This is a genomic window from Schaalia sp. ORNL0103 (genome assembly GCF_019429565.1).
GTDB lineage: Bacteria > Actinomycetota > Actinomycetes > Actinomycetales > Actinomycetaceae > Pauljensenia.
Genome location: NZ_JAHXSA010000001.1, coordinates 917,664 through 975,334, shown reverse-complemented (window position 1 = coordinate 975,334; position 57,671 = coordinate 917,664). Strand labels below are relative to the sequence as shown.

Below are 57,671 nucleotides of genomic sequence, written 5' to 3'. Positions count from 1 at the left end.
ACGATGCGGCAGCCCGTGAGCTCCTCGACGACCTGGAAACTCAGGCCGTACCAGCTGGGGGAGGGCGTCGCATTGACGAGGCCGACCTCGCCGGTTGGGTGGGACCAGATGAGCGATGCGTCCGGAGGGAGCAGGCGGCGCATCACCGACTCGGTGGTGCGCTGCACCGAGGCGACCGTCGGAATGCCGAGGCGCTCGTACAGATAGGCGCGCGTCGGGTCGTAGATGCGCGCGACCACGTGTTCGACGTGAAAGACCTCACGTGCGACGCGCGCGGCGATAATGTTCGAGTTATCACCCGACGAGACTGCCGCAAACGCGTACGCGTCCTTGATGTTCGCTTGACGCAGGCAGTCGCGGTCCATGCCCACGCCCGTCACGCGACGACCGGAAAAGTCCGGGGAGAGGCGAGAGAAAGCCTTGGAATCCTGGTCAATAACCGCCACGGAATGACCCGCGGCGTCCAACGTCGATGCCAGGCGAGCGCCGACGCGCCCGCAACCCATGATCACAAAGTGCACGACTACCAAAGTACTCCGCTCCTCGCGCAATAGCCAAGTGTGCGCTTCGCCGCTGCCACTGTCAGGCTCGGTGGACTACGCTTAACAACCGTGACGAACTTGTTGGCCTACGCAAAGCGCGTGCTCATCGGGCGCCCGATGCGATCGGACGCGATGGGCCACCAGCTTCTCCCCAAACGAATCGCCCTGCCGATCTTCGCGTCGGACGCGCTATCGTCCGTCGCCTACGCGCCGGACGAAGTCCTCCTCACCCTTGCGCTCGCCGGTTCGATGGCTGCGCTTCAGTCCGTGTGGGTGGGCGTCGTCGTCGCGATCGTGCTCGCGGTCGTGGTCGCGTCGTACCGTCAGACGGTGCACGCCTACCCGTCGGGTGGCGGTGATTACGAGGTCGTCACCACGAACCTGGGCCGTTCCTGGGGCCTGCTCGTGGCCTCGGCCCTGCTGGTCGACTACATCCTGACGGTCGCCGTCTCGATTTCGTCGGGAGCCAACTACATCACGACGGCCGTCCCGGCCCTCCTCGGCCATGAGGTGCCGATCGCGGTCGCTCTCGTCATCATCCTTGCCACTCTGAACCTGCGTGGCACGCGCGAGGCCGGTGGTGCGTTCGCCGTGCCCACGTATCTGTACATGGGGGCCATCGGCCTCATGGTCGTCGTTGGTTTCGCGAAGATGGCGACGGGACACCTCGGGGAGTCGCCCACCGCCGCCTACGACCTCGTGACTGCGCCCGGCCACGCGGACGGCCTGGCAGGGCTCGCGGGAGCCTTCCTGCTCATGCGCGCTTTCTCCTCGGGCTGCGCTGCACTCACCGGCGTTGAGGCCATCTCCAACGGCGTGCCCATGTTCCGCCGCCCCAAGTCCCGCAACGCGGCGACTACCCTGGCGATGCTCGGTCTGATTGCCGCCTCAATGATGATCTCGATCCTTGTGCTGGCGCGCGCGACCGGCGTGAAGATCGTCGACGATGCCGCGACCCAGCTGACCTACCAGGGCGCGCCCGTCCCGGAGAACACGCCCATTGATCCGGCAATCTCGCAGATCGCCTCCGCGGTGTTCGGTCAGGGATCGATCCTCTTCATCCTGATCACCGTTGTCACCGGCTTCATCCTGGTGCTCGCGGGCAATACGGCGTTTAACGGCTTCCCGACGCTGGCATCCGTCCTGTCGCGCGATTCCTTCCTGCCCCACCAGATGGTGCGCCGCGGCGACCGCCTGTCGTACTCGAATGGCATCGTCGTTCTGACAGTCGCCGCGATCGCGCTGATCGTCGGCTTCCAAGCGCAGACGACGCGCCTCATCCAGCTCTACGTCGTCGGTGTCTTCATTTCCTTCACGCTCTCGCAGCTGGGCATGATCAAGCACTGGAACCGGCAGCTGCGCACGCGCCAGTCCGGTCAGGAACGCAAGTCCGTCCTGCGCTCGCGCGCCGTCAACATCGTCGGCTTCATGATGACCGGCCTCGTGCTCATTATCGTCCTGGCCACGAAGTTCACGCACGGCGCGTGGATCACGCTACTGATGATCGCGATCGCGTTTGGTATCCAGATTTCGATCCACCACCACTACGAGACGATCCGCTCGCAGCTGCGCGTGGACGACTGGAATGCGCGCCGCGCCCTGCCGACCCGCGTGCGTGCCCTCGTCCTCGTGTCCTCCCTGTCCCGTCCCGCCATGCGAGCGATCGCGGCGGCTCGCGCGTCCTCGCCGACGTCGATCGAGCTCGTCTCCGTCGTCGCCGACGACGAGGAAGAAAACAAGATCCTCCGCCAGTGGAAGGCCTCCGGTGTTCCCGTGCCGCTGACGCTCCTCTCCGCGCCCTACCGTGACATCGCCTCAGTCATCCTCCAGTACGTGCGCGGGCGCCGTCGCGCGATGCCCACCGAGATGCTCGTGGTCTACATGCCGCAATTCCTCGTCTCTCACTGGTGGGAGAACTTCGTGCACAACCAGTCGGCCCTGCGCCTACGAGCCGCGCTCCTCGGCGTTCCCGGCGTGGTCATCACCGTCGTCCCGTGGCAGCTCGGCGAGGACGACGTCGTGGAAGGCCGTCAGCGCGTCAATGACCCGTTCTCGCGCGTCGCAGCACCGGCCTCCGGTGAGTCGAAGTCCCGCACTGAGCAGCCCGGCAGCACTCGCAGCGAAAGCCCCACCGAGGAGAACGAATGAGCCCCCGTCCGTCGCGCCGTCGTCCCTCTCCGCGCCGTCGCACGGCATCCGCTCAGCCCCGCGAGGGGATCGGCGAGGTCCTCCAGCTGAGTGTCGGCGAGCCCGCACACGGTGGCGCGTGTGTCGCCCGCGACGAGAGCGGGCGCGTCGTCTTCGTGCGCCACGCGGCACCCGGAGAGATTGTCCGCGCGCGGGTAACCGCCGTCCAGAAGAAGCTGGCCTGGGCGGATGCCATCGAGGTCGTCGAGGCCTCGGACGACCGCGTCGAGTCCGTCTGGCCCCAGGCCGGTCCGGGAGGCGTCGGTGGCGGCGAGCTCGCGCACCTGATGCCGGTCGCTCAGCGCGACTGGAAGTCCCGCGTGATTGCGGGGCAGCTGCGCCGCGTGGGCGGCGAGGTCCTGTTCGAGGCCGTGGAAGCCCTCGGTGGAGTACGTGTCGCTCCTGCGCCGGGCGACGAGGACCCGGGCGATCCGCTGACCGGCCGCCGCTCGCGCATCGACGTCGTCATCGACGCGGATGGTCGCGCCGGCATGCATGAGTTCCGCAGACGCCGCGTCATCGCGCTCGAGGACATGCCGCTTGCTGTGCCCGCGATCCGCGAGCTCGGACTGTTTGACGAGGGCACGCCGTGGCGTCGCCTATGGAAGCCGGGGGACCGCGTGCGTGCGGTAGCCCCCTCCGGCGGTGATCCCGTCGTCCTGATTGGCGAGGACACGTACGCCGCCGACGGCGTGCGCATCGACGCCGACGTGTTGCGCTGGAACGTGCCCGTCGGCTCCGGCGTCGAGTCGTACTACGTACGCCCCTCCGGTTTCTGGCAGACGCACGTGCGCGGTGCCGAGGTGCTCGCGAACGCTGTGCTGGCTGCTGCGTTCGGGGCAGGCGAGGCCGGTACTGGGCGCGCTGTCATGGAGCTGTACTCGGGTGCGGGGCTATTCTCCGTGCCGCTCGCGCGCGCCGTCGGAGAGACGGGGCGCGTCGTGACGCTTGAGGGTGACGAGGGTGCCGTGCGTGACGCCGGCGAGAACCTTGCGGCCTTCGACTGGGTGGACGCCTTCGCCGGAAATGTTGATCGCGAGGGAATCGTGGACCTGTCGGGCCAGCTGGGAGCCGTGCCGGACGTCGTCGTGGCCGACCCGCCGCGCGCCGGTGCGGGAGCCGAGGTGTGCGAGGCGATCGCCGCCACGGGTGCCCCTCGTGTCGTCCTGGTGTCCTGTGACCCGGCTGCGGGCGCGCGCGACCTGCGCACCCTTACCGAGGCCGGATACCGGCTCGAATCGCTGCAGGCGTGGGACCTCTTCCCGCACACCCACCACGTGGAAATGGTCTCGGCCCTTCGCCGCTAGCGGCTTCTCCTGCGCTCCTGCATGCGCGAGCCCCACGACGTCTGCGTGCGGGCCTCGATCGCGCGGCGCTGATCGCGGTACATGCGATTCACCAGGTCACGCTCGGACACCCATCCGACCACTCGGCGATCCGTATCCACGACGGGCAGAGACTGCAAGCCCGTGCGCCGCAGCGCCCCGAGAACCTCGGACGGGGGAGCGGAGGCTGCCACGGCCTCGTCGATGAGAGGCAAATCCGACAGGGGTGCGTCGAGGGATCCGTCCTCCTGCGTGAGCTCAGCGAGGCGCAGCGAGGACACGAGTCCGACGAAGCGGTGCTCCTCGTTCACGACGGGCAGCACCGTCTCCTTTGTGCGGCGCAGGGCGGCAATCGCTGACGCGGCGCTCGCCTCACACGGGAGTGTCTCGGGAGCCTCAGTCATCCACTCGGACGCCGCACGCGTCCCGAGCAGCGTCCCCTCGACGGGGTCGTCGAGGATATCGCCGCGCCGGCGCAGCTTCTCCGTGTAGATCGTCGCGCGGGTGAGGAAACGCGAGGCGCCCGTCGCGATCACGACCGCGAGCATCATCGGCAGGATCAGCGAGAACTGGCCGGTCATCTCCACGATGATGAGGACCGCCGTCATCGGGGCACGCGCGGCACCTGCGAAAGCAGCGCCCATGCCCACCACGGCGAAAACGCCGACGGGAGAATCCGACACGGGAGCGACGAGGTCTCCGAAGGCGGCGCCCGCCATCGCGCCAATGAACAGCGTGGGCGCAAAGACGCCGCCCGAACCGCCCATACCAATCGTGAACGACGTGAACACAGCGCGGCCCAGCATGAGGGCCAGCAGGAACGCGATCGAGTAATTCCCCGCGATCGCCTCCTCCTCAAGCGGATAGCCCGAGCCGTACATGTAGGGGAAAGCAACGAGAGCTGCGCCGAGGGCGAGGCCGAGCACACCCGGACGCGCCCACTCGGGCAGGTGCGTGCGTTCCCACAGCCAGTCGATTGCGTCCTCCGCGGCGTACAGGAGCTTGGAGAAGCCGAGGCCGCACAGCCCCGCAACGAGGCCGAGGAGCGCCACCCACCAGATGTCCGACATCGACGCGAACGTCAGGTTGTCGGCGACGCGAATGACCATCTCGTCGCCCTGCAGGATGCGCGCGACCACCGACGAGGTCACGGCTGAGAGAACGACAAAGCCGAAGGTCTCCGCCGTGAACTCGACGAGGATCACCTCGAGGGCGAACACCGCGCCCGCGAGGGGAGCGTGGAACGTGGCAGCGATGCCGGCCGCCGACCCGCACGAGGCCAACAGAACCACGCGGGAGACGGGCATGCGCAGCCACGACGCGATGGTGGATCCCAGCGACGCGCCCACCTGCACGATCGGGCCCTCGCGTCCCGCCGATCCACCCGAGCCGATGGTCAGGGCCGAGGCCAGGATCTTGACGATGGCGACGCGCCCAGGGATACGCCCACCCTTACGGCGCACCGCGAGCATCACCTCGGGGATGCCGTGTCCCTTCGCCGAGGGGGCGAAACGCTGGATGAGTGGCCCGTACAGGAGGCCGGCGATCGCGGGGGAGAGAAGCAGGAAGAGCCACGGTGCCCATCCCCACACGCCGTGCGACTGACCGACGTGGGTCGTGTACTCGTCGAAGCCGGTGGAGACCCACGTCCACGCGCGAATCGCGAGGTTAAAGACGACGGCTGCCGCGCCGACGACCGCGCCAACGAGTGCGGCTGCAACGCCGAGCAGGGAACGATGTGCGGCGACCGTATGGCCGACGCGCAAGCGAGTCCCCGCAGCCGGTTCCTCTGGCTGCGGGGACTGACTAATGGGTGTCACAGGTTTGCGATCTCCACGTGAATGGGGGCGTCAATGGCGATGCCCCAGACGGTCCTGTAGAAAGCCAGCTCCGACTGCCACGCATCCTTGATGTTGATGGCTGAGCGGAAGCGGTGTCCCTCTCCCTGGTAGAGCTTGAGGGCGACCGCGTTGCCGTTGGCGCGCAGCGCCTCGTACATCTCCTGGGCCTGCGAGGCGGGAACGACCGGGTCGTCGGTGCCCTGCAGAAGCATGAGCGGCGCCTTAATCTCACCGACACGGTTGATGGGCGAGCGCTGCGCCCACACCGGGTCGGAGGTGTCGTCGGTGCCGAGCAGAATTCCGTCGTAGTGCGACTCGAACTTGTGGCTGGTTTCCTTCAACTTCACCAGGTCGGCGATGCCCGAGAACGACGCGCCGGCGGTGAACACATCGGAGGACGCAAGCGCGTTGAGCACGGTGAAGCCACCGGAAGAACGACCACGGATCGCGATTCGTTTCGGATCGACGCGGCCCAGATCGATGAGGTACTGAGCGCCGTCGACGCAGTCCTGAACGTCCATGACACCCCAGTTGCCGTTGATGCGCTCACGGTAGGGACGGCCGAAGGACGTCGACCCGCGGAAGTTCACGTCCAGAACTGCAAAGCCGCGGCTGGTCCAGTACTGGAAGGGAACCTGCAGGCCCGGGCGGGCGGCTTCAGTCGGTCCGCCGTGCACGTTGACGATGAGCGGGGGCAGCTCGCCCTCGGGGGCGGCGAACTCGGGGTTCACGGGCGCGTAGTAGAAACCGTGAGCTTCCTCGCCATCCGAGGTCTTCCACGTGAGCATCTCGGCAGTGGAGACGAGAGCGGTGGGCACCTCGGCCTCCGACGAGGGACGCAGCACCTTGGTCTTACCGCGCGACACCTCGATGATCGCGGGAGTGTGCGTCGCGGAATCCGCGAGGAAGACGACGCGACCATCCGCTGCGGCGACGTTACCGATCGGCCACCAGCCGGTCGCCCACTCCTCGGCCATGCCGTTGTCGATGCGCACGGTACCGATGTGCCAGACCTGGTCCTCGGCCCACGAGCACACGAGGTAGTCGTTGTCGTAGTTGTCGTAGGAGTGCAGGCCCAGCTGCCAGTGCGGGTGCGAGAACGCGTGAGGTCCCGGGTGCAGCGCGCGAGTGCGCAGACGCGAGGTCCAGGCGTTCGGATCCTCGCCCTCCTGCCACACGAAGCCCTGGGTGCGGTACAGGTTTGCCCAGCCGGAGGAGTCATCCACGTGGATGAGATCGCCGTCAAGCGTCCAGCGCGGCTCGTAGACGCACACGCCCGGGCGATCCACCAGGACGACCTCCTGATCGATCGTACCCTCGAAGGTCAGGGACGCGACGCGCAGCTGAGAGTACGTCCACGGCATGTTCGGGTGGTTCCACGTGATCCAGGCGATCTTAGTGCCGTCGGGGGAGACCGTCGGAGCCTGAGCGAAGTCGGTGCCCTCGAACACCGTGATGATCGCGCTGTCGTCGCGGGCGGCGGAGCCATCGAGAGGAATAGCGACAATCTTGTTAACGGGCTCGCCCGGGGCGGAGTGATCCTCGGCCACCGCGTACACGAGGTCGCGCACGTCGGCGATCCAGAAGTCGCCGTAGCGGACCTTCGACAGGGTCGTCAGGGGACGCACGACGCGGCGCGGATCGGCCGTGTCAAAGGCGTAAACGCGGCCGTCGGTCTGATCGGAGAACACGATGACGCCGTGGTGAACGGCGTATGCCTTGCCGCCGTACTCGTGCACGCGCGTGCCGACATCGGGCAGGCGGGAACCGTCGATGAGAGGCAGAACCTCGCCCGTTTCCCCCGTGCCGCGACGGCGCAGCAGCGTCGCACGTCCGCCCTGGCGCGGATGCCCCTCGACCCAGTAGGTGTCGGGTCCGTCGACGCGAACCTGGGAGAGCGTGACCGAACGGGCAGTGAAAGAATCGCCCGAAATGGGGGACTTCCACAGGCCGTGGGGTGCGACGGTGACGGACATAGTGCCTCCTTAAGCGGTACGGCGAGCCAACACCACCTATCTTAGTGCGCGCGCTTGTCGCCTGCGCGGGCCGAACGTACCTGACATGCACTTTGATCTGTAGATGAGACGCTTCGGCAACTACACTGGTTCTCATGTCTGGAACACGAGAGTCACGCGACCTGCTGTCGCGCTGCAGCGCACCGCGGGAGCTGCGTCGCCTGGAACGCGAGCAGCTGGACGAATTGGCGGCGGAGATTCGCGCGTTCCTGATTGACAACGTGTCGCGAACGGGCGGGCATCTCGGCCCGAACCTGGGCGTCGTCGAGCTGACGATCGGCCTGCACCGGGTGTTCCGCTCCCCGCAGGACACGATCATTTTTGACACCGGCCACCAGGCGTACGTGCATAAGCTCCTCACCGGACGTCAAGATTTCTCGTCGCTGCGTTGCCCGGGAGGCCTGTCCGGCTACCCGTCGCGCGGTGAGTCTGAGCACGACGTCGTCGAGTCCTCGCACGCGTCGGCGTCGATCGCGTGGGTGGATGGCATCTCGCGTGAGAAGCATCGCCAGGGGGATCGCACCTGGACCGTGGGTGTCATCGGCGACGGCGCGCTGACGGGAGGCCTCGCCTGGGAGGCACTCAACAACATCGCGACGGCAAAAAACCGCCGCATCATGATCATCGTCAACGACAACGGTCGTTCCTATGCGCCGACGATCGGCGGTCTCGCGGCCCACCTGGACGCGTTGCGCACCTCCGCCAGATACGAGAAGGCCCTGGCGTGGGGCAAACAGCACCTGTTGAGCCACGGTACGCCGGGACGCGCGGCCTACGACGCGCTGCACGGCCTGAAATCGGGCATCAAGGACGCGCTGATGCCCCAGGTCATGTTCGAAGACCTGGGCCTGAAGTACATCGGCCCCGTGAACGGCCACGACATCGCGGCGGTCGAGACCGCTCTGCGCCGTGGTCGCTCCCTCGACGAGCCTGTCCTCGTCCACATGATCACCGAAAAGGGCCGCGGCTACACGCCGGCCGAGGAAGACATCGCTGACCGCTTCCACGCGGTCGGCCCGATTCACCCTGAGACCGGGCTTCCGGTCGCCCCCGAGCGCTTCGGGTGGACGGGAGTCTTCGCCGACGAGATCTGCGTTCAGGCCGCCACGCGCGACGACATCGTCGGCATTACGGCCGCGATGATGCGTCCCGTGGGCCTTGGCCCCATGCACGAGGCCTACCCGGGTCGCGTGATCGACGTCGGCATCGCCGAGGCTGAGGCCGTCGCCTCCGCCGCCGGCATGGCCTACCAGGGCGCGCACCCCGTCGTCGCGCTCTACGCGACCTTCCTGAACCGAGGCTTCGACCAGCTTCTCATGGACGTCGCCCTCCACCGCGCGGGCGTCACGTTCGTACTGGACCGCGCGGGCGTGACGGGCGCGGACGGCGCCTCGCATAACGGTGTCTGGGACATCGCGATGTGCTCGATGATCCCGGGCCTGCGTCTGGCAGCTCCCCGCGACGAGCAGACGCTGCGCGCACGCCTTCGTGAGGCGCTCGATGTCGATGATGCTCCCACCGTCATCCGGTATCGCAAGGGATCGCTGCCCGAGCCCATGCCAGCACTACGCAGCGTTGGGAGAGTGGACATCCTCTTCGACGAGGCAGTGGCTGATTCACGCGCTCGGGTGCTCATCGTGGGCACCGGCGCGTGCGCGCCCGATGCGATCGAGGCCGCGCGCCGCCTGGCTAGCGATGGAGTGAGCGTCACGGTCGCGGACCCGCAGTGGATGATCCCCATCTGCCCGGATCTGGCGACGCTGGCGCGGGACTACGACTGCGTCGTGAGCGTCGAGGACGGCATCGTCCAGGGCGGTTTCGGCTGGTCGCTGCGCGACGCGGTCGCGGAGACGGGTGTTCCCGTGCGCTGCCTGGGCGTGCCGCAGGGATTCCCCGAGCACGGCGACCGCGCGGCCATGATCGCGCAGTTCGGCTTCGACGCCGACGGCATCGAACGCGCGGCCCGCGAGCTCGTCGAGTGAATCGGCGAGCGCTAGATTATTCGAATCAGACGCCGAGCGCGTCGCAAATCGGGTCGAGCGTCAGATCGATCTGCCAGTCGCGCGCACCGCGATTGACCATACGCTCCTCAACCTCATCACCCGACGGGCGCGTCGGATCCAGGGGAGCCCACGCGAGGTAGCGCTGCACCTGGGGAGCGAGCACAACCTCGGGTGCCAGACCGAGACTCGACGCGACCGAAGCGACCGCGTTACGCACCGTTCCCAGGCGCGCGGCCGAGGCCTCGTCAATGCGATTCCAGTGGCGCGGTTCCGGGATCGAACCCGGCTGCACGGGCTTGCGCTTGGGAGGCAGCTCGTCCTCCGTCATGGCGGCCACGCTGGCGAGGGCTCGCATCCACTCCTCCTCGTACTGGCGGGCAACGGGGGAGCGGAACTCGCTGATGCTCATGAGTGCGCGTTTGTTGCGCGGAGGATTCGAGGCCGCGCGCACGAGTGCGGCGTTACGGACGAGGCGACCGGGGCTCAGGTCGATGCGCTGGGCGATCGATTCGCGCGTCTCCCACAGAGCCTTGAGGACCGCGAGGCCGCGGCGAGAACGGATCTTGCCTGCGCCGGGCACAGAACGCCAGCGATCGGGCTTCGGACCGGGAGGGGTGACCGACAGGGCGTAGGCGAACTCCTGCTGCGCCCACTCCCAACGGCCCATCTCGTCGAGCCGCTTCGAGAGCCGATAATAGAGCTCCGTCAGCAGCTCGACATCGAGGGCGGCGTAGCGCAGCCACTCCTTCGGCAGGGGACGCACCGACCAATCCGAGGCCTGATGATCCTTGACGAGGCCCAGGCCGAGCACCTGCTCGGCGACGGCCGCCAGGCCGAAACGCTCCAGGCCGATGAGGCGCGCCGCGATCTCTGTGTCGAACAGGGAGGAGGGGCGCAGTCCAACCTGGCGCAGATTCGGCAGATCCTGGAGGCAATCGTGCAGCAGCCACACGTCCTCCACGCCCGGCTGCAGCACGGACAGGTCCGGCAGTGCGTGTGTGTCGATGAGGAACGTGCCCACGTCCTCGCGGCGAATCTGCACGAGGTAAGGATCGGAGCCGTAGCGGAAGCCCTGAGCCCGTTCCACGTCCAGGGCGATCGGAGCCGAACCAGCGCTCAGTGCACGAGCTGCGGCCTCAAGATCCTTCTGGGTGTCAATGACGGCGGGGGTCCCCCCACGCGGCTGCGCAATGAGCTCAGGATTATCCGTATCGCCCTGCGGCAAACCGCCGCCATTGTTGACCAGCACTCAGACTCCTTCGAGATGACGGGCAGGCACGATTCCTGCCGTCCGACGCATGACATCCGCCCAGCCGGACAGATGCTCACCAAGATACTCACTGTTGGGCGTCCACGAGGCGCGCACATCGACGAACAGAGACGATCCTCGCAGTTCAAGACCACCGAAGGCCTCGCTCATTTCGCGCGTCACGGTGCCCGTAATGTCGTGGAATCCAGCTCCCGCAGTCTCCAGGCAGTCGAGCATCCAGCCCCACACGCCCTCCGACAGCATCGGATCGCCGATCATCTCGGCATCGACTTGTGCGCGCAGCTGGCATACGACTCGGAACGTACCGTTCCAGCCGATTTGCTCCACGGGGTCGTGCAGGATGACCATACGACCAGTCGACAGGGGCTGTCCGGCCTCGTCCTCGTCCGTGGTTCGCATCGCGAGCGCCGCCGTAAAGGGGGCCAAACGACGAGGTGGGGGAACTTCCTCGAGGAGTATGTGCGGCAGGTGGTCCGCCTGTCGCAGGGACAGCAGAGCCCGCATAAACTCCTCGGGCACCGCGTTTTCATTCACAAATCAAATCGTACGGGTGTCCATGCGCCTTTTGGTCCAGACGCGCCGCCAACCTTCATGTCGATAAGTAGCGGGTACGCGTGGCTCGTCACGGTCGATGTTGCTCCGGCGATTCCAAGCGGCGGGGGTTGCGCAGGATGAACGAGGTGCGCGGCCCGACGTGCACGATGTCGCCCGAGTGGTACTCGTCGCGATCATCGTCACCAGCCGTGTCGACGACGGTGTGCCAGATGTGCCCATACTTCGCGTCAGGGAGCGTGAAGTCGACGGGCTCCGGAGCGGCGTTGAGCAGCAGCAGGAAATCGTCGTCGAGGATGCGGCGACCGTTCGCGTCGGGCTCACGGATGGCATCGCCGTTGTAGAAGACCATCGTCGAGCGCGCCCACGGCTGGTTCCATTCCTCTTCCGTCATGTGAGTGCCCGCCGGGGTGAACCATTCGATCTCGCCGAGCTCGGACTCACCGCCGCGCTGCGCGGGCCCCTCCAGGAAACGCCGGCGGCGCATCACCGGGTGATCACGTCGCAGGTGGATGAGATGGCGGGTGAAACGCAGGAGCTTGTAGTCGTGCTCATTCAAATCCCAGTTGATCCACGAGAGCTCGTTGTCCTGGCAGTACACGTTGTTGTTGCCCCGCTGAGTGCGGCCCAGCTCGTCGCCGTGAGCGATCATCGGCACACCCTGCGAGAACATGAGGGTCGTCAGGAAGTTGCGCTGCTGGCGGTAGCGCAGCTCGATGATCTCCTCGTCATCCGTGTCGCCCTCGACGCCGCAGTTCCATGAACGGTTGTCGTTCGCGCCGTCCGCCCCGCCCTCGAGGTTCGCCTCGTTGTGCTTCTCGTTGTAGGACACGAGATCGCGCAGGGTGAAGCCGTCGTGGGCGATGACAAAGTTGATGGAGGCCATCGGCTTGCGGCCGGTCGTCCCGTAGAGGTCGGAGGAGCCGGCCAGTCGGGAGGCGAAGTCGGGGAGCGAGGAGAACTCGCCGCGCCAGAAATCGCGCACCGTGTCGCGGTACCTGCCGTTCCATTCGGACCACAGGGGAGGGAAGCCGCCAACCTGGTAGCCGTCCGCACCCACGTCCCACGGCTCCGCGATGAGCTTGACCTGCGAGACCACGGGGTCCTGGTGGATGAGATCGAAGAAAGCGGAGAGTCGGTCGACCTCGGCGAACTGGCGAGCCAGGGTGGAGGCAAGATCGAAGCGGAAGCCGTCCACGTGCATCTCCGTCACCCAGTAGCGCAGCGAGTCCATGATGAGCTGAAGGACCTGCGGAGAGCTCATGAGGAGGGAGTTGCCCGTGCCCGTCGTGTCGAAGTAGTGCTGGCGATCCCCGTCGACGAGGCGGTAGTAGGAGGGATTGTCGATGCCGCGGAAGGACAGAGTCGGGCCCATGTGGTTGCCCTCTGCCGTGTGGTTGTAGACGACGTCGAGGATGACCTCGATGTTAGCCGCGTGCAGGGCCTTGACCATCGCCTTGAACTCAGAGACCTGTGCGCCGGGGTCCTTTGTAGCCGCGTAACCGTTGTGCGGGGCGAAGTAGCCGATCGTGTTGTAGCCCCAGTAGTTCGACAATCCCTTGGCCTGGAGCGTCGTATCGTTCGTGAACTGTTGGATCGGCATGAGCTCGACCGTGGTGATGCCGAGCTTCGTCAGGTGCTCGATGATCGCCGGGTGCGCCATGCCGGCGTAGGTGCCGCGCAGCTCGTCCGGGATTTCTGGGTGGCGCATCGTCATGCCCTTGATGTGGGCCTCGTAGATGATTGACTCGGAGTAGTCGTGGCCCGGGCTGCGGTCGCCCTCCCAGTCGAAGAAGGGGTTGACGACGACGGAGTGCATTGTCGCGTCGGCGGAATCGCCGCCCTTGAGCGTGAGAGGATCGTCGGCCTGATAGGAGAGGAGGTCGAGAGAATCCTTCAGCTGGCCCTCGATCGCCTTCGCATAGGGGTCAAGAAGAAGCTTCGAAGGGTCACAACGCAAACCGTTCTGCGGATCCCAGGGGCCGTCGATACGGTAGCCGTAAAGCTGGCCGGCACGCACCTGTGGAACGTAGACGTGCCACACGTAGGCGTCGACCTCCGTCATGGGGATGCGCATTTCATTGAGGTCGTCGTCCAAGAGGCACAGCGTCACAGACGTTGCGACCGAGGAGTAGATCGCGAAGTTCGTTCCGGTTCCGTCAAAGGTGGCACCAAGGGGGTAGGCCTTGCCAGGTCGCGTTTCCATACCGACAAGCCTCGCACGAATGTGTATCGATTGGGCGATAATCCGCCCGAAAATGAGCGTGTGACTTGGATAACGGGGGTTTGGTTTTGCGTTCTGGCCAGATCTTCTGTTAAGGTTTTACCCGTTGCGAAGAACGGTTGACGTTCTGAGAAACGCGGATGTGGCTCAGTTGGTAGAGCATCACCTTGCCAAGGTGAGGGTCGCGGGTTCGAGTCCCGTCATCCGCTCGGGCGATTGGCGCAGCGGGAGCGCGCTTCCCTGACACGGAAGAGGTCACTGGTTCGATCCCAGTATCGCCCACGGTCATCCTGGTAACAGGATTGGCGGGCTATAGCCCGGCCGCACAAGCGGTTCACGCGGATGTGGCTCAGTTGGTAGAGCATCACCTTGCCAAGGTGAGGGTCGCGGGTTCGAGTCCCGTCATCCGCTCTCAATCGGGAATCCACTCGATCCCATTGGGTGTGGTGGGTTGGCCGAGAGGCGAGGCAGCGGCCTGCAAAGCCGTATACACGGGTTCGAATCCCGTACCCACCTCGGGCGATTGGCGCAGGGGTAGCGCGCTTCCTTCACACGGAAGAGGTCACTGGTTCGATCCCAGTATCGCCCACCACTAAGTCGGATCAGATGATCCGGCTTTTTTGTTTATGAAGCTCTCGTCGTTTGTCGGCGGGAGCTTTTCTGTTTGTGTTCTGTTGGAGTCGGTGTGTGGCGGCGCAGTTTGCCGAGGCGTGCTAGCTGCCTATCCTCCTCACTGCGCACGTGGGCCCGATGATATGCGCGTGGGCAGCGCCGCCCACGCGCATATTCAGCGGTTCGGGTGCGTATTTAGCGGTGCGAGTGCGAGCTACATGCCAGGCCGGGCGCCGTTGTGCCCAACAAGTAGACCGCCTCAGTGGCAACATGCCGAAGTGAGGGTCCTCATGCTGCAAAACCGCCGTCATCACGCCTGGCGTCATGCTGCCTAGCTGGTGCGGTGCTGTCCGGCTAGGCGCAGTTTATCGTCGATAGAGCGTCGCCGGCTAAGACGGGGTGTGTCATGGTCGGCCGACTCCGTGACGAGGCTTGTGACGGATGAGGTGTTACACCCGATCGGGAAGATTCAACCCCTTCTGATCGGGTGGAATCTTCCCTAACGGGTTGAATGCTCCCGATCAGGTGGAATGTTCCCGATGGGGCGCATCCTGTCTGAGGAGCTGTGGCGTGAGCGCGCCAGCCCAGCGCCACGGTCCTTGACGTTGTTAGGGGCCGAATCATGACCAACGCGTTTTGTCCTATATACCGTGTGATCTGGGGTGGTCGCCTCTGAGTGCGAGCCCCGGGCTTGCGTGTCGTGTGGGAAACCTCTGCCGCTTGAGCATTTACTGAACGAGCGGTGAGTTTGTCGGCCTTGTGCGACCATTGTTCGGCCTCTGGACGACACGCCCGAGCAGCAAATTTGTCAGTTTATAAATTAGTCCGACAAATCGGCGACGTTTGCTTTTGTCGCCCGTGTTAGTTGTGGTGCCTGGGGAACTAATCGCTCTGATTCTTGACCAAATTGCAGGTGATTGGCATAGACTGGTGCGGTATGCGGCGACGCCGTCGCACATCCCGTTGACAGGAGTTTTCTATGGCTGCCCTGAAGCGCCGTCACTTCGGTGTTCTTCTTGCGACTTTCGCATTGGTTTTGAGTTTCTTTGGCCTGGCGCAGTTTGTCGGCGCTCAGGCTCCTGCATCTGCGGCCCCCCTGAGCTGCCCCGAGCCGACCACGAATGTGAGCAACAAGGTCACCTTGGATTGGGACAATGCTCAGCTCGTCGACCACGCCGGTCGTGAGACCAAGGCTGTGGGCGACTGGTGGGACCTTGGCATTAAGCTGCCGTGGAAGACTGACGGCCGTGTGAAGGCCGGCGACTACTTCACTTACGATGCCTCGATCGTGAACTCGGCGACGGGGGAGAGCGTTCTGCGCCCGAACGTTGCCCGTAAGTTTGAGGTCATCTCTAACAACGGTGTCGTCGTCGGCTGCGGTACCTGGGGTGCTGACGGCATGGTGACCGTCGTCTTCAATGAGAAGGTCGAGTCTGCCGCGCAGTGGTATGGCCATGTGTCCACCAACGGCCTGACCCACTACACCGGTCCTGGCGGTGAGAAGTACAAGGTCAAGCTCGGCAAGAAGGTCGAGCGCGAGATCGACATGCTGCGCCGCACCCCCGGCGTGCCTCGCTACCAGAAGGACGGCTGGCTGAACCTCGCTGAGGATAAGGATGGTGACGAGAACAAGGCCATCATGTGGCGCGTTGTCTTCCCTGCTGGCGACAAGGCCGTGACCGGTGCGTCGATTGTCGACGAGGTCCCTGCGGGCTCCAACTGGAGCTTTAACTGCGACGTCGTCAATGAGTACACCAAGAAGCACACTTTCCTGGTGACCGACCCGACCACCTCTGAGGGGCTCCGCCAGGACAATGACACTTCGAAGGGTGCCTTCGGTGCTGCCGCGCAGGTCGAGTGCTCCTCCTCCAAGGTGACCGTCACGCTTGCCGAGATTCCTGCGAACCAGTCCGCCATCATCCTGCTCCCCGCCCGCATCGAGGGTGCGAAGCGCGCTGGTGACGTCGTGGGCGTCTTCTCCAACACCGTCAACTTCAACGTTCCCGGTGGCAAGGTCGTCGAGCCCATTACGAAGACCCTCCACTACGGCGCGGCTGCCGACGCGTACGCTCACCAGACCTTCTCTGTGACCAAGAAGGTTGAGGGTGATCTGCCCGAGTCCGCCCAGGACCTCGAGTACCCGCTGACGATCACCCTGAAGAATGACACTGATCCCTCGGTGAACAAGACCTTCGAGGCCTCCGTCAAGGCTGGGGAGACCTACACGTACCCCACGTCTCTCCCGCTGGGTACCGTCGTGACCGTTGCTGAGGGCGATCTGCCCGCCGGTGTCGGAATCACCTGGGTCGACGGCGAGAGCCGCGTCTTCGAGACTGCCGATGGCGTGACCCTCTCCGCGGACAACCGCGAGGCCACCTTCACGCTGAGTGATGATCGGGTCTACTCGCTGACGCTGACCAACACGGTGGCGCCGGCCCCGACCCCGACCCCGTCCGACACTCCCTCTATGCCCGCTCCGACCCCCTCGGCTACTCCTTCGCCCGCTCCTAAGCTGGCCAAGACCGGTACTGACGCGGCAGGCCTGGGTGTCCTGGCTGGAATCGTCGCGATTGCGGGCCTGTCTCTCGTGGCGGCCAAGCGCCGTAGCCGCTGATGACGATGAACCCCTGAGGTGCATGAGCGCCTGAGGGTGCACAGTGGGCGGGATGAGCAATGCTCATCCCGCCCACTTCTTTGTGCGTGCTTTCTTAGTTGCGGATCATTCGTGTGGTGGGAGGGATGTAGGGCATGTGGACAAAAGTCCTGTCAAAAGATGAGTGGATGAAACTCCTGCTGTCAATGTCGCGCAGGGGAGTGGTGGACTATGTTGTGGTAACCAATCGGGTGCGGTTGCTCGCGAGGCCTATTGTGGCTTGTGGGAGCCATTTGATGGTGCGGTGCCATGGTGGGGCGCGCGTGGAGCGACGGCGGGTGGTTCACACTTAGGCGGGCTTGAGATGGGCAACGAAGCATGAAAGTGTGACGAACGGCATCCTTTTCTGAAATCCGCGTTTTTGCTGGTCAAATGCGTCTGACCTGCTGTGCAGGAAATTTAATTGGATCAATTACGCGTTCGTTTACAGCTCAGTGTATATGCAGGTTGGAGCTGTTTGACAATGAGATTATATTTGAGTAGTTTGTTGCTAATTCTCTGATCGGTGGACTTTTTGCTCCGTTACTCTATAATTATGACCTTGAGGCGATACCGTCTCATGTCCATCGACAGGAGTTTTTTTATGGTTGCGTTGAAGAGTAGGCGGCTTAGCGCACTTCTTGTAGCTTTTGCCCTGGTGTTGAGCTTCTTTGGTGCTCTGCAGCTGTTGACGACCCGCACCGCGTCGGCCACGGCGCTCGCGTGCCCCGCCCCCACGACGAACGTCAACAACAAGGTTGACCTTGACTGGGATAACCTGCAGCTGGTCAATCCCCAGGGTGCAGAAGCGAAGACAATCGCGAACCTGTGGGACGTCGGCGTCAAACTGCCGTGGAAGACGAACGGTGCTGTGAAGGCCGGCGACTTCTTCACCTACGACGCGACCGTCGCCGAGGCGAACACGGGTCAGCCGATCCTGCGCCCCACCACCGAGCGTACCTTTGACGTCCGTTCCGCAACCGGCGTTGTCATCGGCTGCGGCACCTGGGGGACCGACGGTATCGTCACCGTCGTCTTTAACGAGAACGCCGACTCGGCCGCCGAGTGGGCGGGCTCCGTGACGACGAGCGCCACGATTCAGTACACCGGCCCCGCCAACGAGAATTTCGTGGTGCAGGTCGGCAACAAGGTGGTCTCGCGCAAGGTCAACATGGTCGTGCGCCCCACCGGTGAAGCTCGCACTGTCAAGGAGGGCTGGATTGGCCTGAACGACAGTGAGGATGGCGATGAGAACAAGGCCATCATGTGGCGTGTGATCCTGCCGGCCGGTGATAAGGCCGTGACCGGTGCGTCGATCGTCGACGAGGTTCCCGCCGGTGAAAAATGGAGCTACGACTGCGCCACGGTGACGGACTACGTCAAGAAGCACACCTTCGTCGTCGTCGATCCGACCACGCCCGAGGGTAAGCGCCAGAGCAAGGACACCTCGAACGGTGCCTTCGGTACTGGTTCGACGGTCGAGTGCACTCCCCAGAAGCTGACCGTGACGTTCCCTGAGATTCCTGCGAACCAGTCGGCGATCGTCGAGATTCCGACTCGCGTCGAGGGCGCCAAGCGCGCTGCCGACATCGTCGGTAAGTTCTCCAACACCGTGGAGTTCAACGTGCCCGGCAAGAAGGTTTCCCCCGTCACGAAGGTGGTGCGTTTTGGCGCCGTTGCGGATGCCTTTGCCCACCAGACGTTCTCGGTGACCAAGAAGGTTGACGGCGAGCTCCCCGACAACGCGAAGGACCTCGAGTACACCCTCAACATCACGCTGAAGAACGACGCCGATCCGTCGGTCAATAAGACCTACCAGGCGACCGTCAAGGCCGGTAAGAGCTACAGCTACCCGGGCGCCCTCCCGCTGGGCACCGAGGTGACCATCTCCGAGGGCGACCTCCCTGCAGCCGATGGCGTGACCTGGAACGAGGCCGAGAGCCGCGTGTTCGATACCGCGCAGGGCGTGACCCTCAAGGCCAACAACCGCGAGGCGACCTTCAAGCTCAGCGAGGATCAACTCTTTGCGCTGAACCTGAACAACAAGCTGGTCCCTACGCCTAAGCCCACGCCGACCCCGACGCCCACGCCGACGCCGACCCCGACGCCCACGCCGACGCCGACCCCGACGCCCACGCCGACGCCGACCCCGACGCCCACGCCGACGCCGACCCCGACGCCGACCCCGACGCCGACCCCGACGCCGACCCCGACGCCGACCCCGACGCCGACCCCGACCCCGACCCCGACCCCGACGCCGACCCCGACGCCGACCCCGACGCCCACGCCGACGCCGACCCCGACGCCGACCCCGGAGCCCACTCCGACCCCCTCGGAGTCTCCGAAGCCCACCCCCACGCCTTCGGAGTCCCCGACGCCGGAGCCGACCCCGACGCCTTCGACGCCTCCGGCTCCGCGCCTGGCGAAGACCGGTGCTGATGCTGCGAATGTCGGCGTCCTGGCCGGAATCGTGGCCCTTGCGGGTGGATCGCTCGTCGCCGTCAAGCGTCGTCAGCGCTGACCCGATGAACGTGCCTCTCGCGGCTCCGGACCGGTGACGCGAATGCGCGAATCATGCGGAACACGCGGGTGGGAAGACTTGGTCTTCCCACCCGCGTGTTCTACGTGCGTGAAGCAGCTGTACTGAGACCGGAAACCACTAATCGTGCAAAAAGAACGACGGTCATTCGCCGATGGTCGGGGTGTTGCTCACAGAGCGCAGCGCCACCTTGCATTGAGCCCGATGGCGCCTTGGGCAGTTCCTCGTGGTTCTATCCAGCGAGGAGATATACTCGAGCCTCCCACGGCTTCAACGGTGTGGTAACAGTGGGTTCGCTCTGTATGCGGTCGCCGGCGTCATCCGTCTCGACGAACGACGTGTCCGTATTGCCCAGGTAGAGGCGCCACGGCAACGAAGCCACGGCCTCGTCCTCCGGAGAGAACAGGGGAGCATGGCGCTGACCGGACAGATTGACCATCACGAGGACGTCCGAACCTGGAGCGCTGCGCCGATAGACGAAAAGCGCAGGCGCTGAGGCATCTATCCGTGAGAACGTTCCATCGGTCAGCGCGGGGATGACGTGGCGAGCACTGATGAGCGCGCGGTAGTACGTCAGAATGGACTGGGGATCATCCGCTTGCGCTGCGACGGTGATGTGCTCAGCGGAAGCGGGTACGCCAATCCAGGGGACTGCTTCAGAGAAACCGGCAGCGGGGGAGGAGTCCCACTGCATCGGGGTCCGGCCGTTATCTCGTGACATTGCGGCGAGTCCCTCGGGGACCTTTTCGATCCCCAGGCGCTCCATGTATGACACGGATTCGACGTCACGGAAATCGGCTTCGGTCGTGAAGTCGCCGCCGAGCATGCCGATCTCTTGGCCCTGATAGATGAAGGGGGTGCCGCGCTGGAGGAAATAGGCGGTCGCCAGGGCGGTTGCCGATTCGTACCAGTAGTGTGACGGATCCCCGAAACGGGACACCGAGCGCGGCTGGTCGTGGTTCTCCAGGTACAGCGCGTTCCATCCGCGCACCCCGAGCGTGTCCTGCCAGCGAGTGAGAACATCCGCCAGTTCCCCGGGTGCCAGCTGGCGGGGTAAGAATTTTCCGTTTTCGAGGCCGAGGTTGACGTGCTCGAACTGGATGAGCATGTTGAACTCGCGGCGCTCGGGATCGCAAAACAGCAGTGCGGTCTTGGGGGATGCGTTCGAGGCCTCACCGACCGTAAACGACCCCGGATGGTGAGCGAACGTCCGTTCGTGCATCTCCTGCAGGAACTCGTGAAGACGAGGCCCGTCCGCGAAGCATTCGTGGCCGACCCCAAACGGCGGGCGGGGCGGGCCGCCATCGGGCAAGCCCGGTAGCTTCGAAATAACGTCAATCGCGTCGACACGGAAGCCGTCGACGCCCCGGTCGAGCCACCAGTTCATCATGTCGTAGACGGCGTCACGAACCTGCGGGTTCTCCCAGTTCAGATCGGGCTGCTCGCGTGCGAAAAGATGAAGGTAATACTGGCCCGTGGATGCGTCATACTCCCACGCCGGCCCGCCGAAAAACGACTCCCAGTTTGTCGGCTCAGCACCTGGAGCACCAGGCTCGAAACCAGGGCGCGGATCCCGCCAGTAGTACCAGTCTCGACGCTCCGAGTCGACGCTCGACGCTGACTCAACGAACCAGGGGTGCTCGATCGACGTGTGGTTGACAACGAGGTCCATGACGATGCGCATGCCCAGGTCGTGGGCGCGCGTAACGAGCGCATCGAAAGCCTCGAGATCTCCGAACAGCGGATCGACGTCGCGGTAGTCCGAGATGTCATAGCCGTTATCCGCCTGAGGGGAGCGGTAGATCGGGGATATCCACACGATATCGACACCCAGCTCAGCGAGGTAGTCGAGGCGGCGGATAATCCCCGCAAGGTCTCCGAGTCCATCCCCGTTCGTATCCTGGAACGAACGGGGATAGACCTGGTACAGCACGGCGTTCTTCCACCAGGGCTGCGCTGCGTAGCGCTTTTCAGGAAGCAGCTCGGGGTGGATGATCATTGCGCTTGTCGGTTGTACGGTTTAGTAGGCGTCGATAGAAGCCCACGCCTCGTACAAGCCATTCTCCTGGTGGTAGACGACTGTGCACGTGAAGTCGAAGGTGCCGCTCTTGCCCGTGAGAAGAGTGCCGTTGAACTGGCCCTTCGATAGGTACTGAGGACGTCCGCTCGAATCCACGCCGTCACGCTCGACTGTCCAGTTGTCAAGCTTGCCCTGCTGGACCGTCTGCGATAGTGCGGACTTACATTCAGACTTGACGCCGTATTCCTCATCGGAGCTGACGCTCCCGGAAGAACCCGTACCCTGGGTCGGTGCGGGGCTGGGCTTTGTGCTGACGGGCGGCGTGGACTGGGTCGGTGCAGGGGCGGGAGTCATGGGAGCCGACGGGCTGGGCTCCGCGGAAGGAGCGGACGTGGGCGCTGCGCTGGTCGGAGCGCTCGGCGAGGCCGATGCCTCGTCGGTGGAGGAATCGTCCTTGGTCAGGGCCCAGATCGCGACGCCAGCGACCAGGATCACGACCACCACAGCTGCAATGATGCCGATGATCAGCCCGGTCTTCGACTTCTTCTCCGGCGCTCCACCGTACGGGGCGCCCGGGAACTGGCCCTGCTGGTAGTAGCCCTGCTGAGGCTGCTGGGCGTATCCCTGCTGCTGCGGGTACCCTTGCTGCTGATATCCGCCTGCGGTGGGCATCTGCTGGGTGTACTGCTGCCCGGCCGGATACTGGCCGTTTCCGCCAGCAGGCTGCTGGTTGGGGCTGTAGGGGTTCGACATTGGTGCTCCCGTTTGTGGTTCGATAGGTTGAGCCGGTCTCCAAGGTGAACGCAACGTGCGTTGAAGGTAGCTCGTGAACGTGACGGCTTAGGCTTCTTTGTAGGTTATCCAGCCAGTGTAGTCGTTCATGTCTTTAATGTAGTAGCCGTTACATGTGAACTCCCAACGTCCGCTCTTGTTCGTTGAGGTTTCGGTTCCGCTGACGATCCCGGTGTAGATTTGCTTCTGGCCGTTGGGGAGGACCTCCGGCTGCGTAAAGTTCTCATTCGAGATGTTGGCGTTTGAAAACTTCTTATTGATTTCCTCTTTGCACATCGAGGCAACCCGCTGCTGCATGTCACCTTGTCCGGCGCTCCCATTCCCCGGAGCGGTCCCCTGCGACGGGTTGGTACCCACAGGCGGCTGCATCGGGTTGGTGCCCGCCGCAGGGCCGGAGCCCTGAGAAGGAACCCCCGGCATAGTGGGTGAATCAGCGACTGAGTCAGAGTCGTCCTTGTTCAGTGCCCAGATCACGATGCCGGCGATGATAGCGACGACCAGGACTGCTGCGATGATACCGACGATGAGGCCCGTCTTTTTCTTCTCCGGCGCTCCACCATAGGGAGCGCCCTGGAACTGGCCCTGAGGGTAGTAGCCCTGCTGAGGCTGCTGCCCGAAGCCCTGAGGCTGACCGTAGCTGCCAGCGCCAGGCATCTGCTGGCCGGGCTGCTGGCCGTAACCGGCGCCGAACTGCTGCCCGGTTGGGTACGGACCGTTGCCGGGCATTGGCTGCTGGTTGGGGTTGAAGGGGGTGGACATGGGGACTCCCTCGGTCTATCGGAAACTGTCAGTGCGCGTGCGCTGCAGTGGAGTTGTCGTGCTCGACGAGGTCACAGTGCTGTGTCTCAGTAATCTTTGACGTTAATGGCAGCTTTGAAACTCTTTGAGCTGACGAAGTAGGCGACATCACAGGTGAAAGGAGCGTTGACGTTCTGCTTCGTTGCCTTGCGCGTACCGGTGAGTGTGCCTTTGTACATCCACGCCCGGGTACCATCGGCGGCGGTATTCGTCCACTCGAGCTTTACATCAGAGACGCTTGCATTCGTGTAAAAATAGTCGAATTCCTTGTTGCACTCGGCGAAGGCCTGCTGGTCAAGGTCGGAGTTAGAGCCGCCACCAGGGGCTGTATCCTGCGAGGGGTTGGTACCCACCGGGGGCTGCGAGGGGTTGGTACCCACCGGGGGCTGCGAGGGGTTGGTGCCCGCGGGCGGCTGCGAGGGGTTGGTGCCGCCAGGTGCGGAAGGGTTGGTCCCTGCCGCGGGAGCCGAGGTGCTCGGGGCGCTCTGGGCAGCATCAGTGTCGGAAGAGTCGTCGCCGGACATGAACCACCAGATGGCGACGCCGGCGGCAATGAGCGCAACCACGACGGCTGCGACGATCCCGATGATGAGGCCCGTCTTTTTCTTTGCCGGCTGCCCGGTTGGGTACGGACCGTTGCCGGGCATTGGCTGCTGGTTGGGGTTGAAGGGGGTGGACATGGGGACTCCCTCGGTCTATCGGAAACTGTCAGCGCGTGTCAGTAGGTTTCGGGGATGACGACAGCGGAGTATTCCTTCGTGCTCGAGAAGTAGAACACGGAGCACGTGAACCGGGTCGTGACAGGCTTGTTCGTGATAGTGCTTGTTCCGGTGACGGTACCGGTGTAGTCCCACCACTTAGTCTCACCGTAGCTTTCCTTCAGTTCCAGCTTCGTGTCCGAGACGTTTGCGTTCGTGTAGTCGCTGTTGATTTCCTTCGTGCACTCGGCGATGGCCTGCTTCTCCATGTCAGGATCAGAGCCGGCGCCAGGACCCGTGCCTTTAGAGGGGGACGTACCCGCGGGAGGCTGCGAGGGGTTGGTACCGACGGGAGGCTGCGAGGGGTTGGTACCGACGGGAGGCTGCGAGGGGTTGGTGCCCACGGGGGGCTGCGACGGGTTTGCGCCCGCGGACGGGGCAGCGGCACTCGGGGCACTCTGGGCAGCATCGGCGTCGGAAGAGTCGTCGCCGGACATGAACCACCAGATGGCGACGCCGGCGGCAATGAGCACGACCACGACGGCCGCGATGATGCCGATGATGAGGCCAGTCTTCTTCTTTGCCGGCTGATCGCCGCCCGGGGCGCCCGGGAACTGGCCCTGCTGGTAGTAGCCCTGCTGGGCCTGCTGGCCGTAGCCCTGAGACTGACCGTAGGCCCCCAGGGCGGGCATCTGCTGGGTGGGCTGCTGCCCGTAACCGCCCATGGTGGGCATCTGCTGGGTGGGCTGCTGCCCGAAGCCACCTTGCTGGTATCCGCCCTGCTGGGGGTATCCACCCTGCTGGGGCTGGTAAGGCTGCTGATTCTCGGGAGAATAGGGCGTGCTCATGATGTACTTCCGTGTTGGTGAGAGAGGTCTCAGGGAACGTTCTGTATCCTACCAGGCGCTAGGCTTGTGGCATGACGATCGACTATCTGACTCAGACGCGACCGCTGATGCCCCGCGAAGACATCCTGCCCGTCATTATCGGAGGAGACTTCGGAGTCTACGGAATTGGGCGTTGTTTCAACGAAGCGTTCGGTTGTCGGTGCATCTGCGTGGGATCGCAGCCGACCGAGTCGATCACGCGTTCGCACTTTTTTGATGTCCGCCACGTGAGCGCCCATGCGAGTGACGCACAGCTCCTGGACGTCCTTATGACCATTGCGGGTGAGCATTCGGACAAGAAGCTCATCCTGATGGCCAACCACGACATCTTCTCGGCGTTCGTCGCCCGGAACATGGAGACGCTCTCACGCCACTACGCGCTGCCGTTCCCCACCGAGGAGGTCATGGATCGACTGACCGACAAGGCAGAATTTGCTCGTGCGTGCGAGCGTGCGGGGATTGCCACGCCGGGGACGGTCGAGGTCGATTTCTCCGGAGCGGAGGACGAGGCCTGGGCCGCTCCTGAGATTCCCTTCAGTTTCCCCGTGGTTGCTAAGTCTGCCAAGGGTGAGCCCTACGATGTGCTCGAGTTCGAGGGCAAGCGCAAGATCTGGTTCATCGACACGGCCGAGGAACTCACTCAGCTGTGGGGGACCCTGAAGGCTGCGGGTTTCCGCGATACCTTCCTGGTGCAGGAGTTGATTCCCGGCGATAACACCGCGATGCGCTCGATCACGGCGTACGTAGACTCGCGCGGAGAGGTGACCCTGATCGGGTCGGCGCGCGTCCTCCTCGAAGATCACGCGCCCACGATGATCGGAAACCCCGTCGCGATGATCACCGAGGACTTCCCGACGCTGTGGCGCGATGCCTGCGCCCTACTGACCGAGAACGGCTACCGCGGTTTCGCGAACTTCGACGTGAAGATCGATCCCAGGGACGGGCGAGCGCTCTTTTTTGAGGTGAACCCGCGTATCGGTCGCAACAACTGGTACATGGCCGCCGCCGGCGCGAACCCGATGATCCCGATGGTCGAGGACCTTATTGACGGCAAGGCCTGCGAGCAGACCCAGGCGACCGACGAGATCCTCTACACCCTCGTTCCCGATTCGCTCCTCCTTCACTACATCACGGACCCCGAGCTGCGCGCGCGCGTCAAGCGCATCATCCGCGAGGGGCGTCGTTTCGACCTGCTCCTCAACCCAACCGAGAAGGACCTGCGCCGCAACCTCACCGTGTGGCTCCAGAAGCAGAACCACAGGCGTAAGTTCGCCCGCTACTATCCGGAACCCACCGAGACGTCCTACTGACGTCACGCCCCTTCCCTGCCCGGCCCCGGCCTCGTCAGCGGGGGAGAAGCCCCTGATAGACTGACTTCCTACGCGACCGATATTTCCGACCAACGAGGACACCATGACGACAACCGCACTCGTGCCCATTTCTCAGGAAGACAAGATCGCCGCGGTCTCTGGCTTCCAGGACCGCTCCCTGCCCATCGAACAGACGTGCGTGTGGGAAGCGTTTGAAGAATCCCAGGGCCACGGAGTGTGGGGACGCTACGCCTGGTGCGAGGATGATTCCAAGATCGCGTTCATCACCCTCTATAAGTATTCGGTGCGCGGCGTCCACTACCTGTGGGCGAAGTGGGGACCTGCGTGGGTGAAGGAAGCCTCCCCGGAGCGCGAAGCTGCTCTGCGAGCGGACCTCGTGCGTGAGATTAAGGCGAAGGACAAGACCGTCGCCTTCGTCCGCCTGCACGCCATCTACCAGCACCCCGACCTGTGCATGCCGCTGCAGACGATCTCCTACGATCGCACCGTCGTCATCGATACCTCCGGCAAGACCGAAGAAGCGATCCTCGCCGCCATGCCCAAGGCCGGCAAACGCTCGATCCGCTCCGGCCTGAAGAAGGGCAAGGCCGAGGGTGTCACCTTCCATGAGGACACCGCCAACGCCGAGGCCGTCATCGACGAGTACTACGCCGTCATGGAGGAGACCGCCAAGCGTGACGGCTTCCGTCCCCACCCCAAGGAGTACTACCTCAGCCTGCTCAAGACGCTGGGCCCGCAGCACGCCCGCATTTTCTCGATGCGCGATGCCGACGGAAACATCCTGTGCTGGGACTTCTGCCTCGTCGAAGGAATCCGTGCGCAGGCCGAATACGGCGCCTCCACCGAGGCCGGCCGTCGCCTGCGCCAGCCCCCGGTCCTGGATTTCCTGGCCGCCGAATTCCTTGCCCGCGACGGTGTGCGCGAATTCGACCTGATGGGCGCGCATTCGCCGCGTTGCCCCGATCTGTACAGCGTCGGTAAGTACAAGAGTGCCTTCGCCTCGCACTTCACAGACGTGCCCGGTGGCTGGGACATGCCCATCAAGAAGGCCACCTACCGTGCCCTGAGCGCCGCGAAGGCCGTGAAGGACTGGCGCGCCCGCTCCTGAAGCGTTCGCGCCACGGGGCTAGAATTCAATTCGCAACACAATCTCGCGTATCTAACGAAACTAGGAGACACAGTGCCCGATATCTCGCTCGTCATTGACGGACACGAACAGACCGTACCGGCGGGGACCACGGGCACAACGTGGTTCGAGAAGTCGGGCGATGTCGTCGCCATCAAGGTTGACGGCACCCCGCGTGACCTCGAGACGCCTTTTGAAGCAGGAACGACCGTCGAGGCCATCACCCTGGCCAGCGAGGACGGCCTGAACATCCTGCGCCACAGTGCCACGCACGTGCTCGCGCAGGCCGTCCAGGACGTCTTCCCGGACGTCAACCTCGGCATCGGCCCTTTCATCACCGACGGCTTCTACTACGACTTCGGCAACATCGACGCGGTGACCCCCGAGCTGCTGCGTGACCTCGAGAAGCGCATGAAGCGCATCATCAAGGAAGGCCAGCGCTTCGTGCGCCGCGAGATTTCCGAGGAGCAGGCTGTCGTCGAGCTTGCTGAGCAGCCCTACAAGCTCGAGCTCGTCACCACGAAGGGTAAGGGCGCCGAGGGTGCTTCCGTCGAGGTCGGCGGCGGCACGCTCACCATGTACGACAACGTCCGCCGCGACGGCTCGGTCGCGTGGAAGGACCTGTGCCGCGGTCCACACCTGCCCTCCACCAAGCTCATCGGTAACGGCTTCGCACTGACCAAGGCCTCGGCCGCCTACTGGAAGGGCGATCAGTCGAACGATCAGCTCCAGCGCATCTACGGCACCGCCTGGGCCTCCAAGGAAGACCTCGTCGCCTACCAGGAGCGCATCAAGGAGGCCGAGCGCCGCGACCACCGTCGCCTCGGCGCCGAGCTGGACCTGTACTCCTTCCCCGAGGAGATCGGCCCCGGCCTCGTTGTCTTCCATCCCAAGGGTGGCATCCTGCGTCACGAGATCGAGTCCTACGTGACTGACCGTCACAAGAAGGCCGGCTTCGACTTCGTGCACACCCCCGAGATCTCCAAGGGTGGACTCTTCCACACGTCGGGTCACCTGCCCTACTACGCGGACACGATGTTCCCGCCCATGCTCGTCGACGAAGAGCGCGACGAGGACGGCAACGTGACCAAGGCAGGCCAGGAGTACTACCTCAAGGCTATGAACTGCCCGATGCACAACCTGATCTTCCGTTCGCGCGGCCGCTCCTACCGCGAGCTGCCCCTGCGCTTCTACGAGCTGGGCCACGACTACCGCTACGAGAAGAGCGGCGTCGTCCACGGCCTGACCCGCATGCGCGGCTTCACGCAGGACGACTCGCACACCTACTGCACGCCTGAGCAGGCCTCGGAGGAGATTCGTACGCAGATCGAGTTCTTCCTGTCGATTCTCTCCGCTTTCGGCCTCAAGGACTTCTACCTGGAGCTGTCCACGCGCGACGAGGACGGCAAGAAGAAAGACAAGTTCATCGGCTCGGATGAGGATTGGGCGGCCGCCACGAAGGCACTCGAGGACGCCTGCGCCGCGACCGGCCTCGACCTGGTTCCGGATCCGGGTGGCGCCGCCTTCTACGGCCCCAAGGTCTCCGTGCAGGTTAAGGACGCGATCGGTCGTACCTGGCAGATGTCGACGATTCAGTACGACTTCAACCAGCCCGACCGCTTCGATCTGGAGTACACGGCGGCCGATGGTTCCCGTCAGCGCCCCGTCATGATCCACTCCGCCAAGCTGGGTTCGGTCGAGCGCTTCATCGGCGTTCTCACCGAGCACTACGCGGGCGCATTCCCGGCGTGGCTCTCGCCCGTCCAGGTCCGTCTCATCCCCGTCGCTGAGGCCTTTGACGGCTACGTCAAGGACGTTGCCGCGAAGCTGCGTGAGCGCGGCGTGCGCGTCGAGACCGACCTGTCGGACGACCGCTTCGGCAAGAAGATTCGCAACGCCTCCAAGGACAAGATCCCGTTCACGCTCATCGCCGGCGGCGAGGACGTCGAGGCCGGGGCCGTGTCCTTCCGTCTGCGTGACGGCTCGCAGCACAACGGTGTCGCCGTTGATCGTGCCGTCGAGCTGATCGTCTCGCACATCGAGCAGCGCAATAACGCGGACCAGATCGACGGCCTCGACGAGGCGTGAGTGTCATGAGCCGCGACGCCGGTTCCGACTCGATCGGTACCCCGAACGGCCCGTTGCCGACCGAGGACGCCCGCTCGCTGGCGGGCGTCCCGGACGGCTTTGGTCGTTTCTGGACCCCCTACCGGATGGCCTATATCCGCGGCGAAGGCAAGCCCGCCGACGCCTCGGACGTGGGGTGCCCGTTCTGCACGGCGCCCGGTAAGGACGACCAGGCTGGACTGATCGTCTACCGCGGCGACACGTGCTTCGTGCTCATGAACCTGTTCCCCTACAATTCCGGGCACCTGCTCGTGTGCCCGTATCGTCACGTCTCTGACTACACGGAGCTCACCAACGAGGAACGCGTCGAGCTGGGTAACCTGACGGCGACCGCCATGCGTGTCACCCGCGCCGTTGCCTCTCCGGCGGGCTTCAACCTCGGCATGAACCAGGGCGATGTGGCCGGTGCCGGTATCGCCGCCCACCTGCACCAGCACGTCGTTCCACGCTGGTTGGGCGACGCGAACTTCTTGCCGATTATTGCGCAGACGAAGGCCGTGCCTGAGCTCCTCGAGGATGCTCGTGCTCGGCTCGCCGCCGCTTGGCCCAAGGAGGACTGATGCTCGGAAACCACGGACGTTCCATCACGAAGGCCATCTTTACGCCTCTCGCTCGCGTTCTCGCACGCGTGGGTGTCACCCCGAACATGGTGACGGTCGCGGGCACTGTTGCGACGGTCGCGATCGCGGTCATCTGCATTCCTCAAGGATGGATTTGGCAGGGCGGCATCGCCCTGGCCGTCGTCATGTTTGGCGACTCCGTGGACGGCACGCTCGCGCGCATGACGACGGGCGGCACGCGTTTTGGTGCCTTCCTCGATTCGACGCTCGACCGCCTGGGCGACGGCGCCGTGTTTGGCTCCCTCACCGCCTACGCGGTCTTCCAGATGGATGACTCGTTCGTGCGCACCTGGGCGATCATCGCCGGCATCTGCTCGATCGTTGGTGCGGCAGCCGTTCCCTACGCGCGCGCCCGCGCCGAATCCGTCGGCGTCGTCGCCAAGCTGGGCATCGCCGAGCGCACCGACCGCCTCATCATTGGTATGGGCACGGCCATTCTCATGAGCCTTGGTCTGCCCGAGTGGGTGTTTGCGGCTGGCCTGACCTGGGTGGCGTTTGCGTCCTTCGTGACCGTCTGCCAGCGCATCTGGTTCACTGCCCGCAACATCGACGAAGGAACGCCGTGAGTTTTTCGCCCCTGTCGCTTGCCTTTTCGATCGCCCCTCGCTTGCCGCTGCGCTTCGTCATGCGCATGGCCGACGTCGGCGCTTCGATTGCAGCACGGCGCGGGGGTGCCATGATCGACCGGCTGTGTGCCAACATGGCGCGTCTGACCGGAACGGAGCCATCCGCCGATGAGGTGCGTGGTGCTGTTCGTTCGCACATTCGCAACTACGCCGAACAGCTGATGCTCGGCTCACGTCGCGGCGAGCCGCTTCTTGACGGAGTCGCCTTTGAGGGGTTCGAGGCCCTGGCGGCGGCCAGCGAAGATGGACCGGTCGTCCTCGCTCTCGGACACTCCGGCAGCTGGGATCGTGCCGGTGCGTGGGTGTGCGCACACGGTCGTGGCATCGTGACCGTGGCTGAAAAAGTGGAGCCTCCCGCGCTGTTTGAGCATTTCGTGTCGCTGCGCGAAGGCCTCGGCATGGAGATCATTGGCGTTGCGAAGGGAGAGTCGGTCTTTTCCACCCTCATCGAGCGTGTGCGCGGCCGTAGCGTCATCGTCCCGCTTCTTGCAGACCGGGATATTTCGGGTTCGGGCATTGAGGTCGACCTGGGGACGCGGCGCGCACTCGTTGCCGCGGGTCCCGCTGCGCTCGCGACCAAGCTGGAGCGTCCGCTCTTTGCAGCCTGCATCACGTACGAGAACGAGACACCCACAGGGGCCGATGTCCGCGTGCGTTGCGTCGGACCGATCAATGCGGATGGCCAGGAGCGCCCCGGCCTCAATCGCGTCGAGGCCCTCACGCAGGCGTGGGTAGACGAATTCGCCGCCATGATGGCGACCAAGGCGCAGGACTGGCACATGATGCAGCGCGTGTATGTGGAGGATCTTGACCCCGAGCGCCTGGCGCGCGCGAGGGCCGAGCATGAGAGGAAGAATCGATGAAGATTGGAATCGTGAATCCGTACTCCTGGGATGTGCCCGGGGGAGTGGGCTTCCACATTCGCGACCTCGCGTTGAAGCTGCGGTCCCGCGGACACGACGTTCAGGTGCTGACGCCGTCGACCTCGGAGGACCTGCCTGAGTGGATCACGTCCGCCGGTTCGTCCGTGTCGATCCCCTTTAACGGATCGGTGGCCAATATTTCCGTGAAGCCGAAGGCGCTCGCGCGTACTCGCCGTTGGCTGGCAGACAACGATTTTGACGTCGTGCACGTCCACGAGCCTGTCGTTCCCTCGGTGTCAATGGCAGCTGCGATGCTGTCGACTGCCCCCCTCGTGGGGACATTCCACGCGGCCCTCGGTCGGTCGGTCTCGCGCGCGATTGCCTCGGCCCCCATGCGCCTGTACATGGAACGCATCGGAGTGCGCATCGCGGTGTCCGAGGAAGCGCGCCGAACGCTGATCGAGCACCACGGCGGCGATGCCGTCATCATTCCGAACGGGGTCGAAACGGCCTCGTTCCGCAGCGCGCAGCCCCTTGAACAGTGGGTGGCGACGGACGAACGTCCGGTCATCGTGTTTCTTGGCCGCCTCGATGAGCCCCGCAAGGGTCTGAGCATTTTCGCCGGTGCCATTGCTGGTGTTCTCGAGCGTTTCCCGGGTGCCCGTTTCCTGATTGCCGGCCGAGGAGATGCCCCGGAGATTCGCCAGGCCGTCGAGCGTTTTGGTGATTCGGTGTCTTTCCTGGGTGGAATCAGCGACGAGGAAAAGGAATCCTTGCTCGCGGGCGCCAGCATCTACGTCGCTCCGCAGACGGGCGGCGAGTCTTTCGGTATCGTCCTTGTCGAGGCGATGGCGGCTCATACGGCTGTCGTTGCCTCGGATATCCCAGCCTTCCGTGCGGTGCTAGAGGACGGGCGAGCTGGCGCGCTCTTCGAGACGGGCAACAGTGACTCGCTCGCACGTACACTCATCGACCTGCTGACAGACCACGACCGCCTCGAGGAGCTGTCCGCAGCCGGAGCGCGCTCATCGGCGCAGTATGATTGGGAGGTTGTAGCGGATAAGGTCTTCGAGGTCTACAAGCTGGCGATCGCCATGGGTAGTCCCGCCGAATCGGGAACGCGCCGGGCACGTGACCTGATCCGAGGCCGCGGCGAAGAAGGGGAGGAACTCGCATGATCTCGCTGTCCCCCTGGCTGCTTCTCGCTATCGTATTCGCTGTTATTGCGCTCGGCGTCGTCGCAGGATTCGCGATCACGCGCGCGCGCCGTCTGGACCGGCTCCATCAGCGCATCCTTGCTTCACGCGACTCGCTCTCGCGCCTCCTGCTGCGACGGGCCTCCGAGGCAGACCTGTTGAGCCGCAGCGCCGGTCTGGAAAACTCCGGCCTCGCCGACGCCGCACGCGCCTACATTCAGGACGGGGGAGACCAGCTCACCACCGATGGCCTCGACCGCCGAACTGCGGCGCAACGCCAGGGCGATCGTGTCGAGGTCGCCGCGCGTTTGGAGCGTGCGTCCGCGCTGTCTCGCGCAATCCGTGAGACTCTCACCCTCGAAGAACGGGCGCGCATTGCATCGGATTCCCAAGCCGCTGCGCGCTTGGAAGCGTTGGATGCGACGTGCTATCGCATCGAGCTCACACGCAACGTCCATAACGTGGATGTCGCGGGAGTTCGTGCCCTGCGTTCCGCACGAATGGTAAAATTGTTGCGACTGGCCGGGCATGCTCCGATTCCCGAGCCCATTGACTTTGATGATGACACGCAGACCGGCGGACGAGGTTACTGATATGCATGCGACCCACTGGGGAGGGCCCGGCGAGGACTATCGCCTCAGCAAGATCAGCAGCGCGACCATCGACTCCACCGATGGCGTCTCAGCACCGGCCCCCGACGATGCCGCTCCCGTCTGGCAGCCTCCCAAGGCCGCGCATTCCTTCCCCTGGTTCGAGGTTGTCATGACGACGATCGGCGTGCTGGGGACCATCGGCATCATCGTCTACGGTCTGGCACCCGAGTCTTCGAGTGTGACATCCTTCGTGAAGACGACGCTGCTGTCCCTGGTTGCCCTCGTGATCGTCGTCGGCTTCCTCCAGCGGATCGATCGCTGGGAGCCAGAACCGTGGACGACGAAGCTCGCGATGTTTCTGTGGGGCGGGGGCGTGGCAACGCTGTCGGCGATGATCATGAATACGGCACTGGGCGAGGACATTGCCGCTACAATCGGTGACTTCGACCGTGCGGAGGCACTCGCCGCGTCATTCATCGCTCCCCTCGTTGAGGAGACCCTCAAAGGCATCGGCGTTCTCATCATCGTCGTTGTCCGCCGCAACTCCATCAACTCGGTGCTCGACGGTGTCGTGTACGCGGGATTCTCGGCGGCCGGGTTCCTTTTCTTCGAGGACATCCTGTACTTCCTGCGCACCGAGGGCCAAGGAACAAAGACTCTCGTGTTTGTGTTCGTTCTTCGCGCCTTGGCAGGGCCCTTCCTGCACGTGATGGCCACCTCGATGACGGGCATCGGATTGGCGCTCGCCCTCCTCAAGTTCAAGCGGGGCTGGTCGAAGACCGCTATCGTCGTCGTCTTCTGGTTCTTCGCGATGCTCATTCACTTCGTGTGGAATGGAAGCACCGCATTGACCGGATCCGGATTGGCCTTCATTGCGATGTATCTTGTGGTGGGTATTCCCGGCTTCGTTCTCTGGTCGATTCTGCTGCTGCGAGCTGCGCGCCGGGAGGCTCTCCACATTCGCGAGGGCCTGGTTCCCTACGTGCGCACCGGATGGATCCTTCCCGGCGAAGTCTCGATGGCGACCGATCGTCGCGCGCGTCAAGCCGCCTTCAAGTGGGCTGCCCAGGGTGGTCGGGATGCGAAGCGCGCGATGCGCGCCTTCTTGTCCGACCTGGCCTCCCTCGGCCTCGACCAGCGCCTCATGGCTCGCCACGGCGCCGATCGCTCGCGCATCGAAAACGATCGTCAGATGCTGGCCGACGCCGTTGAAAAGCGTCGTGAATTCCTGCGACTGACGTCTATCGCTGAGCAGCAAAAGGATGTCACGAACGCCGTCGCGGGTCGTGCGCACGTCGCCTGACACGTCGCGCTGAACAGGGGTAATGGGGCGGAACCGAGTCAACGAGGCGAGATGGGTTTCTCGGTGGCTCCCGCTACGGGGTCTGTTGCGTGAGCGCTTTCTCACGGCTGTTCCATCGCCCCCTCACAGGTGATGCATAGGAACAGCGGGCATGATGGGGGGCGACAGAAAGGAAATAACGTGACTCGTGCTGTTTCTATGCGCCCTCGTTCGTGGGCGCTCGTCGCGTGCTCGCTCATCCTCATTGCATTGAGCGTTCGGGCGGCTATCTATGAATTGACGGTCGCCCTCGAGGGTGTCTCGCCTTCTGATGCCTGGCTTGCGGTTGGTGCCTCCACGCTGAGCGCAGTTGTGGGCCTGGTGTTCTTCGCATGGGCCGCTCGCCTCAAGCCCACCGTGCTGTCCTGGTTGGCCGCATTCGGCTGGGGAACCGGTGGCGCGCTCATCTTCGCCGGATACGGCAACACAGTCATCGACTCAGCCGTAGCCGCGAGCAACCTGAGCGATGATGCGGTCGATTTCGTGACGTCCGTCGTCACGGGTCCCCTCGTCGAAGAAACAGGCAAGGGAGTTGGTGTTCTGGTGCTGATCCTCGCGGCACGAAAGCTGCTCACGCGTCCTGCGCAGGGCGGCGTGCTCGGAGCGCTCGTTGGCCTCGGTTTCGCCTGGGGTGAGGACGTGGGCTACTACGTGAGCGCCCTTGAAAACGGGATGAGCGGACTGTGGGAATCGTTCCTCGTACGTGCCATCCTTGGCGCATACGCGCATGCCATCTTTACCGGCGTATTCGGTTACGCCCTCGCGTGGGCAGTGCTGCGCGCACAGAATGTGCTTGTGGGCCTCCTCGCCGCGGCCGGCGGATTCGTCGGAGCTCTCGCGCTGCACGCCCAGGCTAACGGTGTTGGGTTCCTGGCTCCCGAGGACTCGTGGAACCTGACCTACGGCGCGATTGAGATCCCCGTTCTCGTCGTGAGTGTCGCCCTCCTCGTGTGGGGCTTGCGCCGCCACCGAGCTACCCTGGAGGCATGAGCGCACTCGACTGGCCTGTGGACGCGGACGGCTTTCCCCATCGGGAGGCCGCCCGCGTCCTCCTCTTTGACGACAGCGGACGGGTCCTCTTGGCCAAGGGCCATGACGAAGACCAACCGGAGCGGTTCTGGTGGTTCACGATCGGTGGTGGCATCGAAGAGGGCGAGGAACCGCGCACCGCAGCCGTGCGTGAGGTCTTCGAAGAAACCGGCATCGAGCTGGCCCCTGACGACCTGGTGGGTCCCGTCCTCTACCGGACCGCCGAGTTCGACTTCCTAGCGGTCACCGCGCGCCAGGACGAGTGGTTTTTTATCGCGCAGGCGCCCTCGACCGCCCTGAGCCGGGACGGATGGACCGAGCTGGAACGCTCCGTCATCGACACCCAGGCATGGTGGGACATCGACGAGGCCGCCGCCCAGATCGATGGAGAAATCTACCCCGCGCAGATCCTCGAGTACGCGCGCGCCTGGCGCGATGGGTGGGATGGGAAGATGATCCGCCTGACAGACACGCGCGAACCCTAGCGTTTCGTACTAGGCGAGGCCAAGGGGAGTGATCGCCAGAGACAGGTCCGGCGTGTTCAGCTGGACCGACACCTGCGCGCGTACGGCGGGCTTCGCGCAGAATGCGATACCGACCCCGGCCTCGTGCATCATGGGGATATCGTTCGCCCCGTCGCCGATCGCAACCGTGCGCTCGAGCGGGACACCGAGGGACGAGGCCCAGGAACGCAAGCACTCGACCTTTACCTGGGAGGTCACGATGCGCCCTAGCACGCGGCCCGTCAACATGCCGCCGGCGACCTCGAGGCGGTTCGCCGCGTAGAAATCGATGTCGAGGGAGGCCGCCAGGGGAGCGACCACTTCCTCGAATCCGCCCGAGACGATGCCGAACTTTCCGCCGGCGCGGTGCACTGCGTCGATCAGCTCGCGAGCGCCCTTCGTGGGGGTGATGACGGATAGGACATCGCCGAAGACGGATTCGGGAACCCCCGCGAGGGTTGCAACGCGCTCGCGCAAAGACTCCGCGAAATCGAGCTCGCCATTCATCGCACGAGACGTAATCTCGGCGACGCGCGCCCGCGTGCCCGCAGCTTCGGCGAGCTCTTCAATGACTTCCTGGCTGATCAGCGTCGAATCGACGTCGGTGATGACGAGGCCGGGTGCCCCGCTGGCACACAGCAGCGGAGCACCCGGCTCGTCGAGACGGTGAGTCATGCTCACTTGCGGACGACCGCACCCTTGGGAACGACCGTAATGCCGGACTCGGTGACGGTGAAGCCACGCTCGCGATCGTGGTCAAGATCGACGCCGACGACGGCGCCTTCCTCAACGACGACGTTCTTGTCCAGAATCGTCTTCACGACCCGGGCCGAGCGGCCGATGCGACAGCCGTGCATAACGACGGAATCCTCGATCTTCGCCCACGAGTGGACGTAGGTGTTCGGGGAAATGACCGAGCGCACGATCTCACCGCCGGAGACGATGACGCCGGGGGAGACGAACGAGTCGATCGCGTGACCCAGACGATCCGCATCGCCGTACACGAACTTGGCCGGCGGCAGTGAGCCGTCGATCATCGTCATGGTCGGCCAGTCGCGGTTGTACAGGTTGAACACCGGGTGCACCGAGATCAGGTCCATGTTCGCCTCGTAGTAGGCGTCCAGCGTACCGACGTCACGCCAGTAGTCGCGGTCGCGGTCGGTCGAGCCCGGCACGTCGTTGTCCTGGAAGTCGTAGACGCCGCACTCGCCGCGCTCGACGAACCACGGAATGATGTTGCCACCCATGTCGTGCTTCGAATCGGGGTCGGCCGCATCTTCACGCAGAGCGTTGACCAGATCCTTCGTGGTGAACACGTAGTTGCCCATGGATGCGAGGACCTTGGTGGGATCGTCGGGCAGGCCCACGGCGTTCTTCGGCTTCTCGAGGAAGTTCTTGACAACCCCGTTCTCGCCGTCGATGACGCCGAGCGCCGAAGCCAGCTCGATCGGCTGACGGATGCCGGCGACCGTGGCGGGCAGGCCCGAATCGATGTGGTGCTGGACCATCTGCGAGAAGTCCATACGGTAGATGTTGTCCGCACCGATGATGACGATGTACTCCGGCTGCTCGTCGTCGACGATGTTGAGCGACTGGTAGATGGCATCCGCGCTACCCAGGTACCAGTGCGGGCCGCGACGCTGCTGAGCCGGCACAGGAGCGATGAAGTTGCCGAGTAGGGGAGACGTGTACCAGGTCTTTGTGACGTGGCGGTCGAGCGAATGGGACTTGTACTGCGTCAAGACAACAATCTTGAGGTATCCGGAATTCACGATGTTCGACAGCGCGAAATCGATCAGACGGAAGTGACCACCGAACGGGACTGCCGGCTTTGCACGGTCATCCGTCAGGGGCATCAGTCGCTTTCCCTCACCGCCCGCGAGAACGATTGCCAGAACGTGGTTCTTTGCCATGTGGCACCTCTTCGTTGGTCGAGTGGACCCGCATCGGCGCGGATCCGTGGGAGTGGTCACACTGTATTACAAATGTCTATCGATTGCTACACCGTCTCGTTTTCGACCAGCGGTGACGTGAGATCGGATACGATGTGTCTCACACGTCGCTCCCGTCGGAAGGACCCCATCATGCGCGTTGATCTCCTCACCCGTGAATACCCGCCTCACGTCTACGGAGGAGCCGGTGTCCACGTGCTCGAATTGGCCAAGGTCCTGCGCGGCCTCGTCGATGACCTGCGCGTCCAGGCGTTTGACGGTCCGCGCGAACCGGGTACCGATGGAGCTGACCCGGGCGTGACGGGACATGCCGATCTGCCTCAGCTGGCCGGAGCGAACGCTGCGCTGCGCACGCTCGGTGTTGACCTCGAGATTGCCGCTGCGTGCGAGGGTTCTGACCTGGTCCACTCCCACACCTGGTACGCGAACTTTGCTGGGCACGTTGCGTCGCTTCTCGGCGACATCCCGCACGTGATCTCGGCGCACTCGCTTGAGCCGCTGCGTCCGTGGAAGGCTGAGCAGCTCGGCGGCGGCTACCGCCTGTCCTCCTACGTTGAGAAGACGGCCTACGAGGCTGCGAGTGCGATCGTCGCCGTCTCGAACGGCATGCGTGACGACATTCTGCGCTGCTACCCCGGCGTTGATCCCGAGCGCGTACACGTCATCCACAACGGCATCGACCTGAACAAGTGGCACGCCCCCGAGGGTGAGGCGGGCGAGGAACTGCGCGCCCGCGTTCTCGCCGAGCACGGTATTGACCCGTCTCGTCGTACGGTCGTGTTCGTCGGTCGCATCACCCGCCAGAAGGGCCTCCCGTACTTCCTACGCGCCGCCCAGCTCCTGCCCGATGACGTTCAACTCGTGCTGTGCGCCGGCGCTCCCGATACTCCCGAGATCGCCGCAGAGGTCGAGGGCCTCGTCGCCGAGCTGCGCGCTCGCCGCTCCGGCGTCGTCCTCATCTCCGAGATGCTCCCGCAGCCCGAGGTAGCGGCGATCCTGTCCTCGGCGCAGGTCTTCATCACGCCGTCGGTGTACGAGCCCCTCGGCATCGTCAACCTGGAGGCGATGGCCCTCGGCCTGCCCGTCGTCGGCACCGCTACCGGCGGCATTCCCGACGTCATCGTCGATGGAGAGACCGGCTACCTCGTGCCGATCGACCAGAAGCAGGACGGCACGGGAACCCCGCTCGATCCTCGCGCCTTTGAGGAAGCGATGGCTGATCGACTGGTGCGTGTCCTCGACGATCCGGAGCTGGGCCGTCGTATGGGCGAGGCAGGTCTCGTTCGCGCCCGCGATCACTTCTCCTGGGAAGCGATCGGCGTGAAGACTGCCGAGCTGTACCGTTCGCTCGTTTAGGGCGCACGTCACCCGACAGACGACTAGGCTGGATACATGACTTACGTCCTGAATCTTTCTCACGTGTCCCTTCAACGCGGGGACACGCAGGTCCTGTCCGACGTCTCGTGGTCGACGCGCCCGCGCCAGCACTGGGTCATCGTCGGCCCGAATGGCGCCGGCAAGACCACGCTGGCGCGCGTGGCCTCGGGCCGTATCGCTCCCGATAGCGGAGAGGTGACGGTGTCGGAGACCGATTTGTCGCACGCCGACCCCTCAGAGATCGCCACGCGCGTGGGGCTCTCGTCGGCCGCGGTGGCGGCCAAGATCGTGCCAACTCAGTCGGTCCTCGACACGGTGCGCAGCGCCGCCTGGGGCCTTGCCGTCGCCCACGACGAGGAATACGAGCAGGTCGATGACGAGCGTGCCCACGCGCTCATGGACATCTTCGGTGTCTCGCACCTGGCCCAGCGCGAGTTTTCGACGCTGTCCGAGGGTGAGGCCCAGCGCGTGCTGCTGGCACGCGCCCTCATGACCGACCCTGAGGTGCTCATCCTCGACGAGCCGACCTCGGGCCTCGACCTGGGTGCTCGCGAGCTGCTGATCGCCGCTCTGTCGGAGATCATGCAGGGTTCGAAGTCCCCGCAGGTCATCCTGGTGACGCATCAGATCGAAGAGATCCCCGCGGGCGCCACGCACTGCGCGATCATGTCGAACGGTGCGATCACGCACCAGGGGCCGATTGAAGACGTCCTGACCGGTGTCAACCTATCCGAGGTGTACGGCATGCCTCTGCTCGCCGGCAACACTGACGGGCGCTGGTGGGCGCGCGGTGTGAGCGCGTGAGAATAGGAGCGTGAGCGGTATGTGGTGGCTGTGGATTCTCGGCGCCCTCCTCTGCGGAATCGTCGAGGTCATGAGCGTGAGCTTCGTCTTCCTCATGTTTGCGATCGGCGCGTTGGCGGCGGGTATCGCGGGCGCGTTCGGCGCAAACCTGACGGTTCAGGTCATCGTCTTCATTGTCGTCTCGATTGCTCTCCTGGTCATCCTGCGTCCCTTCCTGAAAGGGCGTATCGACCGGTCCAGCGGTTATGTTCCGAGCAATACTGACGGTCTGATTGGCAAGACCGGATATGTGACCGAGGCCGTGGGAGAGCGCCACGGGCGTATCCAGTTCTCGGGTGGAGAGTGGAGCGCACGCACCGAGGGGCCCACGCTGCCCGTTGGCGCCGAGGTTCGTGTTGACCGCATCGACGGTGCAACCGCCGTCGTGAGCGCCCTCGACCCGGCCTCTGCGGCTTCGACGCATCCGTATGGAGACTCGATCTCCTGATCCCGCACAATCTTGTATTTGTCATTGACGTAAGAAAGGAAAGACGCTGTGAATTCAGGAAACATCATCGGTAACATCGCGTTCATCGTGGTGCTTGCTCTTGTCGTTTTCGTCGTGGTCTCGCTCGCCCGCGCAGTGCGAATCGTTCCGCAGTCGCAGGCGTACGTCGTGGAGCGCCTTGGTCGGTTCCAGGCGGTCATGCAGGGTGGTTTCCACCTGCTGGTCCCCTTCGTGGACCGCGTCGCCGCGCGTATCGATCTGCGTGAGCAGGTCGCGAACTTCCCGCCGCAGCCCGTCATCACCGCCGACCAGGCGATGGTCTCGATCGACTCCGTCATCTATTTCCAGATCACGGATCCGCGCAGCGCGACCTACGAGGTCGCTAACTTCCTGCAGGCGATCGAGCAGCTGACCGCCACGACGCTGCGTAACCTGATCGGTTCGCTGGACCTGGAGCAGACGCAGACCTCGCGCGAGTCGATCAACAAGCAGCTGCGCGGCGTTCTTGACGAGGCCACGGGCCCATGGGGCATTCGCGTGACCCGCGTGGAGCTCAAGTCCATCGAGCCGCCGCCGCGAGTCCTGGCTGCGATGGAGCAGCAGATTACGGCGGAGCGCACCAAGCGTGCCACGATTCTGACGGCCGAGGCCGAGCGTGAGGCCCAGATCAAGAAGGCTGAGGGCGCCAAGCAGGCCGCCGTTCTGGCTGCCTCCGCCCAGCAGGAAGCACAGGTTCTTCAGGCGAAGGGCCAGAAGGAAGCCCTGATCCTCCAGGCTGAGGGTGCCCGCCAGGCGCAGATTCTGCGCGCACAGGGTGAGTCTGAGGCCATCCAGACGGTCTTCGCGGCGATCAACGCAGGAAAGGCCACGCCCGAGCTCCTGTCCTACAAGTACCTCGAAATGCTGCCGAAGATCGCAGACGGTCAGGCGTCCAAGCTGTGGATGCTGCCCTCGGATCTCACCGGCGCACTGGAATCCATCTCGAAGGGTTTCAACCTGGGCAAGTAGACTGAAGCCATGCCGGGCCGACCGCAGTCCCTGCGGTCGGCCCGTTCTTTTCTCAACGGGAGGATACCGGTGGATTCGCATCAGGAATACGTGCTGCGCGAGGTCGCGCAGAAGAATATTCGCTTTATCCGTTTGTGGTTCACGGATGTCGCGGGCGTCTTGAAGTCGATCTCGATCGACCCCGGTGAGCTCGAGGAGGCGTTCAGCGAGGGGATTGGCTTCGACGGGTCGGCCGTCGAAGGCCTGACGCGCGTCTACGAGTCGGACATGCTGCTGAAGCCCGATGCCTCGACGTTCCAGTTACTGCCGTGGCGTTCCAACGAGGACCCGGTGGCCCGCATGTTCTGCGACGTCCTCATGCCCGATGGTCGCCCGGCTCCCTCGGATCCCCGAGGGGTTCTCGAGCGCGCCGTGGAGCGCGCCGCCGACGCCGGCTTCCGGGTCATGATTCACCCGGAGATCGAGTTTTACCTCCTGCGTCAGCCTGTGACGCCCGATCGCATGATTCCCGTTGATCAGGCTGGCTACTTCGACCACGTGGCGCGCGGCGATTCGAACGACTTCCGCCGCCGCGCCGTGCGGATGCTTGAGGACATGGCGATCCCGGTCGAGTTCTCGCACCACGAGGGCGGACCGGGACAAAACGAGATCGACCTGCGCGCGGTTGACCCTGTGCGTGCAGCGGATAACATCATGACTGCGCGCACCCTCATTGAGGAGGTCGCGCTACGCGAGGAGCTCGTCGCGACGTTCATGCCCAAGCCTTTCATTGAGCACCCCGGCTCGGGCATGCACACGCACCTGTCGCTGTTCGAGGGCGAAGAGAACGCGTTTTTCTCCCCGGCGGGCCAGTATCGCCTGTCCACGACGGGGCGCCAGTTCATCGCCGGCCTTCTCGCGCACGCCGAGGAGATCGCGGCCATCACCAACCAGCATGTCAACTCCTACAAGCGCCTGTGGGGCGGGGGAGAGGCTCCCTCCTACGTGTGCTGGGGCCACTTGAATCGCTCGGCTCTCGTGCGCGTTCCCCTCTACAAGCCGAAGAAGGCTGCGGCGGCACGCATCGAGTACCGCGCCCCGGATCCGAGCGCGAACCCCTACCTGGCGTTTGCCGTCCTCATCGCGGCTGGGCTCGACGGCATCGAGAAGAAGATGGAGCTGATGCCCGAGGCCGAGGACAACGTGTGGGACCTGTCGGATCGTGAACGTCAGGTCATGGGTATTCACGCCCTGCCTGCCTCGTTGGCGGACGCCGTGCGTGCCATGAAGAGTTCCGACCTGGTGGCCTCCACGCTCGGCGAGCAGGTGTTCGACTACGTCATCCGCAACAAGCGCAAGGAATGGACGGAATACCGCCAGCAGATTACTCGCCAGGAGCTCGAGCAATTCCTGAAGGTCGTTCCCCGGTGACACCTGACGAACTTCGGATTGCCGGATTCCTGGATCCTCGCCGAGCCCTCGACTTTTTCCAGGAGCTTCCGGGTGGAGCCGAGGTATGGGCGGCGGACCTGGGAGCCAGTGCCGACCCCGATCAGGCGTTGCTGGCGGCGATCCGCCTTCACGAGGCGGACTCCGGCCTCGTGCGGGGACTCGTCGATGATTCACGTGCGCGCGCTCGCCTGTGCGCCGTCCTGGGCGGCAGCCAGTGGCTGGGCGATTACATCATCGCCGAGCCTGGCCGTGCTCGATCGACGTGGGAGGATCCCGGCGACGCCGCGCGAGTCATGCTCGCTTCCGTGGGGGCGACGCGAGGGGAGCGCGGCGCTTTCGTCGCCTCTGAGGACGCCCGGGTGGACCATCTACGGGGCGCGTATCGCCAGGTCCTGCTGTACCTGGCCGCCGATGACCTGACGAGCGATGATCCTGAAGGCTTCATGCCCGAGGCCGGTCGGCGCATCGCCGACCTGGTCGACGCCGCCCTTGAGGCCGGCCTTGCCCTGGCGAGGCGGGACATCGACCCGCAGGGACGCATCCCCTTCGCCATCATTGCGATGGGTAAGACGGGAGCACGCGAACTCAACTACATATCCGACGTCGACGTCGTCTACGTCGCCGAGGCCGGGGCAGACGGGGACGAACGCGTGGCCCTCGAGGTCGCGACGCGACTTGCGGCGGCGACGGCTTCCGCTTGCTCGGGGCCCGGAACCGAAGCTCCACTGTGGACGGTGGACGCTAACCTGCGGCCTGAGGGACGCAACGGAGCACTCGTGCGCACCGTCGAGTCCTACCGCCAGTACTGGGACAAGTGGGCGCAGACCTGGGAGTTCCAGGCGCTGCTCAAGGCGCGCGCCTGTGCGGGAGACGAGACCGTCGGGCGTGCCTTCGAGGAAGCCGCACAGCCCTACGTGTGGAGCGCCGCGACACGTGAGGGCTTCGTCGAGGCCGCGCGCGCGATGCGCCGACGCGTCGAGGACAACATTTCGCGTTCGCACGCGTCGCGCGAGCTTAAGCTCGGCCGAGGCGGACTACGCGACGTCGAGTTCACGGTCCAGCTCCTCCAGCTCGTCCATGGTCGCACCGATGCCTTCCTGCGCGTGAGGTCGACACTGGAGGCGATCGAGGCGCTGCGCGAGGGCGGATACATTGCTCGTAGCGACGCACAACAGCTCGCCTCGTGCTACCGCTTCCTGCGCGCCGTCGAACACCGCACTCAGCTGCCCCGCATGCGTCGCACGCACCTGATTCCGGACAAGGAACGGGAGCTGCGTGTCCTCGGGCGTGCGATGGGGACCGCTCGCTTCGCGGATGCCGGGTCGATCAGCACTGCCATCGACGAGGTTCGCACTCGCGTGCGTGCTCTCCACGAGGACGTCTTCTATCGCCCGATCATCGCCGCGACTGCGTCGCTGAGCGAGGACGAGGTGTCCCTGCACGCGGATGGCGCGCGCGACCGACTGGCCGCTATCGGCTACCGGGATCCGGCGGGAGCGCTCACGCACATTGGAGCCCTCACACAGGGCACGAGCAGGCGCGCGGCGATCCAGCGTCACCTGCTTCCGGTATTCATCTCGTGGCTCGCCGGAGGCGCCGACCCCGACATGGGGCTCCTGAACTTCCGCATCCTGTCCGAGGACATCGGAGACTCGCACTGGTACCTCGCGCTCCTGCGCGACTCGGGCGTGGCTGCCCACAGGCTCACGACCATGCTTCCGAACTCCCGCTGGATTGCAGAGGCGCTCGCCAAGCGTCCCGAGGCTGTGGCGTGGCTCGACGACGATGGTGAGCTGGCGCCGCGCGAGCCGCATCGGCTAGCTCGGGAAGTTGCAGCCCTTATTGATCGCCACGATGACGCGACGGAGGCCGCTGCGCGCGTACGAGCAGTACGTACGCGTGAGCTCACGCGTTGCGCGATGAGCGACCTGCTGGGTGGCGTCGATCCGCGCGGGAATGCGATCGCCGACGCCACGGATGCGGCAATTCTCGGAGCCCTCGCCATCGCGGAGCGGGAAGAAGCCGAGCGGTGGGGCGAGCAGCGGGCGGCCGTCGTGTTTGTTGCGATGGGCCGCTACGGTGGACGCGAGTGCTCGTACGCCTCGGACGCCGACGTGATTGCCCTGCACGAGCCCGTCGGGGGTGCCACCGAGGCGGAGGCGGCGGCCAGCGCAACGGCGATCGTCAACCGCGTGAAGAACCTCCTCGGCTCGGCGACCAACCAGCTGGGCATTGTCGTCGACCTCGACCTGCGTCCCGAGGGTAAGAATGGTCCGATGAGCCGTACGATTGAGTCGCATCGTGAGTATGCGCAGCGGTGGGCCTCCACCTGGGAGCGCCAGGCGGCGGTGCGTGCACGCCCGATCGGTGAGGGAAGCCTCGCCGATTCTGCGCGGGCACTGTTCGATGAGCTCGCCTATGGGGGAGTGAGCGAGTCTGATGTGCGTGACATTCGCTTGCTCAAAGCCCGCATGGAGAACGAGCGTCTGCCGCGCGGCATCGAGCCCGCTCGCCACGTGAAGCTAGGCCCCGGTGGCCTCACGGACGTGGAGTGGACGATCCAACTCATCCAGATGCGTGCTGGGATGACCAACCCCGCACTGCGTACGCCCTCGACGACGCAGGCGATCCTGAGCGCTCGGGAGCACGAGCTGATCAGCGCTCAAGACGCGCAGATTCTTCTCGATGCCTGGGACATGGCCACTCGTATTCGCGCGGCCAACACACTGGCGAGCGGGCGAATGAGCGGTGTGAAGCTCGACGTCTTGCCTCGTGACAGCGCGGAGCTGCGTGCCCTCGCAGCGATCCTCGGGTACGGTAGCGGCGGGCTGAACGCCCTCGAAGACGACTGGCTGCGCGCTGGACGCAAAGCGCGCGCCGTCATGGAACGACTTTTCTGGGAGCAGCAGTGAAGATTGTGCTGGTTCGGCACGGACAGACCCCCGCAAATCGCCTCGGTGCGCTTGATACGGTGCGCCCCGGCCTCGGGCTGACTCCCGAAGGACTCCTCCAGGCCCAGCGCCTCGCGGATCGATGGGAGTCCGAGGTTGCGCCGCCTCCCACCGTCATCGCATTGTCCGGACTGCAACGTACGCGCCTGACCGCGGCCCCGCTGGCGAGCGCCTACGGGCTGACCCCGCAGGTGCACCCCGGCATCCGCGAGCTACGCTCCGGCGACCTCGAAATGGCGGCCGACCCGGCATCGCAGTCCCTCTACGTGCGCACGACCCTGTCGTGGTGCGCCGGGGATTTGGATAATCGCATGCCCGGCGGCGAAAGCGGGCGCGAGGCCCTGGCCCGCTCGCTGGAGACCGTGCGCCGAGTGGGCCTGGCCGCACGCGAGCAAGCGGGGGACGAGGCCGTTGCGGTGTTCGTCATCCACGGTGCCCTCACGCGCCTGCTGGCCACGTGGCTGTCCACCGGCATCGACGAGGAACTCGTCTCCAAGCACTTCATGTCGAACACGGGCACGTCCACCTTCGAGTGGGCGCTCGACTTCACCCCGGCCTCCGCGGACGAGCTGGCGAAGGGACTCCGCGCCCTGACCTGGAACGACCGGCCCCTCGATCAGTGGTCGTGAGACGATTCGCCGCCTGAGTCCTCATCGGGTGCGACGAAAGCTGACACCTCGAAAGGGAACGAGCGGTATTTGAAGTAGTTCTCCAGGTACGACAGGTGGCCTTCGCACGCGAGCCACGTCTTCGTGCGGGCGTGGTGGATCGCAGGGTTACGCCAGTCGATCCGGTAGATCGCGGCGTTCGTGCATTCACGCGCCGAGCAGATGCCCGATGCGGCTTCGACTCCCAGTGCCATGGTGTCCTCCCCGTGCGGTTACGCTTGGAAGTATGCCAACCCTCGTTCTCGTTCGCCACGCGCAGGCCTCATATTCATACCCCGATCACACTCGACCCCTCACGCACGCGGGAGTCGATCAGGCTGCGCGTCTCGGCGGCGTCTTATCCCGCGAGATCGGCGCATTCGATGTCGCGGTGTGCTCGGACGCGACGCGCGCCCAGCAGACCTTCGCTCAGATCAGTCAGCGCGTGTCGATCCGTGATAGCTGGTTCGACCGCGGTGTCTACAACGCCGACGAGGAGGACATCCTCACCCTGGCGCGCACTTTCGAGGGGACCAAGGCACTCATCGTCGGTCACGAGCCCACTATCTCCGGTGCCGGTTACGTGCTGGCGCGCGAGAATGATCGGGGAGAGGTGGCCCGAGGCGTACCGACCGCGACGGCTCTCATCCTCACCTTCGACGGAACCTGGGAGGATCTGGCCCCTTCGAACTGCGCTCTGCGCACGGTGCTGACCCCGCCCACCCGGTAGGTCACGAGCCCGCAGATGAGGCCCCGGCCTCGTCCATCGTTCCTGTGAGTGTGTTTACGTTTGTCCACGTGACGCCCGCCCGGATGCGGATGGGGGCCGCAGACGCGTTAGAATATGGCGGTATCTATCCACCCAACAGGGAGAAGTGATGTCGGGACACTCTAAGTGGGCGACCACCAAGCACAAGAAGGCCGCTATTGACGCCAAGCGCGGCAAGCTCTTCGCGCGCCTCATCAAGAACATTGAGGTTGCAGCTCGCACGGGCGGCGGCGACCCCGCTGGCAACCCGACCCTGTACGACGCCATCCAGAAGGCGAAGAAGAACTCCGTCCCCGCCGACAACATCGACCGCGCCGTCAAGCGTGGCTCCGGTGCGGAGGCCGGTGGCGCCAACTACGAGACCATCATGTACGAGGGCTACGGCCCCAATGGCGTCGCCTTCCTGGTGGAGTGTCTGACCGACAACCGCAACCGCGCCGCCTCCGACGTTCGCCTGGGCTTCACCCGCCACGGCGGCTCGCTGGCCGACCCCGGTTCGGTGGCCTACCTGTTCTCTCGTCGCGGCATCGTTGAGGTGCCCGCCGCCGACGGTGTGGACGAGGAATCCATCATGATGGCCGTTCTCGACGCGGGCGCCGAAGAGGTCGAGGACGCCGGCGAGCTCTTCATCGTCGAGTCCGACCCCAAGGACGTTGTTGCCGTGCGTACCGCCCTGCAGGACGCGGGCATCGACTACGACTCCGCCGAAGTCCAGTTCGTCGCCTCCACCGAGGTCGAGCTCGATCTCGAGGGCGCCCTCAAGGTCAACAAGCTCATCGACGCGCTCGAGGACTCCGATGACGTGCAGAACATCTACACGAACATGTCCCTGTCGGACGAGGTTCGTGCCCAGCTGGAAGAGCAGGAGTGAACATGAGCGATTCGACCGCTAAGCGCGAGGTCGGCACCCCGCAGGTCAAGCGCGGTATGGCCCAGATGCTCAAGGGTGGCGTCATCATGGACGTCGTTACCCCCGAGCAGGCGAAGATCGCCGAGGACGCGGGCGCCGTGGCCGTCATGGCCCTCGAGCGTGTCCCCGCCGACATCCGCGCCCAGGGTGGCGTGGCCCGCATGTCCGACCCCGACCTGATCGAAGGCATCATCGAGGCCGTGTCCATCCCCGTGATGGCCAAGGCCCGCATCGGCCACTTCGTTGAGGCGCAGGTTCTTCAGTCCCTCGGCGTCGACTACATCGACGAGTCCGAGGTCCTGACCCCCGCCGACTACACCCACCACATCGACAAGTGGAACTTCACCGTTCCCTTCGTCTGCGGTGCGACCAACCTCGGTGAGGCGCTGCGCCGCATCAACGAGGGCGCGGCCATGATCCGCTCCAAGGGCGAGGCCGGCACCGGCGATGTCTCCAACGCGACCACGCACATGCGTAAGATCCGCGACGAGATCCGCCACCTGACCTCCCTGCCCGAGGACGAGCTCTACGTCGCGGCTAAGGAACTGCAGGCCCCCTACGAGCTCGTCGCCGAGGTCGCCCGCGAGGGTCGCCTCCCCGTCGTGCTCTTCACCGCAGGTGGCATTGCCACCCCCGCCGACGCTGCCATGATGATGCAGCTGGGCGCCGAGGGTGTCTTCGTTGGTTCGGGCATCTTCAAGTCCGGCGACCCCGCCAAGCGCGCGGCTGCCATCGTCAAGGCCACGACCTTCTACGACGATCCGTCCGTCATCGCCGAGGTCTCCCGTGGTCTCGGCGAGGCCATGGTCGGCATTAACGTCGACGACCTGCCGGTCGATCACCGCCTTGCGGAGCGCGGATGGTGACCATCGGCGTTCTCGCCCTGCAGGGCGACGTCGCAGAGCACGTGCGGGCGCTGGAAAACTCCGGCGCCCGCGCGCTGCTTGTGCGCAGGGTTTCTGAGCTCGACCAGGTCGACGGCCTGGTCATCCCGGGCGGCGAGTCGACGACCATGTCGAACCTCCTGCTCTCCTTCGGTCTGTTTGACACGCTCAATGACCGGATCGCCTCCGGCCTGCCGGTCTACGGGACGTGCGCGGGCATGATCATGCTCGCCTCGTCGATCCTGGACGGACGTGAGGACCAGCGTTCTTTCGGCGCGCTCGACATGGTCGTGCGCCGTAACGCATTCGGTCGTCAGGTCGACTCCTACGAGGAGGACCTGGACGTCCAGGGTCTCGAGGGTGGCCCCTTCCACGCAGTGTTCATCCGCGCCCCGTGGGTTGAGTCCGTGGGTGAGGGCGTTGAGGTGATCGCGCGCGCCGGCAACAGCGCCGACGGTCCGATTGTCGGCGTGCGCCGCGGCAACGTCATGGCGACGTCGTTCCACCCCGAGGTGGGTGGAGACGATCGGATCCACGCGATGTTTGTTGATATGGTGGCGCGCGCCTGATGCGCGTCATGGGCATCGACCCGGGCCTGACGCGCTGCGGCCTCGGCGTTGTTGACGTTGATGCGTCGCGGCGCGCCTCGCTCGTGTACGTCGGTGTCGCCCGTACCGATAAGGACCTGGCGACGCACTTCCGGCTGCGCACGATCGCGGACGCGATCGACAGCGTCATCGAACGCTACGAGCCCGAGGTCGTCGCCATCGAACGCGTTTTCGCGCAGGACAACCTCCAGTCGGTGACCACCACGATGCAGGTCATGGGCGCGGCGATGACGTGCGTCGGTCGGGCCGGCCTGCCGATGGCCGTTCATACGCCCTCCGAGGTGAAGTCCGCCGTTTCTGGTAACGGAAACGCGGACAAGGCGCAGGTGCAGGCGATGGTCGCGCGCATCCTTGGCCTCGCCAAGGCTCCTAAGCCCGCGGACGCCGCGGACGCTCTTGCCATTGCGATTACGCACGCGTGGCGGGGGACAGGCTTGCTTGGCGCCCCCGAGGACTCGTCGGTCGCCGTCTCGATCTCGGGTCGCCTGACCGCGCGCGGATCCATGACGCCCGCCCAAAAGGCGTGGGCCGAGGCCCAGGCCGCGCAACGCCGAACGGGTGCCGTCGATCCGAGGCGCAGGCGCGGCTAGAATCGTACATATGTTCGCCCGCGTACGCGGGTGACCCGTGAACGAAAGGAACGCAGTGATCTCCATTCTGCGCGGCACAGTCGCGAGCGTCGGCCTCGACCACATCGATATCGTGGTGGGAGGCATCGGCTTCCGCGTGCACGTGACGCCCGCCTTCGCGCAGGGCGCCTCGCGTGATCAGGAGATGACCGTGTTCACGTCGATGATCGTGCGCGAAGACTCGATGACGCTGTACGGTTTCGAGTCCGCCGATGAGCGGGACGTGTTCACGAAGCTGCTGTCGGTGTCGGGCATCGGCCCGAAGATCGCGCTTGCTGCATTGGCGGTCCTGCGCCCCGACGACCTGCGCCGCGCGGTGCGCGACCAGGACCTGACCGCGCTGCAGCGGATCCCGGGCGTGGGCAAGAAGTCCGCACAGCGCATGGCCCTGGAAATCGGCGACAAGCTGGGCACCCCGGCAGCACTGCCGGGCGGCGAAACCGCCGCCGCCCCCGCGCCCACCGAGGACGCCGTGGCCTCCGAGGTCAGCGCAGCCCTGGTCGGCCTGGGATGGTCCGAGGCACAGGCTGCCAAGGCCATCGAGAAACTCGCGGGCAATGGTCTTGGTGCATCCGACATGCTGCGCGCCGCCCTCGTGACGCTGGGAGGCGGACGTGGCTGATCAGATGGATTCCGGTTTCGACGTCGATGCGATGCGCATCGTCGCCCCCGACGCCGGGGAACTCGAGCGGGCAGCTGAGGCCGCGCTGCGCCCCAAGAAGCTCTCTGAGTTCGTGGGCCAGCGCGTCGTGCGAGGCCAGCTGCAGCTCGTCCTCGACGCCGCGCGGATGCGCTCGGCCAGCCCCGACCACGTCCTGCTTGCGGGCCCTCCCGGACTCGGCAAGACGACGCTGGCAATGATCATCGCCGCGGAGATGGGAACGTCACTGCGACTGACCTCCGGCCCCGCGATCCAGCACGCTGGTGACCTTGCCGCGATTCTCTCCGGCCTCCAAGAGGGCGACATCCTCTTCATCGACGAGATCCACCGCCTCGCGCGAACCGCCGAGGAAATGCTGTATCTCGCCATGGAGGACTTCCGTGTTGACGTCGTCGTGGGTAAGGGGCCCGGCGCGACGTCGATTCCGCTCACCCTTCCGCCCTTTACGGTCGTGGGCGCGACGACACGATCCGGCCTGCTCCCCGCGCCGCTGCGCGACCGCTTCGGCTTTACCGCCCATCTCGAGTTCTACGAGACCGATGAGCTCCAGTCGGTGGTCACCCGTTCCGCCTCGCTGCTGGGTTCGCCCATTGACGCGCAGGCCGCCCACGAGATCGCCTCGCGTTCGCGTGGAACGCCTCGTATCGCGAACCGCCTCCTGCGCCGCGTCGTTGACTACGCCCAGGTGCATGGCGACGGGCAGCTGACCCTCGAGGCCGCGCGCGGTGCCCTCGAGCTGTTCGAAGTTGACCCCTCCGGCCTCGACCGACTCGACCGCGCGGTCCTTGAGGCCATCTGTCGCCGTTTCGCCGGTGGTCCCGTTGGCCTCACGACCCTGTCGGTGACGATCGGCGAGGAAGCAGAAACGGTCGAAACGGTCGCGGAACCCTACCTCGTGCGCGAAGGCTTCCTCGTGCGCACCAACCGCGGACGCATGGCAACCCCCAAGGCGTGGGCCCACCTCAGCCTCACTCCGCCCGCACCGGACGGTGGCCTTTTCGACTAGGGGAGTGGGCCTCGTCCCCATCCGTACAGACCGCGGGCGCGTGTGGAGTGTCAAAAAGGCTCCGGAGGCGTCTCGCGCCGCGCCACACCTTGATCACTTAGGCTAAAACCTTGCTCGGGCATTAGACTGGCAAAGTGCGCTCGAAGCGCTAGACCGTCATCGAAAGTGAATCAGCCTTTATGAACAACTACATGCTCCTGATCATGGCAGCTTTCCTCATCGTCTTCATGATGTGGAGCTCGCGCTCCCGCAGGCAGCAGATGCAGAAGCTGGAACAGGAAAAGCGTGACCAGCTTGCAGCCGTCACCCCCGGAGAATGGGTGCGTACCCGCGTGGGCTTCTGGGGTCGTTTTGTTGACCTCGACGGCGACATTGTTGTCCTGGAGACCTCTAACGGACACGAGATGTACTGGGAACGTGAATTCATCGCCGAGATCGGTGGCCAGCCGCCGCTCGCTGACGCGGAGCAGGCGGAAGCGGACGCCGACGAGGTGGAGACGGTCGAGGAGGACGCATCCGTCCTCGGTCTCGATCAGGAAGACGCCCAGTCTTTCGACGTGCGCGACACCGACGAGCAGCAGAAGTAACTCAAGGCTGAACGGAAAGTAGAACCGTGGCATCACATAAGCGACGCCCCGTGCGCGCGCTCGTGACCCTGACCGTCGCCATCGTGGCGGCGTGCGCGGCACTAGCGATCGGGCACCTTGCCAAGGGCGTATCCCCATACCCTGACCTGGCCCTTGACCTCAAGGGTGGTACCCAGCTGATCCTGACCCCGACCCCGACGTCGGAGGGACAGCGCGCGATCACCGAGGAAGATATCACGCAGGCGATTTCGATTATTCGTAATCGTATTGACGCCTCCGGCGTGTCCGAGTCCGAGATCTCCTCGATGGGTAGCTCCAACATCATGGTGTCGATTCCCGGCACCCCGTCCCAGGAGCAGCTGGACCTGATTCGTTCGTCCTCGCAGATGAACTTCCGCCCCGTGCTGCGCATTGGGCCCGCGCAGGGCGTTCTCCAGAACGAGCAGCAGCCCAAGGTGGATAACCCTCAGTCGGGTGCCCAGTCCGGTGCTCAGTCGGGCGAACAGAGCGGCGCGCAGTCGGGTGAGCAGTCCGGTGCTCAGTCGGGTGAGCAGAGCGGCGCTGGCGCGGCTGATACGGCTCAGTCCGGCGTCCAGTCCACCGCTCTGGATGAGGCGACCGCTCGCGGCGCAGCCGACGCGGATGGCGACGGCGTCCTGTCCGACACCCCTGCGACGACTCCCGAGAATGCGTCGGATCTCGCCTGGGTGACCGAGCAGGTCATGTACGACTTCCTGACGCTCGATTGCTCGGCATCCGCCGATGTGAAGCGTGTCGAGGGGCCTGCCGACAAGCCCTACGCCGCCTGCGACGAGTCCGGCCAGATCAAGTACATCCTGGGCCCCGTGGCCGTTCCCGGTTCGGATTTGACGACTGCTGCTGCGGCCATCGCGCGCAACAACAACGGTCAGTCGACCGGCCAGTGGATCGTGTCGCTGCAGTTCAACCATGACGGCACCGAGAAGTTCAAGGAAACCTCCACGATCCTGTACGGCTACCACGATTCGGACCCCCAGGGGTCGTCCTATCGTGGCAGCCCGGACCGTAACTCGTTCGCGGTCGTTCTCGATGGAACCGTGATTACCGCTCCGTCGATGCAGGCCATCATCCCCAACGGTGAGGCGCAGATCAGCGGTAACTTCACCGCGCAGTCCGCGACTGCTCTGGCCAACCAGCTGCAGTTCGGCTCGCTACCCCTGAACTTCGAGGTTCAGTCCGAGCAGCAGATTTCTGCGACGATCGGTACGGATCACCTGACCGTCGGTCTGTGGGCGGCCCTCATCGGCTTTCTGCTGGTCATCCTCTACCTGATCTGGCAGTACCGCGGCCTCGCGATCATTTCCGCCGGTTCGCTGGTCGTTGCATCGGTCATCACCTACCTGGTGATCACGCTGCTGTCGTGGGCGATGGGCTACCGCCTCTCGCTGGCAGGCGTTGCCGGTCTGATTATGGCAATTGGCGTGACCACCGACTCGTTCATCGTCTACTTCGAACGTGTTCGAGACGAGGTCCGAGACGGACGACCGCTGCGCGCCGCCGTCGAAGAGGGCTGGGATCGCGCCAAGCGCACCATTCTGGTCTCCGACGCCGTCAACCTGGTTGCGGCCGTGGTCCTCTACCTGCTCGCCGTTGGTGGCGTTCAGGGCTTCGCTTTCACCCTCGGTATCACGACAGTTATCGACATCGCGGTGATCTTCCTGTTCACCCACCCGATGATGGAGCTGCTGATCCGGACTCGCTTCTTCGGCGAGGGCCACAAGCTGTCGGGTCTGGATCCCGAGCACCTGGGTGCGAAGAATGCTCTCGTGTACGCGGGTCGTGGTCGCGTGGTCGTGCGTGGTGAATCCGCGACGGCGAAGGACAACGACGACGAGGCCGGTGACGGTCTGTCGATTGCCGAGCGCCGCCGTGCCGCCCGACTCGCCGCTGCGAAGGCCGAGGAAGAGACCGTCGACGATGCTTCAGCCGAAACGACGGATGGCGCCGCAGGCGTGACCGAGGAAGAGGAGAACTGACATGATGAGTTTTGCTCAGTGGGGTAACGCCCTGTACTCGGGCGACAAGTCCTATGCTGTCGTTCCCAAGCGTAAGGTCTTCGTCGGCCTCGCCGCCGCGGTGCTCGTTCTCGGTTTCGCACTCGTCGCGATCCTGGGCCTGAACCGCTCAATTGAGTTCACCGGAGGCTCGCAGTTCGATGTCGCTCACGTGAGCGACCAGAGCGAGTCTTTCGCCTCGCGTGCAGTGACCTCGACCGGCCTCGTTGAGGGCACCCCGAAGGTGACTCGCGTGGGCTCGGACTCGGTCCGAATCCAGACGTCGTCCCTGGATTCCGCGCGGACCGCTCAGATGCGTGACGCGTTGGCCAGCGCCTACGGCGTCGATGTGACCGAGGTGCAGTCCTCCTCGATCGGCCCCTCCTGGGGTTCCTCGGTCACCACTAAGGCCGCTCAGTCGCTCGTCATCTTCATGGCGCTCGTTGCTCTGCTGATGACGGTGTACTTCCGCTCGTGGCGCATGGCTGCGTCTGCGCTGCTCGCGCTGGTGCACGACATCGCCGTGACCATCGGCGTGTTCGCGATCCTGCAGGTCGAGGTCTCGCCCGCGACCGTGATCGGCTTCCTGACGATTCTGGGTTACTCGCTCTATGACACCGTCGTCGTCTTCGACAAGGTGCGCGAGCTGACCTCGGACGTCTACGAGCAGAAGCACTACACCTTCGCCGAGTACGTGAACCTTGCGGTCAACCAGACGATGGTTCGTTCGATCAACACCTCGGTTGTGGCGCTTCTCCCCGTCGGTGCGATCCTCATCATTGGTTCCGTGGCCCTCGGCCCGGGTACCCTGGTGGATATCTCGCTGGCCCTGTTCGTCGGTATGATCGCCGGTACCTACTCGTCGATCTTTATCGCGTCGCCGCTTCTGGTCACCTTCCAGGAGCTGTCGGCCAAGACCCGCGAGCACAACGCGGCCGTCGACCGGGCACGTCAGGGCCGCCACGCCACTGACACTCCGGGCGCCTCCGCATCGGTGAAGGTGGCTCCTATCAAGCCCGGCAAGCGCCTGGGCAACGAGAATCAGCCCCACAGGAAGAAGAATCATCGATGATCGGTGAGCTTGGCGAGCGCATCGCCACTCTGGTGCGAAGCAACATGCTGGAGATCCCGGATTTTCCGGAACCCGGCGTCCTGTTCCGTGATATCACCGAGCTGTTTGCGAACGGCCCGGCATTCAAGGAACTGGTTGAGCTGATCGGCGCTCGCTACGCGGGTCGCATCGACGCAGTCGCGGGTCTTGAGTCGCGTGGCTTCATCCTCGGTGCCCCCGTGGCCGCCGAGCTTGGCCTCGGAATGCTGACGATCCGCAAGGCTGGCAAGCTGCCCGGCCACGTGATCGGCGTCGACTACGAACTCGAGTACGGCACGGCGCGCATGGAAATGCACCCCGAGTCGGTCCACGAGGGCCAGCGCGTCCTCATCATCGACGACGTGCTCGCAACGGGCGGCACCGCGAACGCGGCGGTGAAGCTGCTGCGTCAGTGCGGCGCGTCCGTCGAGGCCGTGGCCGTTCTCCTGGAACTCGATGCGCTGGGCGGTCGCTCGGTGCTGACGGATGTGACGGTGGAGAGCGCGCTGCACCTCTAAGCGTCGTTTCTTGACAGCGAGCGGGTCCGGGGATCGCCACGATCCCCGGACCCGCTCGTTCATCGCTATCATGGGGCCATGAGCAGCGACGACATGACTTCAGGATCCGCACTTCCCGCGGCCGGTTCCCGAGTGCGCTCTGGCCTCGTTTGGTTTGGCTCACGCGGACGCGCCACAATCCCTGAGATTGAGCCGCTTGTGCGCGCCCTGCGGGCGAACCATCCGAAGGCGGACATCAGCGTCGTCGAGCGGGCCTACCGCACTGCCGAGGAACACCACCGTGGGCAAATGCGCAAGTCCGGTGAACCGTATATCACCCATCCGGTTGCCGTTGCGACCATTCTGGCGGAGATGGGCATGACGACCCCGACGCTTGTTGCAGCGTTGCTGCATGACACGGTCGAGGACACGGACTACACGCTTGAGCAGCTCGCTGCCGAGTATGGCGAGGCAATCGCCAACCTTGTTGATGGCGTCACCAAGCTCGATAAGGTGCACTACGGCGCCGCTGCCCAGTCCGAGACCCTGCGCAAGATGCTTGTCGCGATGAGCCGCGATATCCGTGTGCTGCTCATCAAGCTCGGCGACCGCCTGCATAATGCCCGCACGTGGCGGTTCGTGCCCGCCAAGTCGGCGGCAAAGAAGGCGAAGGAGACGCTGGAAATTTACGCGCCCCTGGCTCATCGCCTGGGCATGAACATGGTGAAGTGGGAGCTCGAAGAGCTGTCGTTCAAGACGCTGTACCCGGAGATCTACGAGGAGATCGACCGCCTCGTCACGGAGAGGGCGCCCCAGCGCGAAGAATACCTGCGAGATGTCATCGACCAGATCGAAGAGGATTTGCGTCGTTCGGGCACGAAGGGGACGGTGAGTGGCCGTCCGAAGAGCCACTACTCGATCTACCAGAAGATGATCGTGCGCGGCAAGGCCTTCGATGAGGTCTTCGATCTGGTGGCTGTGCGTGTCCTGGTGGAGTCGATCAAGGATTGCTACGGCGTGCTGGGGGCGCTGCACGGACGCTGGAAC

The 57,671-nt window shown here is 64.7% G+C and carries 49 protein-coding genes and 5 tRNA genes (2 of these 54 cut by a window edge); 40 read left to right on the top strand and 14 right to left on the bottom strand.

Annotation, left to right across the window (positions count from 1 at the left end):
- Window positions 1-521, bottom strand: the 5' portion of a protein-coding gene (locus JJJ16_RS04335; RefSeq protein WP_219751511.1) for a potassium channel family protein. 145 nt of this gene lie to the left of the window's left edge; the window shows 521 of its 666 coding nt (coding positions 1-521); it begins with the start codon at window positions 519-521; the stop codon falls past the left edge of the window.
- A 90-nt stretch (window positions 522-611) separates the two neighbouring features.
- On the opposite strand from JJJ16_RS04335, the gene JJJ16_RS04330 reads away from it, so the two are divergent.
- Both JJJ16_RS04330 and JJJ16_RS04325 read left to right on the top strand, forming a co-directional pair.
- The gene (locus JJJ16_RS04330) at window positions 612-2,690 is read left to right on the top strand and encodes an APC family permease (protein ID WP_219751510.1); all 2,079 of its coding nucleotides are present in this window, start codon (window positions 612-614) and stop codon (window positions 2,688-2,690) included.
- A complete protein-coding gene (locus JJJ16_RS04325; protein WP_219751509.1) occupies window positions 2,687-4,036 on the top strand; it encodes a class I SAM-dependent RNA methyltransferase in 1,350 nt (449 codons plus the stop codon). Before JJJ16_RS04330 ends, JJJ16_RS04325 begins: the two co-directional genes overlap by 4 nt.
- Here the strand turns inward: JJJ16_RS04325 and JJJ16_RS04320 are convergent.
- The gene (locus JJJ16_RS04320; protein WP_219751979.1) at window positions 4,033-5,820 is read right to left on the bottom strand and encodes a chloride channel protein; all 1,788 of its coding nucleotides are present in this window, start codon (window positions 5,818-5,820) and stop codon (window positions 4,033-4,035) included. The genes JJJ16_RS04325 and JJJ16_RS04320 overlap by 4 nt on opposite strands.
- A gap of 50 nt (window positions 5,821-5,870) precedes the next feature.
- Window positions 5,871-7,871: an alpha/beta hydrolase family protein gene (locus JJJ16_RS04315; RefSeq protein WP_219751508.1), complete on the bottom strand. Its 2,001-nt coding sequence runs from the start codon at window positions 7,869-7,871 to the stop codon at window positions 5,871-5,873.
- 134 nt (window positions 7,872-8,005) lie between these two features.
- Here JJJ16_RS04315 and dxs point away from each other — a divergent pair, with 134 nt between their 5' ends.
- Window positions 8,006-9,892, top strand: a complete 1,887-nt coding sequence (gene dxs / locus JJJ16_RS04310; protein ID WP_219751507.1) for a 1-deoxy-D-xylulose-5-phosphate synthase — start codon at window positions 8,006-8,008, stop codon at window positions 9,890-9,892.
- Between the two features lie 25 nt (window positions 9,893-9,917).
- On the opposite strand, the gene JJJ16_RS04305 is transcribed toward dxs, so the two are convergent.
- From JJJ16_RS04305 to glgX, 3 genes are all read right to left on the bottom strand, one after another.
- Entirely contained in the window at window positions 9,918-11,162 is a 1,245-nt protein-coding gene (locus JJJ16_RS04305) for an HRDC domain-containing protein (RefSeq protein ID WP_219751506.1), read from the bottom strand.
- Complete coding sequence (locus JJJ16_RS04300; RefSeq protein ID WP_034465050.1) at window positions 11,163-11,687, bottom strand: DUF3000 family protein; 525 nt, start codon at window positions 11,685-11,687, stop codon at window positions 11,163-11,165. It lies immediately after the preceding gene.
- A 118-nt stretch (window positions 11,688-11,805) separates the two neighbouring features.
- Entirely contained in the window at window positions 11,806-13,941 is a 2,136-nt protein-coding gene (gene glgX / locus JJJ16_RS04295; protein ID WP_219751505.1) for a glycogen debranching protein GlgX, read from the bottom strand.
- Window positions 13,942-14,095: 154 nt separating this feature from the next.
- Between glgX and JJJ16_RS04290 the strand changes: the two genes are divergently transcribed.
- From JJJ16_RS04290 to JJJ16_RS04260, 7 genes are all read left to right on the top strand, one after another.
- Window positions 14,096-14,168, top strand: a tRNA-Gly gene (locus JJJ16_RS04290).
- A 1-nt stretch (window position 14,169) separates the two neighbouring features.
- Window positions 14,170-14,241: transfer RNA gene (locus JJJ16_RS04285), tRNA-Val, on the top strand.
- Between the two features lie 56 nt (window positions 14,242-14,297).
- Window positions 14,298-14,370 (top strand) — tRNA-Gly (locus JJJ16_RS04280).
- Window positions 14,371-14,404: 34 nt separating this feature from the next.
- Window positions 14,405-14,475, top strand: a tRNA-Cys gene (locus tag JJJ16_RS04275).
- Between the two features lies 1 nt (window position 14,476).
- Window positions 14,477-14,551 (top strand) — tRNA-Val (locus tag JJJ16_RS04270).
- Window positions 14,552-15,550: 999 nt separating this feature from the next.
- The gene (locus JJJ16_RS04265; protein ID WP_219751504.1) at window positions 15,551-17,185 is read left to right on the top strand and encodes a DUF5979 domain-containing protein; all 1,635 of its coding nucleotides are present in this window, start codon (window positions 15,551-15,553) and stop codon (window positions 17,183-17,185) included.
- Window positions 17,186-17,807: 622 nt separating this feature from the next.
- Complete coding sequence (locus JJJ16_RS04260) at window positions 17,808-19,724, top strand: DUF5979 domain-containing protein (protein WP_219751503.1); 1,917 nt, start codon at window positions 17,808-17,810, stop codon at window positions 19,722-19,724.
- Window positions 19,725-19,974: 250 nt separating this feature from the next.
- On the opposite strand, the gene JJJ16_RS04255 is transcribed toward JJJ16_RS04260, so the two are convergent.
- The 5 genes from JJJ16_RS04255 to JJJ16_RS04235 all read right to left on the bottom strand — a co-directional run bounded on the left by JJJ16_RS04255 (window position 19,975) and on the right by JJJ16_RS04235 (window position 24,898).
- On the bottom strand, window positions 19,975-21,741 hold the full coding sequence (locus tag JJJ16_RS04255; RefSeq protein ID WP_219751502.1) for an alpha-glucosidase: 1,767 nt from the start codon (window positions 21,739-21,741) through the stop codon (window positions 19,975-19,977).
- A gap of 21 nt (window positions 21,742-21,762) precedes the next feature.
- Window positions 21,763-22,515, bottom strand: a complete 753-nt coding sequence (locus tag JJJ16_RS04250; RefSeq protein ID WP_219751501.1) for an adventurous gliding motility protein AgmX — start codon at window positions 22,513-22,515, stop codon at window positions 21,763-21,765.
- A gap of 87 nt (window positions 22,516-22,602) precedes the next feature.
- On the bottom strand, window positions 22,603-23,313 hold the full coding sequence (locus JJJ16_RS04245) for a hypothetical protein (RefSeq protein ID WP_219751500.1): 711 nt from the start codon (window positions 23,311-23,313) through the stop codon (window positions 22,603-22,605).
- Window positions 23,314-23,399: 86 nt separating this feature from the next.
- The gene (locus tag JJJ16_RS04240; RefSeq protein WP_225904986.1) at window positions 23,400-24,032 is read right to left on the bottom strand and encodes a hypothetical protein; all 633 of its coding nucleotides are present in this window, start codon (window positions 24,030-24,032) and stop codon (window positions 23,400-23,402) included.
- A gap of 38 nt (window positions 24,033-24,070) precedes the next feature.
- Complete coding sequence (locus JJJ16_RS04235) at window positions 24,071-24,898, bottom strand: hypothetical protein (RefSeq protein ID WP_219751499.1); 828 nt, start codon at window positions 24,896-24,898, stop codon at window positions 24,071-24,073.
- A 71-nt stretch (window positions 24,899-24,969) separates the two neighbouring features.
- On the opposite strand from JJJ16_RS04235, the gene JJJ16_RS04230 reads away from it, so the two are divergent.
- From JJJ16_RS04230 to JJJ16_RS04180, 11 genes are all read left to right on the top strand, one after another.
- The gene (locus tag JJJ16_RS04230; RefSeq protein WP_219751498.1) at window positions 24,970-26,247 is read left to right on the top strand and encodes a carboxylate--amine ligase; all 1,278 of its coding nucleotides are present in this window, start codon (window positions 24,970-24,972) and stop codon (window positions 26,245-26,247) included.
- A 103-nt stretch (window positions 26,248-26,350) separates the two neighbouring features.
- Complete coding sequence (locus JJJ16_RS04225) at window positions 26,351-27,376, top strand: lipid II:glycine glycyltransferase FemX (RefSeq protein ID WP_219751497.1); 1,026 nt, start codon at window positions 26,351-26,353, stop codon at window positions 27,374-27,376.
- 72 nt (window positions 27,377-27,448) lie between these two features.
- A complete protein-coding gene (thrS, locus tag JJJ16_RS04220; protein ID WP_219751496.1) occupies window positions 27,449-29,482 on the top strand; it encodes a threonine--tRNA ligase in 2,034 nt (677 codons plus the stop codon).
- A gap of 5 nt (window positions 29,483-29,487) precedes the next feature.
- A complete protein-coding gene (locus JJJ16_RS04215) occupies window positions 29,488-30,081 on the top strand; it encodes an HIT family protein (protein ID WP_219751495.1) in 594 nt (197 codons plus the stop codon).
- Window positions 30,081-30,707, top strand: coding sequence for a phosphatidylinositol phosphate synthase (gene pgsA / locus JJJ16_RS04210; protein ID WP_219751494.1), 627 nt, complete (start codon window positions 30,081-30,083; stop codon window positions 30,705-30,707). The genes JJJ16_RS04215 and pgsA overlap by 1 nt, the downstream gene beginning before the upstream one ends.
- Window positions 30,704-31,630: a phosphatidylinositol mannoside acyltransferase gene (locus JJJ16_RS04205; protein WP_219751493.1), complete on the top strand. Its 927-nt coding sequence runs from the start codon at window positions 30,704-30,706 to the stop codon at window positions 31,628-31,630. The genes pgsA and JJJ16_RS04205 overlap by 4 nt, the downstream gene beginning before the upstream one ends.
- Window positions 31,627-32,808: a glycosyltransferase family 4 protein gene (locus tag JJJ16_RS04200; RefSeq protein ID WP_219751492.1), complete on the top strand. Its 1,182-nt coding sequence runs from the start codon at window positions 31,627-31,629 to the stop codon at window positions 32,806-32,808. Before JJJ16_RS04205 ends, JJJ16_RS04200 begins: the two co-directional genes overlap by 4 nt.
- Window positions 32,805-33,419, top strand: coding sequence for a hypothetical protein (locus JJJ16_RS04195; RefSeq protein WP_219751491.1), 615 nt, complete (start codon window positions 32,805-32,807; stop codon window positions 33,417-33,419). The genes JJJ16_RS04200 and JJJ16_RS04195 overlap by 4 nt, the downstream gene beginning before the upstream one ends.
- The gene (locus tag JJJ16_RS04190) at window positions 33,388-34,722 is read left to right on the top strand and encodes a PrsW family intramembrane metalloprotease (protein WP_219751490.1); all 1,335 of its coding nucleotides are present in this window, start codon (window positions 33,388-33,390) and stop codon (window positions 34,720-34,722) included. The genes JJJ16_RS04195 and JJJ16_RS04190 overlap by 32 nt, the downstream gene beginning before the upstream one ends.
- 180 nt (window positions 34,723-34,902) lie before the next feature.
- On the top strand, window positions 34,903-35,751 hold the full coding sequence (locus JJJ16_RS04185) for a PrsW family intramembrane metalloprotease (RefSeq protein ID WP_318836522.1): 849 nt from the start codon (window positions 34,903-34,905) through the stop codon (window positions 35,749-35,751).
- Window positions 35,748-36,275, top strand: coding sequence for an NUDIX hydrolase (locus JJJ16_RS04180; RefSeq protein ID WP_219751489.1), 528 nt, complete (start codon window positions 35,748-35,750; stop codon window positions 36,273-36,275). Before JJJ16_RS04185 ends, JJJ16_RS04180 begins: the two co-directional genes overlap by 4 nt.
- A 9-nt stretch (window positions 36,276-36,284) precedes the next feature.
- Here the strand turns inward: JJJ16_RS04180 and serB are convergent, their stop codons facing one another.
- Together serB and JJJ16_RS04170 are read right to left on the bottom strand one after the other, a co-directional pair.
- A complete protein-coding gene (gene serB / locus JJJ16_RS04175; RefSeq protein ID WP_219751488.1) occupies window positions 36,285-36,968 on the bottom strand; it encodes a phosphoserine phosphatase SerB in 684 nt (227 codons plus the stop codon).
- Between the two features lie 2 nt (window positions 36,969-36,970).
- Entirely contained in the window at window positions 36,971-38,206 is a 1,236-nt protein-coding gene (locus JJJ16_RS04170; protein WP_034466673.1) for a glucose-1-phosphate adenylyltransferase, read from the bottom strand.
- Window positions 38,207-38,377: 171 nt separating this feature from the next.
- Between JJJ16_RS04170 and glgA the strand changes: the two genes are divergently transcribed.
- The 7 genes from glgA to JJJ16_RS04135 all read left to right on the top strand — a co-directional run bounded on the left by glgA (window position 38,378) and on the right by JJJ16_RS04135 (window position 46,932).
- Window positions 38,378-39,601 (top strand): glycogen synthase, encoded by a 1,224-nt coding sequence (gene glgA / locus JJJ16_RS04165; RefSeq protein WP_007590485.1) that lies wholly within the window; start codon window positions 38,378-38,380, stop codon window positions 39,599-39,601.
- Between the two features lie 36 nt (window positions 39,602-39,637).
- Window positions 39,638-40,426, top strand: a complete 789-nt coding sequence (locus JJJ16_RS04160) for an ABC transporter ATP-binding protein (RefSeq protein WP_219751487.1) — start codon at window positions 39,638-39,640, stop codon at window positions 40,424-40,426.
- A 19-nt stretch (window positions 40,427-40,445) separates the two neighbouring features.
- Entirely contained in the window at window positions 40,446-40,913 is a 468-nt protein-coding gene (locus tag JJJ16_RS04155) for an NfeD family protein (protein WP_219751977.1), read from the top strand.
- Window positions 40,914-40,961: 48 nt separating this feature from the next.
- Window positions 40,962-41,921, top strand: a complete 960-nt coding sequence (locus JJJ16_RS04150; protein ID WP_034466683.1) for an SPFH domain-containing protein — start codon at window positions 40,962-40,964, stop codon at window positions 41,919-41,921.
- Between the two features lie 69 nt (window positions 41,922-41,990).
- Window positions 41,991-43,331 carry a glutamine synthetase family protein gene (locus tag JJJ16_RS04145; protein ID WP_219751486.1) on the top strand — a complete coding sequence of 447 codons (1,341 nt, stop codon included), beginning with the start codon at window positions 41,991-41,993 and terminating at the stop codon, window positions 43,329-43,331.
- Window positions 43,328-46,264 (top strand): bifunctional [glutamine synthetase] adenylyltransferase/[glutamine synthetase]-adenylyl-L-tyrosine phosphorylase, encoded by a 2,937-nt coding sequence (locus tag JJJ16_RS04140; protein WP_219751485.1) that lies wholly within the window; start codon window positions 43,328-43,330, stop codon window positions 46,262-46,264. Before JJJ16_RS04145 ends, JJJ16_RS04140 begins: the two co-directional genes overlap by 4 nt.
- Window positions 46,261-46,932, top strand: a complete 672-nt coding sequence (locus JJJ16_RS04135) for a histidine phosphatase family protein (RefSeq protein ID WP_219751484.1) — start codon at window positions 46,261-46,263, stop codon at window positions 46,930-46,932. Before JJJ16_RS04140 ends, JJJ16_RS04135 begins: the two co-directional genes overlap by 4 nt.
- On the opposite strand, the gene JJJ16_RS04130 is transcribed toward JJJ16_RS04135, so the two are convergent.
- Window positions 46,920-47,165 (bottom strand): hypothetical protein, encoded by a 246-nt coding sequence (locus tag JJJ16_RS04130; protein WP_219751483.1) that lies wholly within the window; start codon window positions 47,163-47,165, stop codon window positions 46,920-46,922. The genes JJJ16_RS04135 and JJJ16_RS04130 overlap by 13 nt on opposite strands.
- Window positions 47,166-47,197: 32 nt before the next feature.
- Here JJJ16_RS04130 and JJJ16_RS04125 point away from each other — a divergent pair, with 32 nt between their 5' ends.
- The 12 genes from JJJ16_RS04125 to JJJ16_RS04070 form a co-directional block, all read left to right on the top strand.
- Window positions 47,198-47,680: a SixA phosphatase family protein gene (locus JJJ16_RS04125; protein ID WP_219751482.1), complete on the top strand. Its 483-nt coding sequence runs from the start codon at window positions 47,198-47,200 to the stop codon at window positions 47,678-47,680.
- A 148-nt stretch (window positions 47,681-47,828) separates the two neighbouring features.
- Window positions 47,829-48,590 (top strand): YebC/PmpR family DNA-binding transcriptional regulator, encoded by a 762-nt coding sequence (locus JJJ16_RS04120; RefSeq protein ID WP_060567363.1) that lies wholly within the window; start codon window positions 47,829-47,831, stop codon window positions 48,588-48,590.
- A 2-nt stretch (window positions 48,591-48,592) separates the two neighbouring features.
- Entirely contained in the window at window positions 48,593-49,495 is a 903-nt protein-coding gene (pdxS, locus tag JJJ16_RS04115) for a pyridoxal 5'-phosphate synthase lyase subunit PdxS (RefSeq protein ID WP_003792524.1), read from the top strand.
- Window positions 49,489-50,082 carry a pyridoxal 5'-phosphate synthase glutaminase subunit PdxT gene (pdxT, locus tag JJJ16_RS04110; protein ID WP_219751481.1) on the top strand — a complete coding sequence of 198 codons (594 nt, stop codon included), beginning with the start codon at window positions 49,489-49,491 and terminating at the stop codon, window positions 50,080-50,082. The genes pdxS and pdxT overlap by 7 nt, the downstream gene beginning before the upstream one ends.
- Window positions 50,082-50,711, top strand: coding sequence for a crossover junction endodeoxyribonuclease RuvC (gene ruvC / locus JJJ16_RS04105; protein WP_007590391.1), 630 nt, complete (start codon window positions 50,082-50,084; stop codon window positions 50,709-50,711). The genes pdxT and ruvC overlap by 1 nt, the downstream gene beginning before the upstream one ends.
- A 55-nt stretch (window positions 50,712-50,766) precedes the next feature.
- Entirely contained in the window at window positions 50,767-51,372 is a 606-nt protein-coding gene (ruvA, locus tag JJJ16_RS04100) for a Holliday junction branch migration protein RuvA (RefSeq protein ID WP_219751480.1), read from the top strand.
- Between the two features lie 4 nt (window positions 51,373-51,376).
- On the top strand, window positions 51,377-52,417 hold the full coding sequence (gene ruvB, locus JJJ16_RS04095; protein ID WP_219751976.1) for a Holliday junction branch migration DNA helicase RuvB: 1,041 nt from the start codon (window positions 51,377-51,379) through the stop codon (window positions 52,415-52,417).
- Between the two features lie 179 nt (window positions 52,418-52,596).
- A complete protein-coding gene (locus tag JJJ16_RS04090; RefSeq protein ID WP_003796530.1) occupies window positions 52,597-53,004 on the top strand; it encodes a preprotein translocase subunit YajC in 408 nt (135 codons plus the stop codon).
- Between the two features lie 26 nt (window positions 53,005-53,030).
- Window positions 53,031-55,019, top strand: a complete 1,989-nt coding sequence (secD, locus tag JJJ16_RS04085; protein ID WP_219751479.1) for a protein translocase subunit SecD — start codon at window positions 53,031-53,033, stop codon at window positions 55,017-55,019.
- A gap of 1 nt (window position 55,020) precedes the next feature.
- Entirely contained in the window at window positions 55,021-56,109 is a 1,089-nt protein-coding gene (gene secF, locus JJJ16_RS04080; protein ID WP_219751478.1) for a protein translocase subunit SecF, read from the top strand.
- A complete protein-coding gene (locus JJJ16_RS04075; RefSeq protein ID WP_003792514.1) occupies window positions 56,106-56,645 on the top strand; it encodes an adenine phosphoribosyltransferase in 540 nt (179 codons plus the stop codon). The genes secF and JJJ16_RS04075 overlap by 4 nt, the downstream gene beginning before the upstream one ends.
- 78 nt (window positions 56,646-56,723) lie before the next feature.
- A protein-coding gene (locus JJJ16_RS04070; protein ID WP_187348937.1) for a RelA/SpoT family protein crosses the window boundary here: on the top strand, window positions 56,724-57,671 show its 5' end (the start). 1,353 nt of this gene lie beyond the right edge of the window; the window shows 948 of its 2,301 coding nt (coding positions 1-948); the start codon lies at window positions 56,724-56,726; its stop codon lies beyond the right edge, outside the window.

Bases quoted from the DNA above. Each gene is read 5' to 3' on its own strand.
- JJJ16_RS04180 (WP_219751489.1), top strand. From the start codon at position 35,748: ATGAGCGCACTCGACTGGCCTGTGGACGCGGACGGCTTTCCCCATCGG.
- JJJ16_RS04325 (WP_219751509.1), top strand. From the start codon at position 2,687: ATGAGCCCCCGTCCGTCGCGCCGTCGTCCCTCTCCGCGCCGTCGCACG.
- JJJ16_RS04200 (WP_219751492.1), top strand. From the start codon at position 31,627: ATGAAGATTGGAATCGTGAATCCGTACTCCTGGGATGTGCCCGGGGGA.
- JJJ16_RS04120 (WP_060567363.1), top strand. From the start codon at position 47,829: ATGTCGGGACACTCTAAGTGGGCGACCACCAAGCACAAGAAGGCCGCT.
- JJJ16_RS04125 (WP_219751482.1), top strand. From the start codon at position 47,198: ATGCCAACCCTCGTTCTCGTTCGCCACGCGCAGGCCTCATATTCATAC.
- serB (WP_219751488.1), bottom strand. From the start codon at position 36,968: ATGACTCACCGTCTCGACGAGCCGGGTGCTCCGCTGCTGTGTGCCAGC.
- JJJ16_RS04075 (WP_003792514.1), top strand. From the start codon at position 56,106: ATGATCGGTGAGCTTGGCGAGCGCATCGCCACTCTGGTGCGAAGCAAC.
- JJJ16_RS04155 (WP_219751977.1), top strand. From the start codon at position 40,446: ATGTGGTGGCTGTGGATTCTCGGCGCCCTCCTCTGCGGAATCGTCGAG.
- dxs (WP_219751507.1), top strand. From the start codon at position 8,006: ATGTCTGGAACACGAGAGTCACGCGACCTGCTGTCGCGCTGCAGCGCA.
- pdxS (WP_003792524.1), top strand. From the start codon at position 48,593: ATGAGCGATTCGACCGCTAAGCGCGAGGTCGGCACCCCGCAGGTCAAG.
- secF (WP_219751478.1), top strand. From the start codon at position 55,021: ATGATGAGTTTTGCTCAGTGGGGTAACGCCCTGTACTCGGGCGACAAG.
- JJJ16_RS04265 (WP_219751504.1), top strand. From the start codon at position 15,551: ATGGCTGCCCTGAAGCGCCGTCACTTCGGTGTTCTTCTTGCGACTTTC.
- JJJ16_RS04315 (WP_219751508.1), bottom strand. From the start codon at position 7,871: ATGTCCGTCACCGTCGCACCCCACGGCCTGTGGAAGTCCCCCATTTCG.
- glgX (WP_219751505.1), bottom strand. From the start codon at position 13,941: ATGGAAACGCGACCTGGCAAGGCCTACCCCCTTGGTGCCACCTTTGAC.
- JJJ16_RS04240 (WP_225904986.1), bottom strand. From the start codon at position 24,032: ATGTCCACCCCCTTCAACCCCAACCAGCAGCCAATGCCCGGCAACGGT.
- JJJ16_RS04225 (WP_219751497.1), top strand. From the start codon at position 26,351: ATGACGACAACCGCACTCGTGCCCATTTCTCAGGAAGACAAGATCGCC.
- JJJ16_RS04090 (WP_003796530.1), top strand. From the start codon at position 52,597: ATGAACAACTACATGCTCCTGATCATGGCAGCTTTCCTCATCGTCTTC.
- JJJ16_RS04245 (WP_219751500.1), bottom strand. From the start codon at position 23,313: ATGTCCACCCCCTTCAACCCCAACCAGCAGCCAATGCCCGGCAACGGT.
- JJJ16_RS04130 (WP_219751483.1), bottom strand. From the start codon at position 47,165: ATGGCACTGGGAGTCGAAGCCGCATCGGGCATCTGCTCGGCGCGTGAA.
- JJJ16_RS04255 (WP_219751502.1), bottom strand. From the start codon at position 21,741: ATGATCATCCACCCCGAGCTGCTTCCTGAAAAGCGCTACGCAGCGCAG.
- JJJ16_RS04190 (WP_219751490.1), top strand. From the start codon at position 33,388: ATGACACGCAGACCGGCGGACGAGGTTACTGATATGCATGCGACCCAC.
- JJJ16_RS04215 (WP_219751495.1), top strand. From the start codon at position 29,488: ATGAGCCGCGACGCCGGTTCCGACTCGATCGGTACCCCGAACGGCCCG.
- ruvB (WP_219751976.1), top strand. From the start codon at position 51,377: ATGGATTCCGGTTTCGACGTCGATGCGATGCGCATCGTCGCCCCCGAC.
- JJJ16_RS04160 (WP_219751487.1), top strand. From the start codon at position 39,638: ATGACTTACGTCCTGAATCTTTCTCACGTGTCCCTTCAACGCGGGGAC.
- JJJ16_RS04250 (WP_219751501.1), bottom strand. From the start codon at position 22,515: ATGTCGAACCCCTACAGCCCCAACCAGCAGCCTGCTGGCGGAAACGGC.
- JJJ16_RS04235 (WP_219751499.1), bottom strand. From the start codon at position 24,898: ATGAGCACGCCCTATTCTCCCGAGAATCAGCAGCCTTACCAGCCCCAG.
- glgA (WP_007590485.1), top strand. From the start codon at position 38,378: ATGCGCGTTGATCTCCTCACCCGTGAATACCCGCCTCACGTCTACGGA.
- pgsA (WP_219751494.1), top strand. From the start codon at position 30,081: ATGCTCGGAAACCACGGACGTTCCATCACGAAGGCCATCTTTACGCCT.
- pdxT (WP_219751481.1), top strand. From the start codon at position 49,489: ATGGTGACCATCGGCGTTCTCGCCCTGCAGGGCGACGTCGCAGAGCAC.
- JJJ16_RS04260 (WP_219751503.1), top strand. From the start codon at position 17,808: ATGGTTGCGTTGAAGAGTAGGCGGCTTAGCGCACTTCTTGTAGCTTTT.
- JJJ16_RS04230 (WP_219751498.1), top strand. From the start codon at position 24,970: ATGACGATCGACTATCTGACTCAGACGCGACCGCTGATGCCCCGCGAA.
- JJJ16_RS04195 (WP_219751491.1), top strand. From the start codon at position 32,805: ATGATCTCGCTGTCCCCCTGGCTGCTTCTCGCTATCGTATTCGCTGTT.
- JJJ16_RS04170 (WP_034466673.1), bottom strand. From the start codon at position 38,206: ATGGCAAAGAACCACGTTCTGGCAATCGTTCTCGCGGGCGGTGAGGGA.
- JJJ16_RS04300 (WP_034465050.1), bottom strand. From the start codon at position 11,687: ATGCGGGCTCTGCTGTCCCTGCGACAGGCGGACCACCTGCCGCACATA.
- ruvC (WP_007590391.1), top strand. From the start codon at position 50,082: ATGCGCGTCATGGGCATCGACCCGGGCCTGACGCGCTGCGGCCTCGGC.